Annotated in this window: 52 protein-coding genes and 1 pseudogene (2 of these 53 only partly in view); 31 read left to right on the top strand and 22 right to left on the bottom strand. The window is 67.6% G+C overall.

From position 1 onward, the window contains the following. The 4 genes from OOZ48_RS14210 to OOZ48_RS14195 form a co-directional block, all read left to right on the top strand. Nucleotides 1-173, top strand: partial view of a TrmH family RNA methyltransferase gene (locus tag OOZ48_RS14210; RefSeq protein WP_269499430.1) — the 3' portion only. Its footprint begins 634 nt before the window's first position; only the last 173 of its 807 coding nucleotides appear in the window; its start codon lies off the left edge, out of view; its stop codon occupies nt 171-173. Nucleotides 174-322: 149 nt separating this feature from the next. Then, nucleotides 323-1,309, top strand: a complete 987-nt coding sequence (gene dctP / locus OOZ48_RS14205; protein WP_269499428.1) for a TRAP transporter substrate-binding protein DctP — start codon at nt 323-325, stop codon at nt 1,307-1,309. Between the two features lie 91 nt (nt 1,310-1,400). Continuing rightward, nucleotides 1,401-1,919, top strand: a complete 519-nt coding sequence (locus OOZ48_RS14200; RefSeq protein ID WP_269499425.1) for a TRAP transporter small permease — start codon at nt 1,401-1,403, stop codon at nt 1,917-1,919. Then, nucleotides 1,916-3,217 (top strand): TRAP transporter large permease, encoded by a 1,302-nt coding sequence (locus tag OOZ48_RS14195; protein WP_269499423.1) that lies wholly within the window; start codon nt 1,916-1,918, stop codon nt 3,215-3,217. Before OOZ48_RS14200 ends, OOZ48_RS14195 begins: the two co-directional genes overlap by 4 nt. A 54-nt stretch (nt 3,218-3,271) precedes the next feature. On the opposite strand, the gene ppsR is transcribed toward OOZ48_RS14195, so the two are convergent. After that, on the bottom strand, nt 3,272-4,105 hold the full coding sequence (gene ppsR / locus OOZ48_RS14190; RefSeq protein WP_269499421.1) for a posphoenolpyruvate synthetase regulatory kinase/phosphorylase PpsR: 834 nt from the start codon (nt 4,103-4,105) through the stop codon (nt 3,272-3,274). 179 nt (nt 4,106-4,284) lie between these two features. Between ppsR and ppsA the strand changes: the two genes are divergently transcribed. Together ppsA and OOZ48_RS14180 are read left to right on the top strand one after the other, a co-directional pair. Then, nucleotides 4,285-6,663 (top strand): phosphoenolpyruvate synthase, encoded by a 2,379-nt coding sequence (gene ppsA, locus OOZ48_RS14185; RefSeq protein WP_269499419.1) that lies wholly within the window; start codon nt 4,285-4,287, stop codon nt 6,661-6,663. Between the two features lie 7 nt (nt 6,664-6,670). Further along, nucleotides 6,671-7,363 carry a methylated-DNA--[protein]-cysteine S-methyltransferase gene (locus OOZ48_RS14180; RefSeq protein WP_269499417.1) on the top strand — a complete coding sequence of 231 codons (693 nt, stop codon included), beginning with the start codon at nt 6,671-6,673 and terminating at the stop codon, nt 7,361-7,363. On the opposite strand, the gene OOZ48_RS14175 is transcribed toward OOZ48_RS14180, so the two are convergent. Further along, complete coding sequence (locus OOZ48_RS14175; protein ID WP_269499416.1) at nt 7,284-8,690, bottom strand: sugar porter family MFS transporter; 1,407 nt, start codon at nt 8,688-8,690, stop codon at nt 7,284-7,286. The genes OOZ48_RS14180 and OOZ48_RS14175 overlap by 80 nt on opposite strands. Before the next feature lie 243 nt (nt 8,691-8,933). Between OOZ48_RS14175 and OOZ48_RS14170 the strand changes: the two genes are divergently transcribed. From OOZ48_RS14170 to OOZ48_RS14155, 4 genes and pseudogenes are all read left to right on the top strand, one after another. Beyond that, the gene (locus OOZ48_RS14170) at nt 8,934-10,268 is read left to right on the top strand and encodes a DegT/DnrJ/EryC1/StrS family aminotransferase (protein ID WP_269499413.1); all 1,335 of its coding nucleotides are present in this window, start codon (nt 8,934-8,936) and stop codon (nt 10,266-10,268) included. Continuing rightward, nucleotides 10,265-12,724: a sugar porter family MFS transporter gene (locus OOZ48_RS14165; protein ID WP_269499410.1), complete on the top strand. Its 2,460-nt coding sequence runs from the start codon at nt 10,265-10,267 to the stop codon at nt 12,722-12,724. Before OOZ48_RS14170 ends, OOZ48_RS14165 begins: the two co-directional genes overlap by 4 nt. Beyond that, nucleotides 12,622-12,846 (top strand): annotated as a pseudogene (locus OOZ48_RS14160) (GMC family oxidoreductase N-terminal domain-containing protein); the annotation flags it as partial. The gene OOZ48_RS14165 and the pseudogene OOZ48_RS14160, both read left to right, overlap by 103 nt. A 237-nt stretch (nt 12,847-13,083) precedes the next feature. Continuing rightward, a complete protein-coding gene (locus tag OOZ48_RS14155) occupies nt 13,084-13,572 on the top strand; it encodes a GMC family oxidoreductase (protein ID WP_332108277.1) in 489 nt (162 codons plus the stop codon). 30 nt (nt 13,573-13,602) lie between these two features. Here OOZ48_RS14155 and smpB read toward each other — a convergent pair whose 3' ends face one another. Beyond that, the gene (gene smpB, locus OOZ48_RS14150) at nt 13,603-14,067 is read right to left on the bottom strand and encodes an SsrA-binding protein SmpB (RefSeq protein WP_269499408.1); all 465 of its coding nucleotides are present in this window, start codon (nt 14,065-14,067) and stop codon (nt 13,603-13,605) included. A 62-nt stretch (nt 14,068-14,129) separates the two neighbouring features. On the opposite strand from smpB, the gene OOZ48_RS14145 reads away from it, so the two are divergent. The 5 genes from OOZ48_RS14145 to mmsB all read left to right on the top strand — a co-directional run bounded on the left by OOZ48_RS14145 (nt 14,130) and on the right by mmsB (nt 18,273). After that, a complete protein-coding gene (locus OOZ48_RS14145) occupies nt 14,130-14,561 on the top strand; it encodes a type II toxin-antitoxin system RatA family toxin (protein WP_269499406.1) in 432 nt (143 codons plus the stop codon). Between the two features lie 5 nt (nt 14,562-14,566). Continuing rightward, complete coding sequence (locus OOZ48_RS14140; RefSeq protein WP_269499404.1) at nt 14,567-14,851, top strand: RnfH family protein; 285 nt, start codon at nt 14,567-14,569, stop codon at nt 14,849-14,851. 162 nt (nt 14,852-15,013) lie between these two features. Then, a complete protein-coding gene (locus OOZ48_RS14135; RefSeq protein ID WP_269499402.1) occupies nt 15,014-16,168 on the top strand; it encodes an acyl-CoA dehydrogenase family protein in 1,155 nt (384 codons plus the stop codon). Next, nucleotides 16,165-17,331: an enoyl-CoA hydratase/isomerase family protein gene (locus tag OOZ48_RS14130; RefSeq protein ID WP_269499400.1), complete on the top strand. Its 1,167-nt coding sequence runs from the start codon at nt 16,165-16,167 to the stop codon at nt 17,329-17,331. Before OOZ48_RS14135 ends, OOZ48_RS14130 begins: the two co-directional genes overlap by 4 nt. Before the next feature lie 54 nt (nt 17,332-17,385). After that, nucleotides 17,386-18,273 carry a 3-hydroxyisobutyrate dehydrogenase gene (gene mmsB / locus OOZ48_RS14125; RefSeq protein ID WP_269499398.1) on the top strand — a complete coding sequence of 296 codons (888 nt, stop codon included), beginning with the start codon at nt 17,386-17,388 and terminating at the stop codon, nt 18,271-18,273. Here mmsB and ygfZ read toward each other — a convergent pair whose 3' ends face one another. After that, nucleotides 18,274-19,182 carry a CAF17-like 4Fe-4S cluster assembly/insertion protein YgfZ gene (gene ygfZ, locus OOZ48_RS14120; protein ID WP_269499396.1) on the bottom strand — a complete coding sequence of 303 codons (909 nt, stop codon included), beginning with the start codon at nt 19,180-19,182 and terminating at the stop codon, nt 18,274-18,276. It lies immediately after the preceding gene. Nucleotides 19,183-19,332: 150 nt separating this feature from the next. Between ygfZ and mltG the strand changes: the two genes are divergently transcribed. The 5 genes from mltG to OOZ48_RS14095 all read left to right on the top strand — a co-directional run bounded on the left by mltG (nt 19,333) and on the right by OOZ48_RS14095 (nt 23,841). Continuing rightward, nucleotides 19,333-20,343, top strand: coding sequence for an endolytic transglycosylase MltG (gene mltG / locus OOZ48_RS14115; RefSeq protein ID WP_269499393.1), 1,011 nt, complete (start codon nt 19,333-19,335; stop codon nt 20,341-20,343). Beyond that, nucleotides 20,340-20,996 (top strand): dTMP kinase, encoded by a 657-nt coding sequence (gene tmk, locus OOZ48_RS14110; RefSeq protein ID WP_269499391.1) that lies wholly within the window; start codon nt 20,340-20,342, stop codon nt 20,994-20,996. The genes mltG and tmk overlap by 4 nt, the downstream gene beginning before the upstream one ends. A 145-nt stretch (nt 20,997-21,141) precedes the next feature. Further along, the gene (gene holB / locus OOZ48_RS14105) at nt 21,142-22,194 is read left to right on the top strand and encodes a DNA polymerase III subunit delta' (protein ID WP_442867596.1); all 1,053 of its coding nucleotides are present in this window, start codon (nt 21,142-21,144) and stop codon (nt 22,192-22,194) included. Nucleotides 22,195-22,210: 16 nt separating this feature from the next. Continuing rightward, complete coding sequence (locus OOZ48_RS14100; protein WP_269499389.1) at nt 22,211-22,993, top strand: TatD family hydrolase; 783 nt, start codon at nt 22,211-22,213, stop codon at nt 22,991-22,993. A gap of 17 nt (nt 22,994-23,010) precedes the next feature. Then, on the top strand, nt 23,011-23,841 hold the full coding sequence (locus tag OOZ48_RS14095) for an ankyrin repeat domain-containing protein (protein WP_269499388.1): 831 nt from the start codon (nt 23,011-23,013) through the stop codon (nt 23,839-23,841). Between the two features lie 183 nt (nt 23,842-24,024). Here OOZ48_RS14095 and OOZ48_RS14090 read toward each other — a convergent pair whose 3' ends face one another. The 6 genes from OOZ48_RS14090 to OOZ48_RS14065 form a co-directional block, all read right to left on the bottom strand. Next, entirely contained in the window at nt 24,025-25,095 is a 1,071-nt protein-coding gene (locus OOZ48_RS14090) for a sulfate/molybdate ABC transporter ATP-binding protein (protein WP_269499386.1), read from the bottom strand. Further along, complete coding sequence (cysW, locus tag OOZ48_RS14085; RefSeq protein WP_269499383.1) at nt 25,092-25,994, bottom strand: sulfate ABC transporter permease subunit CysW; 903 nt, start codon at nt 25,992-25,994, stop codon at nt 25,092-25,094. The genes OOZ48_RS14090 and cysW overlap by 4 nt, the downstream gene beginning before the upstream one ends. A 2-nt stretch (nt 25,995-25,996) precedes the next feature. Next, complete coding sequence (cysT, locus tag OOZ48_RS14080; RefSeq protein WP_269499381.1) at nt 25,997-26,851, bottom strand: sulfate ABC transporter permease subunit CysT; 855 nt, start codon at nt 26,849-26,851, stop codon at nt 25,997-25,999. Nucleotides 26,852-26,875: 24 nt separating this feature from the next. Next, the gene (locus OOZ48_RS14075; protein ID WP_269499379.1) at nt 26,876-27,886 is read right to left on the bottom strand and encodes a sulfate ABC transporter substrate-binding protein; all 1,011 of its coding nucleotides are present in this window, start codon (nt 27,884-27,886) and stop codon (nt 26,876-26,878) included. Between the two features lie 148 nt (nt 27,887-28,034). Next, the gene (locus OOZ48_RS14070; RefSeq protein ID WP_269499378.1) at nt 28,035-28,844 is read right to left on the bottom strand and encodes an RsiV family protein; all 810 of its coding nucleotides are present in this window, start codon (nt 28,842-28,844) and stop codon (nt 28,035-28,037) included. Next, on the bottom strand, nt 28,841-29,542 hold the full coding sequence (locus tag OOZ48_RS14065) for a glutathione binding-like protein (RefSeq protein WP_269499376.1): 702 nt from the start codon (nt 29,540-29,542) through the stop codon (nt 28,841-28,843). Before OOZ48_RS14065 ends, OOZ48_RS14070 begins: the two co-directional genes overlap by 4 nt. A gap of 81 nt (nt 29,543-29,623) precedes the next feature. On the opposite strand from OOZ48_RS14065, the gene arsC reads away from it, so the two are divergent. Next, nucleotides 29,624-29,968, top strand: coding sequence for an arsenate reductase (glutaredoxin) (gene arsC, locus OOZ48_RS14060; protein ID WP_269499375.1), 345 nt, complete (start codon nt 29,624-29,626; stop codon nt 29,966-29,968). Nucleotides 29,969-30,016: 48 nt separating this feature from the next. Further along, nucleotides 30,017-30,802: a bestrophin-like domain gene (locus OOZ48_RS14055; RefSeq protein ID WP_269499373.1), complete on the top strand. Its 786-nt coding sequence runs from the start codon at nt 30,017-30,019 to the stop codon at nt 30,800-30,802. Between the two features lie 32 nt (nt 30,803-30,834). Here OOZ48_RS14055 and OOZ48_RS14050 read toward each other — a convergent pair whose 3' ends face one another. Then, a complete protein-coding gene (locus OOZ48_RS14050) occupies nt 30,835-31,590 on the bottom strand; it encodes an SDR family NAD(P)-dependent oxidoreductase (protein ID WP_269499371.1) in 756 nt (251 codons plus the stop codon). 76 nt (nt 31,591-31,666) lie between these two features. Next, nucleotides 31,667-32,935 carry an NAD(P)/FAD-dependent oxidoreductase gene (locus OOZ48_RS14045; protein WP_269499369.1) on the bottom strand — a complete coding sequence of 423 codons (1,269 nt, stop codon included), beginning with the start codon at nt 32,933-32,935 and terminating at the stop codon, nt 31,667-31,669. Nucleotides 32,936-33,148: 213 nt separating this feature from the next. Here OOZ48_RS14045 and OOZ48_RS14040 point away from each other — a divergent pair, with 213 nt between their 5' ends. Continuing rightward, nucleotides 33,149-33,445, top strand: a complete 297-nt coding sequence (locus tag OOZ48_RS14040) for an acylphosphatase (protein WP_269499367.1) — start codon at nt 33,149-33,151, stop codon at nt 33,443-33,445. A 6-nt stretch (nt 33,446-33,451) separates the two neighbouring features. Here OOZ48_RS14040 and OOZ48_RS14035 read toward each other — a convergent pair whose 3' ends face one another. From OOZ48_RS14035 to OOZ48_RS18565, 3 genes are all read right to left on the bottom strand, one after another. Further along, on the bottom strand, nt 33,452-34,369 hold the full coding sequence (locus OOZ48_RS14035; protein WP_269499365.1) for a DNA-3-methyladenine glycosylase family protein: 918 nt from the start codon (nt 34,367-34,369) through the stop codon (nt 33,452-33,454). Beyond that, complete coding sequence (gene ada, locus OOZ48_RS14030) at nt 34,366-35,487, bottom strand: bifunctional DNA-binding transcriptional regulator/O6-methylguanine-DNA methyltransferase Ada (RefSeq protein ID WP_269499363.1); 1,122 nt, start codon at nt 35,485-35,487, stop codon at nt 34,366-34,368. Before ada ends, OOZ48_RS14035 begins: the two co-directional genes overlap by 4 nt. A gap of 105 nt (nt 35,488-35,592) precedes the next feature. Further along, nucleotides 35,593-36,612: a hypothetical protein gene (locus OOZ48_RS18565; RefSeq protein ID WP_442867592.1), complete on the bottom strand. Its 1,020-nt coding sequence runs from the start codon at nt 36,610-36,612 to the stop codon at nt 35,593-35,595. A gap of 262 nt (nt 36,613-36,874) precedes the next feature. Here OOZ48_RS18565 and OOZ48_RS14015 point away from each other — a divergent pair, with 262 nt between their 5' ends. The 7 genes from OOZ48_RS14015 to OOZ48_RS13985 are packed head-to-tail and all read left to right on the top strand — an operon-like array spanning nt 36,875 to nt 44,133. Beyond that, nucleotides 36,875-38,200 (top strand): glycosyltransferase family 4 protein, encoded by a 1,326-nt coding sequence (locus OOZ48_RS14015; RefSeq protein WP_269499361.1) that lies wholly within the window; start codon nt 36,875-36,877, stop codon nt 38,198-38,200. Next, a complete protein-coding gene (locus tag OOZ48_RS14010) occupies nt 38,197-38,814 on the top strand; it encodes a D-glycero-alpha-D-manno-heptose-1,7-bisphosphate 7-phosphatase (RefSeq protein ID WP_269499359.1) in 618 nt (205 codons plus the stop codon). Before OOZ48_RS14015 ends, OOZ48_RS14010 begins: the two co-directional genes overlap by 4 nt. Next, nucleotides 38,811-39,917, top strand: coding sequence for a glycosyltransferase family 9 protein (locus tag OOZ48_RS14005; RefSeq protein WP_269499357.1), 1,107 nt, complete (start codon nt 38,811-38,813; stop codon nt 39,915-39,917). Before OOZ48_RS14010 ends, OOZ48_RS14005 begins: the two co-directional genes overlap by 4 nt. An 18-nt stretch (nt 39,918-39,935) precedes the next feature. Further along, nucleotides 39,936-41,060, top strand: coding sequence for a glycosyltransferase family 2 protein (locus OOZ48_RS14000; RefSeq protein ID WP_269499355.1), 1,125 nt, complete (start codon nt 39,936-39,938; stop codon nt 41,058-41,060). Nucleotides 41,061-41,065: 5 nt separating this feature from the next. Then, on the top strand, nt 41,066-42,127 hold the full coding sequence (locus tag OOZ48_RS13995; RefSeq protein WP_269499560.1) for a glycosyltransferase family 9 protein: 1,062 nt from the start codon (nt 41,066-41,068) through the stop codon (nt 42,125-42,127). After that, a complete protein-coding gene (locus OOZ48_RS13990) occupies nt 42,120-43,145 on the top strand; it encodes a glycosyltransferase (RefSeq protein ID WP_269499353.1) in 1,026 nt (341 codons plus the stop codon). Before OOZ48_RS13995 ends, OOZ48_RS13990 begins: the two co-directional genes overlap by 8 nt. Next, nucleotides 43,138-44,133: a UDP-glucuronic acid decarboxylase family protein gene (locus OOZ48_RS13985; protein WP_269499351.1), complete on the top strand. Its 996-nt coding sequence runs from the start codon at nt 43,138-43,140 to the stop codon at nt 44,131-44,133. Before OOZ48_RS13990 ends, OOZ48_RS13985 begins: the two co-directional genes overlap by 8 nt. A 122-nt stretch (nt 44,134-44,255) precedes the next feature. On the opposite strand, the gene OOZ48_RS13980 is transcribed toward OOZ48_RS13985, so the two are convergent. The 6 genes from OOZ48_RS13980 to OOZ48_RS13955 form a co-directional block, all read right to left on the bottom strand. Further along, nucleotides 44,256-45,539 (bottom strand): arsenic transporter, encoded by a 1,284-nt coding sequence (locus tag OOZ48_RS13980; RefSeq protein WP_269499349.1) that lies wholly within the window; start codon nt 45,537-45,539, stop codon nt 44,256-44,258. A gap of 24 nt (nt 45,540-45,563) precedes the next feature. Beyond that, the gene (locus OOZ48_RS13975; protein ID WP_269499347.1) at nt 45,564-46,079 is read right to left on the bottom strand and encodes an arsenate reductase ArsC; all 516 of its coding nucleotides are present in this window, start codon (nt 46,077-46,079) and stop codon (nt 45,564-45,566) included. Next, nucleotides 46,072-46,455 (bottom strand): ArsR/SmtB family transcription factor, encoded by a 384-nt coding sequence (locus OOZ48_RS13970; protein ID WP_269499559.1) that lies wholly within the window; start codon nt 46,453-46,455, stop codon nt 46,072-46,074. Before OOZ48_RS13970 ends, OOZ48_RS13975 begins: the two co-directional genes overlap by 8 nt. Nucleotides 46,456-46,727: 272 nt before the next feature. Further along, on the bottom strand, nt 46,728-47,906 hold the full coding sequence (locus OOZ48_RS13965) for an ABC transporter substrate-binding protein (RefSeq protein WP_269499346.1): 1,179 nt from the start codon (nt 47,904-47,906) through the stop codon (nt 46,728-46,730). Between the two features lie 163 nt (nt 47,907-48,069). After that, complete coding sequence (locus OOZ48_RS13960) at nt 48,070-49,194, bottom strand: formylglycine-generating enzyme family protein (protein WP_269499345.1); 1,125 nt, start codon at nt 49,192-49,194, stop codon at nt 48,070-48,072. Then, nucleotides 49,181-51,424: a sulfatase-like hydrolase/transferase gene (locus tag OOZ48_RS13955; protein WP_269499344.1), complete on the bottom strand. Its 2,244-nt coding sequence runs from the start codon at nt 51,422-51,424 to the stop codon at nt 49,181-49,183. Before OOZ48_RS13955 ends, OOZ48_RS13960 begins: the two co-directional genes overlap by 14 nt. Before the next feature lie 261 nt (nt 51,425-51,685). On the opposite strand from OOZ48_RS13955, the gene OOZ48_RS13950 reads away from it, so the two are divergent. Then, a complete protein-coding gene (locus tag OOZ48_RS13950; RefSeq protein WP_269499343.1) occupies nt 51,686-54,658 on the top strand; it encodes a bifunctional diguanylate cyclase/phosphodiesterase in 2,973 nt (990 codons plus the stop codon). On the opposite strand, the gene OOZ48_RS13945 is transcribed toward OOZ48_RS13950, so the two are convergent. Beyond that, nucleotides 54,655-55,541, bottom strand: the 3' portion of a protein-coding gene (locus OOZ48_RS13945; protein WP_269499342.1) for an AEC family transporter. It continues 52 nt past the right edge of the window; 887 of the gene's 939 nt are visible here — the last part of the coding sequence; the start codon falls outside the window, past its right edge; the stop codon is at nt 54,655-54,657. The two genes, OOZ48_RS13950 and OOZ48_RS13945, sit on opposite strands and share 4 nt — an antisense overlap.

Raw genomic sequence — 55,541 nt, 5'->3', positions numbered from 1 at the left:
AGGGCGAGGGCGTCGATCCCGTATTGGTGGATGCGGCGGCGCTGCGGGTCCGGATCGCGCAAACCGATGCGGTCGAATCCTTGAATGTGGCCGCGGCGGCGGCGGTCTGCCTGTTCGAGCAACGGCGCCAGCAACTGGTCGCCGGCAAGCAGCCGCCCGGTGGGCCTTATTAGGGGTAACCAGAATTTTTGTTTTTTGCGCTTTTGCTTGAGATACACTGTGCGAACGTGATGTACCGTTTGGTTAATTCGCCGGCGTGCAGCCTGAAGGCGGATGCCAGACACCGTGGACGTCCAGATCCATTTCGCCACAGGAGGAAGACATGACACCAAGCACCAAGCGCCGCCAAGTTCTGATCGGTACCGGACTGTTCGCAGCCACGGCCGCCTTGCCCGCGATCGCCCAAGACAAACCGAAATTGCGCTTCTCGGCCGTATTCTCGGACCAGGATATCCGCGCGCAAATGATGAAGAAGTTCGCCGATGCGATCAAGGACGATTTCGTCTTTGAGGGCTATTACGGCGGCACGCTGTTCAAGCAGGGCACCGAGCTCGTCGCCGTGCAGCGCGGCAACCTCGAAATGAGCAACATCGCGCCGCAGGACATGTCCAAGCAGCTTCCCGCCTGGTCCATCGTGACGGCCGGCTATCTGTTTCGCGACGCAGCGCACGTCAATAAATTCTTTCGCAGCCCGGAGGCGGCCGAGCTCAAGCAAATGTCCGAGGACAAGCTCGGGATCAAGGTCCTGGGGCCCACCTATTACGGGGTGCGCCAGCTGGGCCTGAAGCCGGACCGGAAAATCTCGACGCCGGCCGACCTCAAGGGCATCAAGCTGCGCATGCCCGGCGGCGACGCCTGGCAGTTCCTGGGCAGGGCGTTGGGCGCGGATCCGACGCCGATGGCCTATGCCGAGGTGTATACGGGCCTGCAGACCGGAGCCATCGACGGGCAGGACAATCCCTTGCCCAACGTCGAGAACATGAAGTTCTACGAGGTCATGAGCCAGATCGCCCTGACGTCCCACCTGGTGGCTTTCGACCTGCTCGCGATGTCGACGAAGGTCTGGAACGGAATGGATCCGGCCACGCAGGCGAAAGTCCAGGCGGCGGCCGACTCGGCCATCGACTTCTCGACCCAGCAGCACCTGGCGCGGGAAAAGGAACTCGCTGAATTCTTCTCGAGCAAGGGCCTGAAGATCTACACGCCCGATCTGGACGCTTTCCGGACACACGTCCAGAAGGAATACCTGGCATCCGATCTTTCCAAGGACTGGATCCCCGGCATGATCGACAAGATCAACGCGCTCTGATCCGCATCCGCGCGGTACCGGGCTTCCCGCCGGTCGGCATATCCGCCGGCCGGCGGCCCGGCCGCCCACCACTGCTCAAGGAAAGCCCCAGATGTCCCCCAGTCTGCGCGCCATGGGCGCTTGGCTCTACCGCCGCGCCGAGAACGTCCTTGCACTCATGCTCGCGACGATGTTCTTCGCCTTTCTCGTCCAGGTATTCTTCCGCTATGTCCTCAGCTGGCCCAGCGGCTGGTCCAGCGAACTCAGCTCCGTCCTGTGGATCTGGATCGTGCTCTGGGGGGCGGCCTTCGTCGTGCGCGAAGAAGAAGAAATGCGCTTCGACCTGCTTCTGTCGGCCGCGGGGCCGCGGGTCCGCGGCGCGATGTTCCTGATCACCGCCGTATCGATCGTCCTGTTGTACGGCATATCCTTTCCCGCCGTGGTGGACTACGTGACCTTCATGAAGGTCGAAAAGAGCTCGTACCTGAATATCCGCATGGACTGGCTCTATTCGATCTACATTGTGTTCGTGGTCGCCATCATCGTCCGCTATGTCTGGCTGTCGTGGCGCGTGCTGCGCGGCCATGACCGCGACCGCTACGATCCCACCAAGGCGGGGTCGGGCGTATGAATGTCGCCAGTCCTTTTTCCATCGCGCTGGTCGCCATCACCGCGCTGGCCTTCCTGGGCCTGCCGGTCGGGCATGCGATGATCGCGGGCTCGATCCTGTACCTCGGGCTGGCGGGCCTGGACATGGGCACGGCCGCCGAACAGTTCCTCAACGGGATGATGTCCAACTACATCATCCTGGCGGTGCCCTTGTTCATCCTGGCGGCGGAATTGATGAACATCGGTTCGATGACCGACCGCCTGCTCAGGTTCTGCAACGCCCTGGTCGGCCGTTTCCGGGGCGGCCTGGCCCAGGTCAATGTGCTGCAAAGCCTGATTTTCGCCGGCATGTCGGGATCGGCGATCGCCGATGCCGCGGGTTCGGGCAAGGTCATGCAAAAGCTCATGACCGACGGTGACCGCTATCCCGCCAGCTACGCGGCGGCCCTGACCGCGGTGACCGCGGTGATCGGTCCCATCATCCCGCCGTCGATCCCGATGATCATCTACGCCTTTGTCTCGGACACGTCGATCGGCTACCTGTTTCTGGCGGGCGTCGTGCCGGGTCTGCTGATGACGCTGCTCCTCATGGTACAGGTGGCTTATCAGGCCAGGCGCCGGCAATTCCCGGTCGAGCCGCCGACGCCGCTGCGCGAGCTGCCGCGCATCACCGTCGAGGCGTTTCCGGCGCTGATGATGCCGGTGGTGCTCCTGGGCGGCATCTATTCCGGCATCACCACGCCCACCGAGGCCGCCGCGGTCGCCGCCGGCTATGCGCTGCTCATCGCCGCGGGCCTCTACCGCAGCGTCACCTTTGCCGAGTTCTATCACTCCGTGCTGGCCAGCGCGCGCACCAGCGCCTCCATCGGCATGCTGATCGCGGGCGCCCTGGTCTTCAATTACGTGGTGACGGTCGAGAACATCCCGGAAACGCTGCGGGTCTTCCTGACCGGCTGGGACCTCTCGCCCATCGGTTTCCTGATTCTCGTCAACGTGATCCTGCTGCTGCTGGGCTGCATCCTCGAGGGCACCACCATCATCCTCGTCATCCTGCCGGTGCTCATCCCGACGGCCAATGCCCTGGGCATCGATCTGGTGTACTTTGGCGTCGTCTGCGTGGTCAACATCATGCTGGGCCTCGTCACGCCGCCTTATGGCCTGCTGCTGTTCATCATGACGCGGATCGCCGAGGCGCCGCTGCGCGACATCGTGCGCGACGTGCTGCCGTTCCTGTTTTGGCTGGTGGTCTGCCTGGGCTTGCTGATCGCGTTCCCCGACCTGTCGCTGTGGCTGCCCCGCATGTTCGGCTACGGTGGATGATCCGGCGCGGCCGGGCCGGATAGGCGCGCGGGCCGCGGCACCCGCGCGGCGTCCTTAGTACGTCAGGCGATCCAGGCCGACCTCGTCGAGGATCTTGGTCGAGATTTCCTCGATCGAGCGCGTCGTGGTCGACAGCCAGGGGATGTTTTCCATGCGCATGAGGCGCTCGGCGTCGGCGACTTCCTGGCGGCACTGACGCAAGGAGGCGTAGGTGCTGTTGGGCCGGCGCTCGTGGCGCACCTCGGCGAGGCGTTCGGGGTGGATCGACAGGCCGAACAGTTTACGGCGGTAGGGGTGCAGGGTGTGGGGCAGGGCGCCACGGTCGAAATCCTCGGGGATCAGCGGAAAGTTGGCCGCCTTGACCGCGTATTGCATCGCCAGGTACAGGCTGGTGGGGGTCTTGCCGCAGCGCGAGACGCCCACCAGGATCACGTCGGCCTGCTCGAGCCCATTGACGAACTGGCCGTCGTCATGGGCCAGGCTGAAATTGATCGCCTCGATGCGCTTGTTGTATTGCTTGGACAAGCCGTTGGTGTGCGAGCGGCCCACCGAACGGTTGGATTTCATGCCGAGGGCTTCCTCGAGGTGCTGGACGAAGGCGCCGAACAGGTCGAGGAATATGCAGGGCACCTCGCGGATCCTGTCGGCGATCTCGGAATCGACGAGGGTGCTGAACACCAGCGGCGGCAGGGCGTCGTGGCTGGCCTTGTGGGCGATTCGCTGCGCCGCAGCATCGGCCTTTTCGACCGAGTCGATGAAGGGCAGGCGCACCGCCTCGAACTGAATCTGTTCGAATTGCGAAAGCACTGCATGGCTGAAGGTTTCGGCCGTGATCCCGGTGCTGTCGGAGACGATGAAGACGGTGCGTTCGATCGGGGAATCAGCCATGAATTTGAACCGGCAGGCGCCAGAAACGGTACAATCCGCAAAGATTAACAGTCACCCGACCAGCAAGCAAGGCTGGTTTGCCGGGCGCACATATTGCAGGGCACAAAACCATGCTGCCTGCAATCCTGGGATCGTGTGCGCCGGGCAAACACGCTTTCTCTATCTTTAAAGGTGACTCTATGTCGTACGTCGTATCTTTCGAGCAGCTCCGCATGACGGACGTGGACTCGGTAGGAGGCAAGAACGCATCGCTTGGTGAAATGATCAGCCAGCTCGCCGGCGCCGGTGTCCGGGTGCCGGGCGGGTTCGCGACCACGGCCGACGCCTTCCGCGATTTCCTCAAATCGACCGGGCTGGACGCCCGCATCAACCAGCGCCTGGACGTGCTCGATGCCGACGACGTGCGCGAACTCGCCGAGGCGGGCGCACAGATCCGCCAATGGATCATCGACACGCCGTTTCCGGCGGACTTCGAGCAGGCCATCCGCAGCGCGTTCGCGGTGCTGGATGCCGACGGCAAGGGCTCCTTTGCCGTGCGCTCCTCGGCCACCGCCGAGGACCTGCCCGACGCGTCGTTCGCCGGCCAGCAGGAAACCTACCTGAACGTGGTCGGCATCGAGGACGTGCTCGACAAGGTCCGCCACGTGTTCGCCTCGCTGTACAACGACCGCGCGATCTCGTACCGCGTGCACAAGGGCTATGCCCACGCCGAGGTGGCCCTGTCGGCGGGCATCCAGCGCATGGTGCGCTCCGACAAGGGCAGCGCCGGCGTCATGTTCACGCTGGACACCGAGTCCGGCTTCAAGGACGTGGTGTTCATCACCTCATCCTACGGCCTGGGTGAAACCGTCGTCCAGGGCGCGGTGAATCCCGACGAATTCTACGTCTTCAAGCCCATGCTCGCCTCGGGCCACTATCCCATCATCAGCCGCCGCATCGGCTCCAAGCTCATCAAGATGGAATTCGACGAGCAGCGCGCCTCGGGGCACGCGGTGCGCACCGTCGAGGTGCCCGCCTCCGAGCGCAACCGCTATTCGCTGACGGATGACGAGATCATCGAGCTCGCCCGCTACGCCGCCATCATCGAGGACCACTATCAGCGTCCGATGGACATCGAATGGGGCCGCGACGGCATCGACGGCAAACTTTACATCCTCCAGGCACGCCCCGAGACCGTTAAATCCCAGCAGGGCCACCACGACGTCCAGGAACGCTACCGCCTCAAGGCCACCGGCGAGGTCCTGATCACCGGCCGCGCGATCGGCCAGAAGATCGGCTCGGGCACCGTGCGGGTGGTCGCCGACGTCACGGAAATGGACCAGGTCCGTCCCGGCGACATCCTCGTCACCGACATGACGGATCCCAATTGGGAACCCGTCATGAAGATGGCCGCCGCGATCGTCACCAACCGCGGCGGACGCACCTGCCACGCCGCCATCATCGCGCGCGAGCTCGGCATCCCCGCCGTCGTCGGCTGCGCCACCGCCACCGACGTGCTGGCCAATGGGCGCGAGGTCACCGTGTCGTGCGCCGAGGGCGATGAGGGCCGCATCTACGACGGGCTGATCGAGACCGAGATCGAGGAGGTCCGCTGGGGCGAGATGCCCGACATCGGCGTCAAGATCATGATGAACGTCGGCAATCCGCAGCTCGCCTTCGATTTCTCGCAGATCCCGAACGCCGGCGTGGGCCTGGCGCGCCTGGAATTCATCATCAACAACAACATCAACGTGCATCCCAAGGCGGTTCTCGACTACCCGAACGTGGACGCCGACCTGAAAAAGGCCGTCGAGTCGGCCGCGCGCGGCTATGCCAGCCCGCGCGCCTTCTTCGTCGAGAAGCTCGCCGAGGGCGTGGCCACCATCGGCGCGGCCTTCTATCCGAAGCCGGTCATCGTGCGCCTGTCGGATTTCAAGTCCAACGAGTACCGCAAGCTGGTCGGCGGTTCGCGCTACGAGCCCGAGGAAGAAAACCCGATGCTGGGCTTTCGCGGGGCCTCGCGCTACGTCTCCGAGGATTTCGACGAGTGCTTCCGCATGGAATGCGAGGCCCTCAAGAAAGTCCGCGACGACATGGGCCTGACCAACGTCGAGATCATGGTGCCTTTCGTGCGCACCGTCGACCAGGCCCGCCGCGTGGCGGACCTGCTGGCCTCGCACGGTCTGAAGCGCGGCGAGAACGGCCTGCGCCTGGTGATGATGTGCGAGGTGCCGTCCAACGCCATCCTGGCCGACCAGTTCCTGCAGTACTTCGACGGCTTCTCGATCGGCTCGAACGACATGACCCAGCTGACCCTGGGCTTGGACCGCGATTCCGGGCTCGAACTGCTGGCGGTGGATTTCGACGAGCGCGACGAAGCGGTGCGGTTCATGTTGCGCCGCGCCATCCAGGCCTGCCTGAAAGCCGGCAAGTACGTCGGCATCTGCGGGCAGGGGCCCAGCGATCATCCCGACCTGGCACTGTGGCTGCGCGACGAGGGCATCCTCTCGATCTCCCTGAATCCGGACACGGTGGTCGATACCTGGCAGCGCCTGGCCGACACCCCGGCGGCCGCCTGAGGCAAGCGTGCCGTTCCGCGCCCTGGTTCCGTCGCCGCTGGGGCCCGTCCTCCTGGAATCCGATGAGGCGGGCCTGACGGGCCTGTATTTCACGGACCAGCGGGACTTGCCCCGCGTGCCGGGCATGGCGGCGGGGGACGGGCTGGTGGTGTCCGACCCCACGGCGGGCATGCAGGGCGGCCGGGCGCTGCGCACGTTCAAGGTCGTGCGGAAACCAGCGGCCGCAAGCGGCGATCTGTTTGCGAACGGCGGCGCGCCCCCGGCGGCGGCCGGCCGGCAGGGCGGTGCCGAGGCCGGGGCGCCCATGCGCCTGCTGCAGGCCGACACCCCCGCGCACGCCCTGGGCGTCCTGCAACAGACGCAGCGGGAACTGGACGAATACTGGCGCGGCGCGCGCCGGGTGTTCGACGTGCCGCTGGCCCCGCGGGGCACGGCCTTCCAGCACAAAGTCTGGCGGGCGCTGCTGGACGTCGCCTGGGGCGATACCCTGTCCTATGGCGAACTGGCCCTTGCCACCGGCATGGGCGCCGGCCACGGCCGGGCGGTGGGCACGGCCGTGGGCAGCAACCCCGTCAGCATCATCATTCCCTGCCATCGCATCCTGGCCCGCAACGGCACGCTCAACGGCTATGGCGGCGGCCTGGAGCGCAAGGTCCGGCTGCTGCAGATCGAGGGCTTCGTGCCGGTCCAGGGCCGGTAGGCCTGCCGACGCCCAGTTCGCGCAGCGGCAGGCCCGCCAGCACGCGCGATTCGATGTCCTCCAGCGACACCTGGCGGGTCTCGGGCAACAACCAGATTCCCAGCGCCAGGGACAGCAGGCAGACCGCCAGGAACAGCGTCATGGCGCCGTCCAGGCCCACGGCCTCGACGATGGACAGGAAGGTGAGGGCGATCAGGGCGTTGAACAGCCAGCTGACGGCCGAGGCGGCCGCGATGCCCTTTTCCCGCAGCGCCGCGGGAAAAAGCTCCGACATGAGGACGTAGGGCAGGGGCCCCAGGCTGACGGCGAAGGCCAGGATGTAGAGGCACAGGCCGAACAGCCCGAGCCAGGGCGCGCTGTCGCGGGCGGCGAGTATCACCGCGGCCAGTCCCACGGCCATGGCGGCCGAGCCGCCGATCCACAGCCGGCGCCGTCCGAGGCGGTCGACCAGGGCGACGCTGGCGATGGTCGCCAGGAAATTGGCCACGCCCAGGCCGAACGTGGCGCCCAGCGCCGCGGTGCCCGCCGAGAAACCCAGGCCCTTGAAGATCTGCGGCGCGTAGTACAGGATCCCGTCGATGCCGCTGAGATTCTGCAGCACGAACAGCGCGCTGCACAGCAGCAGCACGCCCAGCACCCGCCCCTGGCGCAGGCCTGGCCGCGCGGCAGCCCCGGCCGGCGGTTCGGCGATCGCCCGCCATTCGTCCAGCAGCCCGAGACGCAGGATGGCCTCGTCCGCCTCGCCGTGGCGGCCGCGCATGGCGAGCCAGCGCGGGCTCTCGGGCAGTGCGGCCAGCGCCAGGGTGGCCAGCACGGTCGGAGCCAGGCCCGCGCCCAGCACGAACTGCCACTGATCGGGGGCGTCGAACCACAAGGCCAGGCCGTAGGACAGCAGGATGCCACCGGTGATGGCCAACTGGAACAAGGCCACGACGGCCCCGCGCCGGGCCGTCCGGGCGGTTTCGGCCGCAAACATCGGCACCACCATGGAGTACAGGCCGATGGACAGGCCGGCCAGCACACGCGCAGCGATCAGGCCCCCCAGCGTGGGTGCGGTCAGCAGGAAGGCGTAGGCGCAGGCCGAGGCCAGCGTGGCCGCGGCCATGGTCGGCCGGCGGCCCCAGCGCAGCGATAGCGGGCCGGCAGCCGCCGCGCCGGCAAAGCAGGCGGCCACCAGGATGAACACCAGGAATTGAGTCTGGTGCAGGTCCAGGGTGAACAGGGGACCCAAGGTATCGAGCACGCCGGCGATGGAGGTGATGCCGTAGCCAAACAGGACGCCCGCGCAGGAGACCAGGAAGGCAATCCGCAGTGTGGGATTCGGCATGAAAAAGCGCCCGGCGCAAATGGAAATTCGGGCTTGCGCGACAGCGGCGCAAGGGCAGGGATCGGCAGGATCCGCAGTCATTCAAATTTCTTTACAACTGGACCAAATTATACTTAAATCATTTACCCTCGCTATAGATTCTTGCTGAATTATCCACTGAAGTCGGTGTCTTACGACGAGTCTTCATAGGCTATACATGCTAGGCGCGCCGCTCCGGACCTGACACACCCACAGGAGCTTTCCATGAGCAGCGCAGACGTGGCACAGAAAGGCACTCAATTGGACGCCGGCCGCCTGGCCATCGACGGCGGCACCCCGGTTCGCTCCCGGCCCTTGCCCTGGGAGCTTCCGGGCGCCCATTGGATCGGCGAGGAGGAACGCGAACTCGTCGAGCGCGTGGTGCTGGCCCGCAGTCCGTTCCGCTTCTACGGCCCCGACCTCCAGGGGATGGTGGACACGCTCGAGGCGGAATGGAAGGCGGCCTTCGGGCATCGGCACGCGCTGGGCGTTTCGTCGGGCACCGCCGCTCTCGGCATCGCCATGTCCGCCCTGGACATCGGCCCGGGTGACGAGGTCATGGTGCCAGGCTATCTGTGGGTCAGCTGCGTGTCGGCGATCGTGCGCGCCGGCGCGATTCCCCGGCTGGTCGACATCGACGATACCTTCTGCCTGGACCCCGAGGACCTTGAACGCAAGATCGGGCCGCATACGCGCGCCGTGCTGTGCGTGCACATGAGCGGCGCACCGGGGCGGATCGACCGCATCGCGGCCTTGTGCCGAGCCCGCGGGCTGGCCCTGATCGAGGATTGCGCCCAGACCGCCGGCGCCAGCTTCCAGGGCACGCCGGTGGGCCGGTTCGGCGACATCGGCATCTTCAGCTTCCAGTTGAACAAGAACATGACGGCGGGCGACGGCGGCATGGTCGTTTGCGATGACGATACATTGTTTCGCCGTGTCGTGGCCCTGCACGACCTGGGCTATCCGCGCACGCCGGCGGGCCGGCTCGACACCAGCGACCCGGGCATCCAGTTGTGGGGCATGGGCGCGCGCATGAACGAACTCACCGGCGCCATGCTTCTGGCGCAATTGCGCAAGCTGCCGCGCATCACCGGCGCCATGCGCTCGGCCAAATGGCGCATTCGCGAGGCGCTCGAAGGCACCCGGGGCCTGACGTTCCGCAATGTCCTCGATCCGCAGGGGGACGCCGGGCCGTTCCTCTTGATGGCCCTGCCCGACGAGGCGCTGGCCGCGCGCTTCGTCGCCGCGCTGCGCGCCGAGGGCATCGCCGGGCCGGCCGGCAGCCTCGCCTGCCTCACCATGCGCGAGTGGGGCCTACACTGGTATTCCAACATCCCCAGCCTGGTGAACCGGCGCTCCAACAGCCGCGACGGCCATCCCTGGACCCACCCGGCCAACGCCTTCGCCCAGGACTACGACTACCGGGCCGGCGCGCTGCCGCGCTGCGACGCCCTGCATGCGAACGGGGCGTTGCTGACCATCGCGTCCTGCCTCACGGACGAGGATGTCGACGACATCGTCCGCGCGATGCGCAAGGTCGCGGCCGGGGTCCTGTCATGATCTACTTCGTCGCGGTCATCGCGGGGCTGGCCGGCATCCTGTTCGGATTCGACGAAGGGGTCATCGCCGGCGCGCTCGGCTTCCTGCGCGACACATTCGCCATCGCGCCCGGCGCCGAGGGGCTGATGACGGCCGCCGTGCCGCTGGGCGCGCTGTTCGGCGCGGTCGCCGCGGGCTATGCCGCCGAGCGCCTCGGCCGGCGCGCCTCGCTGCTGGCCGCGGCCGTGCTGTTCATTCTCGGGGCGGTGGCGTCCAGCCTGATCTCGGCCGTCTGGATGCTCAGCGCCGCGCGCCTGTTGCTCGGTTTCGCCGTCGGGATCGCCGCGCTCGTGGCGCCCCTGTACATTGCCGAGAGCGCCCCCGCGCGCCAGCGCGGCATGCTGGTCTCGATCTACCAGTTGGCCGTGACGCTGGGCATCCTGGGCGCGTACATCGTCAACTACGTCCTCGGCGACGACTGGCGCACGATGTTCCTCCTGGGGGCGGTGCCCGGCCTGGCCCTGTTCGTGGGCATGCTGTTCCTCACCGATACGCCGCGCTGGCTGGCGGCCCATCGCGGCGGCGAGGCGGCGCACGAGGCGCTGGCGCGCTTGCGTGGCGTATCGCCCGCGGATCCCGGCATCGAGCGCGAACTCGGCCAGATCCTGGCCGCCGATGCCGAGGCGCAAGACGGACCCGCGGCAAAATGGCGCGACCTGCTGGCCGAGAGCGTGCGTCCGGCCCTGGTGGTGGGCGTCGGCCTGTTCGCGCTGCAGCAGTTCAGCGGCATCAATGCCGTCATCTACTATGCGCCGACCGTCTTCAAGGAGGCCGGGTTCGATTCGCACGACATCCAGATCCTGGCCACCATGGGCATCGGCGTCGTCAACGTTCTCATGACGCTCGTCGGCATGGCCTTGATCGACCGCATCGGCCGCAAGCCGCTGCTGTACATCGGCTTTGCCGGCGCCGCGGTGAGCCTGGCCATGATCTCGCTGGGAGCCTGGACCCAGGCGCAATGGCTCGACGTCATCGCGATCCTCGGCATGGTGCTGTACATCGCGGCCTTCGCGGCCAGCCTGGGTCCCTTGCCCTACGTCATGATGTCCGAGGTGTACCCGCGCCACGTCCGCGCCCTGGGCATGAGCATGGCGACCCTCGCCAATTGGGGCCTGAATTTCGTGGTGGTCTTCTCATTTCCGATCCTGGTCGCCGCGTTCGGGCTGGGCGGGGTCTTTGCCTTCTATTCCCTGATTTGCGTGGCGGGCCTGTTTTTCACGCGCCGCTACGTGCCCGAGACCAACGGCGTGCCGCTGGAGGCCATCGAGGCCCACCTGGCCGCCGGGCGGCCCCTGCGCCTGCTGCGTCCCGGGCTGACGGCGCCCGCGCCGGATGCGCGGGCCATCGAGGCCAGCCTCGGGCTGCCGCGCGAACAGGCCGAGGCGCTGGTGCGCGCCTTGATCGGCATGAGTCCCTACCGCCAGGATTTGCTGCCCATGGCGGCGCAGGTGGCTGCGCTGGCCTACGACAATCACCAGGTCCGCGTGGCCCTGCACGCCGTCTGGCTGCGCGTTGGCCAGGGTGCGCCGAACCCGGCGCGCCCTGGGTGCGGAAGCCCGCGTGCTGACGATGTTCCTCGAGCACGTGCGCTACGCCTCGCCCGCCTTCCTGGCGTCGGTCGGCGAGGGCACGCGGACGGCGGGGGTGATCCATGGCTGAGTACGATTGCGAGGTCTGCGTCGTCGGCACCGGCGCCGGCGGCGGCATTCTTGCCCATACGCTGGCGATGGCGGGCATCGACGTGGTGTCCCTCGAGCAAGGCCCCGCGCTGCCCGATGACCAGTTCACCCGCCTCACGCCACCCGACGGCGGCGATACGCTGGGCATCGGCCCGGACACCGTCTGGCCCAGCGATCCCCACGACAGCCTGTTCATCCATCCCTTGTTCGCGGATGGCCGGGCGGGGTCCACGGCGCGGCGTCCGGGCGCTTTCCAGCATTTCCAGATTCTTGCGCTCAATGGGCTGCAAAACCTCTGGAACGGCGTCAGCGTGCGCTTTTCGCCCGAGGACATGCGCGGCTGGCCCATCGACTACGCCACGCTCGAGCCGCATTACGGCGCCGTCGAGGAACTCATCACCGTCTGCGGCACCCGCGAGAACCTGCCGGAACTCCCCGACGGGCACTACGTGCCGCCCAAGCCCCTGCGGCCGGCCGACCGGATCATCGTCGACGCGGTGCGCTCGCTGCGCGAGCCGCATTCCCACGCGATCCCCAACCGCAAGGCGATCAACACGCGCGCGGGCACGCCGCACAGCTGCGTCTCGACCGGCATTTGCACCTCGGGCTGCCCGGTGGGCGCCGTCTACAAGTTCTCCGTGCGCCTGCTGCCGACCATCGCCGGACGGCCCAACTATCGCCTGCGCACGGGCACCAAAGTCGTGCGCCTGCTGGCCGAGGACGACGGCGCACGCGTGACGGCGGTCGAGTACCTGGACGTCGCCCGCGGCGAACGCCATCGGCTGAGGGCACGGTACGTCGTCCTGGCGGCCGGCGCCGTCGAGACGCCGCGCATCCTGTTCAACTCGGCCGACGACCGCCATCCCGGCGGGTTGGCGAACCACGGGGACCAGTTGGGCCGCCGCCTGCAGGACAATCCCAAAGTCGTGCTGTCGACCTCGCTCTACAAGCTCTGGGGCAAGCACCGTGACTACGACATCGGCTACGGCGACCTGCTGATCCTGCTGTCGCGCGGCCGGCTGCCGGACGGTTCGGAGTTCCCGTTCATCGGCCATGCGATCCATGGCATCCCCACGACGCCGCACTACCTCGGCTCGATGCGCCTGTTCAGCACCGGCCTGAAGGACCGGCTCTCGCGGGCCATGTTCCACAGCTACCTGACGCTCGGGCTGTTCTGTGCGGGCGACCCCGTGCCCGGCAACCGCGTCAGGCCGGGCGACACTTTGGATGCCTGGGGCGTGCCCCAGGTCGACATCGACTTTGCCATCCCCGGCCGCGCCCACCAGCAGATGGACGCCATGATGGACTGGGGCCGCAAGGTGCTGCGCCGCGCTTCGGCAACGCTGTATCACACCACCCGCGACAACAGCGGCACCGGCATCCACTATGCCGGCACGACCGCCATGTCGAGCGGCGCGCACGCCGGCGTGGTCGACGCCGACCTGAAGGCCCATGGTCTGGACAATCTGTATGTGTGCGACGGCGGGGTGGTTCCCGTGCTGCCCGACAAGCACCTGACCCTGACCATCATGGCGCTGGCGCACCGGCTGGGCGGGCACCTGGCGCAGCGTCTGCGAGCGGCGTGATGCGGCGGACGGGGCCGGCCGCGCCCGGATTCAGTCCGGACGGCCGCGCCGCGTATCGTGCTTCATCAGCCGTTCTTTTTCGCGGGCCCAGTCCTTGTCACGTGCGGAGTCGCGCTTGTCGTGCAGTTTCTTGCCGCGCCCCAGGCCGAAATCCAGCTTGATGCGGCCGTTCTTATAGTGCAGGTTCAAGGGCACCAGGGTGTATCCGCGCTGTTCGACCTTGCCGATCAGCTTGCTGATTTCATCGGCCTTCAGCAGCAGCTTGCGGGTACGGGTGGCGTTGGGGTGAATGTGGGTCGAGGCCGTGGGCAGGGGGCTGACGTGCATGCCGATGATCCACAGTTCGCCGTTGCGTACGATGACGTAGCTTTCCTTGAGCTGCACATGCCCTGCGCGGATCGCCTTGACTTCCCAGCCCTCGAGCACCAGCCCCGCCTCGAAGCGATCTTCGATGAAATAGTCGTGGGTGGCCTTGCGATTATCTACAATGCTCATAAGTCCAACGGGCCTGGGCCGGTAAAATCCTTTCATTCTATCCCATCCCCCAACAGCCATCGATGCATACAGTACAGCGCTCCGTCCTCGTTCCCTATCGTCCCGAACAGATGTTCGAACTGGTGGCGGATGTCGCCCGATATCCCGAATTCATGCCCTGGTGCGCGGGCGCCGAGGTGCAATGGCGCAACGACGACGGGATGCAGGCGACACTGCGCATCAGCTTTGCCGGGATACGCCAGAGCTTCACCACCCGCAACGAGCACCATTTTCCGGACCGCATCGTTTTTCACCTGGTCGACGGTCCGTTTTCCAACCTGACCGGCCACTGGACTTTCCAGGCCCTGGGCGACGAGGGCTGCAAGGTCCTCTACACCATGGAATACGCCTTTTCCAGCCGCGCGCTCGAGGCCGTGATCGGCCCCGTGTTCAACCGGATCGCGTCCAGCTTCATCGACTCGTTCACGCAGCGCGCGCGGACGGTCTACGGTTGAGCATCATGCGCATCGAACTCGTGTTCGCGGCGCCCGACGGCCTCTGGCGCGAGCACCTGGACCTGAAGGCGGGCGCCACCGTGGCCGAGGCCGTGGCGCAAAGCGCCTTCGCACGGCGCTATCCGGAATACGCCCGGCCCCTGCCGCCGCTCGGCATCCATGGCGAACGCTGCGCGCCGCAGCGCGCGCTGGGCGACGGCGATCGGATCGAAATCTATCGGCCGCTGGTATTCGATCCCCTGGAGTCCCGCCGCCGCCGGGCGCTGCACAAGGCCGCACGGACGACTTGAGCCGCAAGGGATGCGACGGGGCTTGGGATCAGGCCACTGGCGGTGCTACAGTTGAGCCCGACGGTCGACGCGCGTCCCGACGACCCGCGTTCCCGCCGCGTCGTGCGAGCCACAAGCCCGCACGCCACGCGCCTTCCATCCAGCGATCCGGAGACAAGCGACATGGACTTTCGCCTCAGCGAGGAACAACAAGCCTTTGCGCGAGCCGCGCGCGAATTCGCGCAAGGCGAACTGGCCCCCAAGGCCGCGCATTGGGATGCGCACGGCATCTTCCCCCGCGAGGCCTTCGCCAAGGCGGGCGAGCTCGGGTTCTGCGCCCTGTATGCGCCGGAATCCATCGGTGGCCTGGGCCTGCCCAGGCTGGACGCCACCCTGGTGTTCGAGGAAATGGCGGCCGTCGATCCGTCCACCACGGCGTTCCTGACCATTCACAACATGGCCACCTGGATGATCGGCCAATGGGCCGCGCCCGCAGTGCGCGACCACTGGGGACCGCTGCTGGCCTCGGGTGAAAAGCTCGCCTCGTACTGCCTGACCGAACCCGATTCGGGTTCGGACGCCGCCTCGCTGGCGACGCGCGCGCAACGCGAAGGCGGGGACTACGTGATCCATGGCGCCAAGGCCTTCATTTCCGGGGCGGGCGACACCGACCTCCTGGTGGTGATGGCCCGCAGCGGCGGCCCCGGAGCGGGCGGGATCTCGGCCTTTGCCGTGCCCGGCGACGCGCCGGGCATCCGCTATGGCCGCAAGGAAGACAAAATGGGCTGGAACAGCCAGTCGACCCGGCAGATCGCCTTCGACAATGTTCGCATCCCCGCCCAGAACCGCCTGGGCGAGGAGGGCGAGGGCTTCAAGCTCGCGATGAAAGGCCTGGACGGCGGGCGCATCAACATCGCCACCTGTTCGGTGGGCGCCGCACAAGGCGCCTATGAGGCCGCGCGCCGCTACATGGGCGAACGGCGCCAGTTCGGCCGCGCCCTGGCGGAATTCCAGGCGCTGCAGTTCAAGCTGGCCGACTTGCTGGCCAATATCGTCGCCTCGCGCCAGATGGTGCGCCTGGCGGCCTGCATGCTGGACGAGGGCGACCCGCGGGCCACCGCCTATTGCGCGATGGCCAAGCGCCTGGCCACCGACCTGTGCTTTCAGTCCTGCCTGGACGCGCAGCAGATCCACGGCGGCTACGGCTACCTCAAGGACTATCCGCTGGAACGGCTGGTGCGCGACACCCGCGTGCACCAGATCCTGGAAGGCACCAATGAAATCATGCGCCTGATCGTCGCCCGCCAGGTGCTCGACCACGGAGCCGATCTGCGATGAGCGCATCCACCGCACCCGAACCCGCCAGCCAGCCGCTGGTGCTGTTCCATGAGACGCCCGGCCGCGACGGCCGGCGCATCGGCGTGGCCACCCTGAACAGCCCGCGCACGCTCAACGGCTTGTCGCTGGCCATGTGCGAGCCGCTGGATGCGCGCCTGCGGGCCTGGCAGGATGATCCCGCCATTGCGGCCGTCCTGCTCGACGGCGCGGGCGGCAAGGCATTCTGCGCGGGCGGCGACCTGCATGGCCTGTATCGTTCCATGCTCGACAATACCGGCGCTGCGGCCTGGGACAACGTCTATGCCCGCCGGTTCTTCGAGGTGGAATATCGGCTCGATTACCTGATCCACTGCTACCGCAAGCCGCTCGTCTGCTGGGGCAGCGGCATCGTGATGGGCGGCGGCGTCGGCCTGATGATGGGCGCCAGCCACCGCATCGTGACCGAGACCACGCGCTTCGCCATGCCCGAGGTTTCCATCGGCCTGTTTCCGGACGTGGGCGGCACCTGGATGCTGGGCCGGCTGCCGCGCGGCATCGGCACCTTCCTGGCCTTGACGGGCGCGCAGCTCGGTGCGGCCGATTGCCTGCGCCTGGGCCTGGCCGACCGTGCCTGCAGGTCCTCGGATCTCCCTGAACTGCACGCCGCCCTGGCCGCCACCGACTGGGATCCCGATCCGCAGGCGCACGGGGCTCAAGTCGACCGCCTGATCGATCGCCTGTCCGCCGACGGGGCGGCCGGCGCGCCGGGCCCGTTGCAGACCCACTTCGAGGCCATCCGCAGGGCCTGCGATCGTGCCGATTTCGACGAGATCTGCGCGGGGATCCGGGGCTGGGATGGTCATGATGACCCCTGGCTCGCGCGGGCGGCCGCCACTTTCGCCGCCGGCTCGCCGGGTTCCGCGCGCCTGGGCTACACCCTGGTGCAGCGCGCGCGACTGCAATCGCTGGCCGAGGTGTTCCGCCAGGAATACGTGGCGTCGCTGCACTGCGCGGCCGAGGGTGATCTGCGGGAAGGCATACGCGCACTGCTGATCGACAAGGACAAGTCGCCGCGCTGGCGGCCCGCCACCCACGCGCAGGCCGATGCGCAATGGGTGCGGCGATTCTTCCGCCGCCCCTGGCCCGAGGGCCAGGCCCATCCGCTGGCCGACCTGGGGGCATGAACCGGGGCACCACCACACGCCGCTCACCATGAACGACACCCGAGGAGACCACGCATGAGCAGTCATATTGCATTCATCGGCCTGGGGCACATGGGCGCACCCATGGCCGTGAACCTGATCAAGGCCGGCCACCGCGTCAAGGCGTTCGATCTGGTGCCCGCGGCGGTGCAGGCCGCGGCCCAGGCGGGTGCCGAGGCGACCGCATCGGCGGCGCAGGCCGTGCATGGCGCGGAACTGGTCATCACGATGCTGCCCGCCAGCCGCCATGTCGAGGGCCTTTACCTCGGCGAGCCAGGCCTGCTGGCCGAGATCGCGGCGGGCACCCTGGTGCTGGAATGCAGCACCATCGCGCCGGAATCCGCGCGCAAGGTCGCGGCGGCGGCCGCCGCCGCGGGCATCCGGATGCTGGATGCACCGGTCTCCGGGGGCACGGGCGGCGCCGCGGCGGGCACGCTGACCTTCATCGTGGGAGGCGCGGCCGCCGACCTGGAGGCCGCGCGGCCCTACCTGCAAGCCATGGGCAGGAACATCTTTCATGCGGGCGAGCCGGGGGCCGGACAGGTGGCGAAGATCTGCAACAACATGCTGCTGGGCATCCTGATGGCGGGCACCGCCGAGGCGCTGGCCCTGGGCGTGGCCAACGGCCTGGATCCCAAGGTGCTGTCCGACATCATCGCCAAGAGTTCCGGACGCAACTGGGCGACCGAACTCTACAATCCCTGGCCCGGTGTCATGGAAAACGTGCCCTCGTCCAAGGGCTACGCCGGCGGTTTCGGGGTGGACCTGATGCTCAAGGATCTGGGCCTGGCGGCCGAGGCGTCCATGCACAGCCGCAGCGCCACCCCCCTGGGCGAGCTGGCCCGCAACCTGTATGCGATGCTCAGCGCCCGCGGACATGGCGGGCTGGACTTTTCCAGCGTGCTCAAGCTCTACGAGCGCTGATCAGGCGGTGGCCGCCAGGGCCCGCGGCGGCGACAGGCTCAGCACCGGGCCGTCGGCGGCCGCCAGGGCGTAGCGCATGGCCGGCCAATCCGTCAACGTGATCTCGACGGCGGCATGGACGGTGTCCCCCACGCGCACCAGGTCGATGACGCGCCCGGCGGGCCGCGCACCGCCGGCCTCGTAGAGGTCCGCACCCGGCAAGGGCAGGGGCAGTGCGTCCGGCCAGGCCGCGGTGCCGTAGGCCATGCGCCGCTTGACCGTGCCCCGGTAGTGCGTGCGGGCGATGACTTCCTGGCCGGGATAACAGCCCTTGCCGAAGTCGATGCCGCCGTTCAAGTCCATGTCGAGGGCGGTCGGCAGGAACAGGTCCTGGGTGGCCGCGCGGATCCAGGGCCGGCCCGCCGCCAGGTCCGCCGCGCGCCAGGCCGCATCGTCCGCCGGCACCCCGTCGAGATCCCGGTCGACCACCCGCCAGGCCCGGATCCGGGAGCCGTGGGCGGGCGCGGCAATCCAGTCGCCTTCGGCATCCCGGCCGCGCGTCCATGGGACCGCGGCCGCCGCCGGACAATCCTCGGAGCCCGAACAACCGAGGACGGACAGGCCGTCCTCGACCTGGATGCGGACCTTGGCGCGCAGCACGAACATGCCCAGGCGCCGCGCGACGGCCGGGGCGAGATCGCGCGCCAGCATCACGCGCAGATCCTCCGGCCCGCTGCGCCAGACCACCAGGTTGGCCAGCATCCGGCCCTGCGCGGAGCAATAGGCGGCCGGCCGCGCCTGCTCGTCCGGCATGTCCTGGACGGCATTGGTGATCTGGCCGTGCAGGAATGCCTCGGCATCGGGGCCCGCGATGGTGAGAACCGCCAGATCGTCCAGGCGGGTGCGGGCGGGGCAGGAAAATTCAGGCATCGAGTGTTGATTCATTGAATGCATGGGTGTAGCGACATCATCCACATGATAGCCGCCCCGGCGCGCGCCCGCATGCGTGCCCGGACGGGCATCCGGGTCATGCCGCGACCGCCCGCCTAAGGACGGGACGCCTCGGTTAAACTGGCGGCCATGAAAATCTTCAAACGCCTGCTCATCTGGGGGCTCGTCCTGCTGCTCGCGGCGATCGCCGCCGGCCTGCTGGGCTCGGCCTACTGGGGGTGGCGGCGGGCGGTGCCCATGGCGGGCGAGGTGGCCGACTACGTCGTCGACCCGGGCAGCACGCCGCGCCAGATCGCGCACCTCATGCAGGACGCGGGGATCCGCATCCACCCGGACGCCTTCGTCGCACTGGCCCGCTTGAGCGGGCTGGACAAGCAGCTCAAGGCGGGGGCCTACGAGGCGCGCCGCGGGGACACGCCCTGGCGCCTGCTCGAACGCATGGCCAACGGCGACATGACGCAGGTCCGGCTGACCTTCCCCGAGGGTTGGACCTATGCGCAGATGCGCGCGGCCTTGCGCACGGACCCGAACGTGCGCCAGACGCTGGACGGCGTCACGGACGCCGACCTGCTGCTGCGGCTCGGCCTGGACGAGACCTCGCCCGAGGGCTTGTTCTATCCGGACACCTACGTCTTTTCGCCGGGCACCAGCGATTTCGACATCCTGCGCCGTGCCGCGCTGGCCGGCAGCCAGGCGCTCGAGCGCGCCTGGGAGGATCGCGATCCGGGCCTGCCGCTGAACACGCCCTACGAGGCCTTGATCCTGGCATCCATCGTCGAGAAGGAGACCGGGCACGACGCGGACCGCGATCGGATCGCCGGCGTGTTCATCAATCGCCTGCGCCGGGGCATGCCGCTGCAAACCGACCCGACGGTAATCTATGGCATGGGCGACGCCTACCAGGGCAATCTGCGCCGCAAAGACCTCGAGCGCGATACGCCCTGGAATACCTATACCCGGCCCGGCCTGCCGCCCACGCCCATCGCCAGCCCCGGCAAGGCCGCCCTGATGGCCACCTTGCATCCCGAGACCCACGACTATTTTTATTTTGTGTCGCGCGGCGACGGCACCAGCGAATTCTCCAAGAACCTGTCCGCCCATAACCGCGCGGTGGGCAAATATATCCTCAAGCGCAAATGAGCACCGATCGCCGCAATGCCTGCTTCATCACGCTCGAAGGCCTGGACGGGGCGGGCAAGAGCACGCACGTCGACTGGATGGCCGATGCGCTGCGCCAAGCCGGGATCGACCTGGTGTGTACCCGCGAGCCGGGCGGCACCGCGCTGGGCGAGGCCTTGCGCGAACTGGTGCTGCGCGAGCCCATGGACCTGCGCACCGAGACACTGCTGATGTTCGCGGCGCGCAACGAGCATCTGCGCGCCGTCATCCTGCCCGCCTTGGCGCGCGGCCAGTGGGTGCTGTGCGACCGTTTCACGGACGCGACCTTCGCCTACCAGGGCGGCGGACGCGAACTGGGCGCCGGCCCCGTCGAGGCGCTCGAGGCCTGGGTCCAGGACGGCTTCTCGCCCGATCGCACCTTTCTGTTCGATGTTCCGCTGGCGGTTGCGCGCCAACGTCTCGAGGGCGGGCGCGCGGCGCCGGACCGGTTCGAGCGTGAAGGCGCCGCGTTCTTCGAGCGCACCCGGGCGGCCTACCACGCGCGGGCCGCGGCGGATCCGGCACGCGTCGTGATCATCGACGCCACCCAGAGCATCGAACACGTCCGTGCCGCCCTGGCCGCGCAGCTGCGCGCCCTGCTGGCCGCGCACGGCCGCGAACCGGGGGATTTATGAGCGCGCCGGGCCGCCCCAAGCGCGAATCCCCGCTTGGGGGGATGAGGCCGGACACAGGGCAGCCCCTGCGGGCTGGCCTGTGCCTGTCGAATCCGAGCGGCATGCAAGCCGCGAGGTGGACGGCGCGCAGCGCCTGGGGGGCACCATGAACGCGCCCGTGCACGATGGTGGATTCCTGCCCTGGCAGGTCGAACCGGCCCGCGCCTGGCTGGCCGGCCGTGAGCGCTTCGCCCACGCCTGGCTGATTCATGGGTTGCGCGGCATCGGCCAGGTCGAGTTCGCCCTTGCGGGAGCAGCCGCCCTATTGTGCGAGTCGCCCAACGATGGCCTGGCCTGCGGCGCGTGCCAGGCCTGCAATTGGGTCGCGGCGGGCAATCATCCGGATCTGCGGCGGATACGGCCCGAGGCGACCGCGCTGGCCGAAGGCGAAAGCGCCGAGGCCGACACCGCCGAGGGCAAGAAAAAGCAGGCCTCGCGCGAGATCCGCGTCGAGCAGGTCCGCGGCCTGCTGCCCTGGTTCAACACGGCCACCCATCGAGGCGGCTGGCGCGTGGCCGTGCTCTATCCGGCCGAGGCCCTCAACGTCATCTCGGCCAACACCTTGCTCAAGATTCTCGAGGAACCGCCGGAAAACACGGTATTCCTGCTGGCCGGCCAGGCCCCCGACCGCTTGCTGCCCACCCTGGTGTCACGCTGCCGCCGGCTGCCTTTGCCGGTGCCGGCCGCCGATCAAGCGCAGGCCTGGCTGGCCTCGCAAGGCATCGAGCAGGCGGATGCCTGGCTCGCGGCCTGCGGCGGCGCGCCCTTGCTCGCTCGCGAGCGGGCGCGCAGCGGCGGCCGCGCGTGTCCGGCATGGCTCGAAGCCTTCCTGGACCTGTGCGACGGCCGCGGGACCGCGGGCGAGCTTGCCGACGCCCTGGCCGACGAGGACATCGCCGACTGGGTCGATGGCTTCCAGCGGCTGCTGGTCGACCTGTCCCTGCGCACGGGCGCAGCGCCCTCGCGCTACTTTCCGGCGCAGGCCGCCCGCATCGAAGCCCTGGCCGCCCGCCTGGACGCGCGCCGCCTGGCCGAGGCGGCGCACTGGCTCGCCCGGCAGCGCCGGCTGGCGGGCCACGCGCTCAATCCACGCTTTCTCGCCGATCACGCGGTGGCCCTGCTGCTCAAGGCCTGCAGTCCCGCCACGGCCGGCGCCTGACACACGGACCATCGCCATGTACGTCGATTCGCACTGCCATTTGAATTTTCCCGATCTGGCCGCGCGCCTGCCCGCCATCCTCGAGGACATGCGCGCCGCCGACGTCGGCCACGCCCTGGTGGTCAGCGTCAACCTGCGCGACTGGCCCGGCCTGATGGCAATGGTCGAAGGGCGGCCGAATCTCCACGCCTCGGTGGGCGTGCATCCGGACAATGATGCCGAGGACGACGACCAGGCCGAGCCCAGCCTGCAGGACTTGCTGGAGCGCGCGGCGCATCCGAAGGTCGTCGCCATCGGCGAGACCGGCCTCGATTACTATCGGCTGGCCGAACCCCTCGATTGGCAGCGGGACCGTTTCCGCACCCACATCCGCGCCAGCCTGGACAGCGGCTTGCCCCTGATCATCCATACCCGGTCGGCGGCCGAGGACACCTTGCGCCTCATGCGCGAGGAAGGCGCCCGCAGCGGGGTCATGCACTGCTTCACCGAATCCTGGGAGGTCGCCGAAGCGGCCATGGCGCTGGGGTTCTATATTTCATTCTCGGGCATCGTCACCTTCAAGAACGCCGTCGCCCTGCAGGATGTCGCCCGCAGGGTGCCGCTGGACCGCATGCTGATCGAGACGGATTCCCCCTATCTGGCGCCCGTGCCTTACCGCGGCAAGCAGAACGATCCATCCAAGGTCGTGCATGTCGCCGAAAAGATCGCGCAGTTGCGCGGCGTACCGGTCGAGACGATCGCCCGGGCGAGCACCGACAACTTCTTTACCCTGTTCAACAAGATCGGCCGCACGGCCTGATTGCCCTCGGAGGCCCCATGATCGGACAGCATAGGCTTCACATTCCATCCACGCTGCGCATGCCGTCGCTGGCGGCCTGGTGCCTCATGCTGTGGCTGCTGGCCGCGCTGGGGACGGCGCATGCCGCCCAGCCATCGCCGGACTGGTGGTCGGCCATCCGCCGCGACGATGTGTCGGCGGTGCAGACCATGCTGCTGCGCGGCACGGACCCGGCGGCGCTCAACGAAATCGGCAATCCGGCCCTGACGCAGGCGGCGCGCGAACAATCGTGGAAAGTGTTCGACCTCCTGCGCATCGCCCGCGGGGTCGAGATCGACCAGCCCAACGCCTACGACGAAACGCCCTTGATGTACGTGTGCATCCTGGGCCAGACCGAACGCGCGCGCGAACTGATCGATGCGGGCGCGCAGGTCAATCGCCTGGGCTGGACCCCCTTGCACTACGCCGCCTCCAAGGCCCGGATCGAGACCGCGCAGCTCCTGATCCAGCGCGGCGCCATCGTCAATGCGCCCGGACCGGACGGCACCACGCCGCTGATGATGGCCGCCCTGTCGGGCAAGGAACCCATGGTCCGGCTGCTGCTCGAGCATGGCGCGGACGCGACCATGTTCAATGCCAAGCATGAGACCGCCGCGGACTGGGCGGCGCGAGGCAAGCACACGGCGCTGGCGGACAAGCTCCAGGCCCTGAGCCGCGAGGTCGCGCTGCGCCGTCAATGGGGCGGCGACAAGGCCGCCGTCCCCGCGCCGCAGCCACCCGCAGGGGCTGCGTCCAAGGCAGAGGACCAGAGCTCTTTTTCCCGCTATTTCGATCTGGAGCGCTTCGAGGATACGCCGGCGGGCCAGTGACGCCCCGCTAGTGTCCTGTTTGCTTAATCCATGCATTTAAATTCGGATGGATGCGCTGTCCGGACAAGGCGCAAACCGCAGCGATAGCCTTTGCTATCGCGAGGATTTGCAACGCAGGCCGGGCAGTGCAGACGCCGAATTTAAGCATGAGTATTAAGCAAACAGGACACTAGAATGCCAGGCCTAGGCCGCCTGGTTGACGAAGACGCGCGCCTGGCGCGGGCGTGCGATGAAGCGCCGGTGGCCGCCGTCGCGGATGCGGGCGTACTGTTCGCTGGGCATGACGACCTCGATGATCTCGCTGTTGTCCGCACGGCGCAGCTCCAGCTGCGCCAGCGGGCCGAACGCATGGGCGCGCTGCAGACTGACGTCCAGGCCGCCGCCGGCGGCATCCCGGGCGTACGGCTCGATCTCGATGTCGTGCGGCCGCACGTAGGCGGTGCCCGGCGCATCCACGTCTCCGTGGCCGGGGGCATCCAAGACGGCGCCGCCGGTCTGGAGGCGGCCATGGAGGATCCGCCCGTGGAACAGGTTCACGTGCCCCAGGAACCCGTACACGAACGGCGTGGCGGGCTGGTCGTAGACGGCTTGCGGCGCGCCGGCCTGCTCGATGCGCCCGCGATTCATGATGACGATCTCGTCGGCCACCTCGAGAGCCTCTTCCTGGTCGTGGGTGACGAAGATGCTGGTGACCGGCAGTTCGTCATGCAGGCGGCGCAGCCAGCGCCGCAATTCCTTGCGGACTTTCGCGTCCAAGGCGCCGAAGGGCTCGTCCAGCAGCAGGACGCGCGGCTCGACGGCCAGCGCCCGCGCCAGGGCGATGCGCTGGCGCTGGCCGCCCGACAGCGCGGCCGGGCGGCGGTCGGCCAACCAGTCGAGTTGGACCAGTTCCAGCAGGCCCATGACTTTTTCCCGGATCCGCCGCTCGCTCGGGCGCTGGGCCCTGGGTTTGACGCGCAGCCCGAAGGCGACGTTCTCGAATACGCTCATGTGCTTGAACAGCGCGTAGTGCTGGAATACGAAGCCCACCTGGCGCTGGCGCACATGGGTGCGGGAGGCGTCCGCCCCCTCGAGGAAGACCTGTCCGCTGTCGGGAAACTCCAGGCCTGCGATGATGCGCAGCAAGGTCGTCTTGCCGCAGCCCGACGGACCCAGCAGGGCGGTCAGTCGGCCTTCGGGAAAGGCCAGCGACACGTCCTCCAGCGCGGTGAACGCGCCAAAGCGCTTGTGGATGGCGCGTACCTCGATGCTCATGATGTCGACTCCGATAGAGGTTGGGCGGCCCGCGCGCGCAAGCGCCATTCGGCCAAGGCTTTCAGCGCCAGGGTCAGCAGGGCCAGCAGGGCCAGCAGCGATGCCACGGAAAACGCCGCGGCGAAGTTGTACTCGTTGTAGAGGATCTCCACGTGCAGCGGCATGGTGTTGGTCAAGCCGCGGATATGTCCCGAGACGACCGACACGGCGCCGAACTCGCCCATCGCGCGAGCGTTGCAGAGAATCACGCCATAGAACAGCCCCCAGCGGATATTGGGCAGCGTCACGTGCCAGAAGGCCTGCCAGCCCGACGCGCCGAGGACGATGGCGGCTTCTTCCTCGTCGCTGCCCTGGGCTTGCATCAAGGGAATCAGTTCGCGTGCGACGAAGGGCACGGTCACGAAGACCGTCGCCAGGACGATGCCGGGGACGGCAAACAGGATCTGGATGCCGTGCGCCTGCAGCCAGGGTCCGAACCAGCCCTGCGCGCCGAACAGCAGCACGTAGATCAGGCCGGCGATCACCGGCGACACCGAGAACGGCAGGTCGATCAGCGTGATCAGCAGGCTCTTGCCGCGAAACTGGAAGCGGGCGACGGCCCAGGCCGCGCACACTCCGAAGACCAGGTTCAGCGGCACGGCGATGCCGGCTGCCAGCAGCGTCAGGCGGATGGCGGCCAGGGCGTCGGGATCCGTGATCGCCGCCACGCACGTCTCCCAGCCCTTGGCCAGGGCCTCGTGGAAGACCGCCGCCAGGGGTACGAACAGGAACAGGAACAGGAAGGCGAAGGCGGTCAGCATGAGCGCCCCGCGCACGATCCGGCCGTCGGCGGCGGGCCGGGCCGGGGCACGAGCGGCTGCGGAACGGGAGGGATCGAGAGGGATGGTGGTCGTATGCATGGTCAGGTGTCCTCGCCCCGCGAGCGGCGCCGCGTCCAGGCCTGCAGGAGATTGATCGCCAGCAGCAGGACGAAGGAGATGCCCAGCATCACCACGGCGATCGCCGTCGCCCCGGCATAGTCGTACTGCTCGAGCTTGGTGACGATCAGCAGCGGCGCGATCTCGGACACCATCGGCATGTTGCCGGCGATGAAGATCACCGAGCCGTACTCGCCGGCGGCCCGCGCGAAGGCCAGGGCGTATCCCGTCAGCAGGGCGGGGAGGATGGTGGGAAAGATGACCCGCAGGAAGGTCTGCAGGCGGGAGGCGCCCAGACTGCCGGCCGCCTCCTCGAAGTCGGCGGCCATGTCCTCCAGCACCGGCTGCACGGTGCGCACGACGAAGGGCAGGCCGATGAAAATCAGCGCGACGACGACGCCCAGCGGCTGGAAGGCCACCTGCAGGCCCAGCGGCGCCAGCCAGTGTCCGATCCAGCCGTTGGGCGCGTACAGTGCGGTCAAGGCGATCCCCGCCACGGCCGTGGGCAGCGCGAAGGGCAGGTCCACCAGGGCGTCGACCAGGCGCTTGCCCGGAAAGCGGTAGCGCACCAGCACCCAGGCCACGATGCCGCCGAACACCATGTTGACGGCCGCGGCCAGCAAAGCGCCACCGAAGCTCAGGCGCAGCGAGGCCACGACCCGCGGCGAGGAGACGGTCTGCCAGAAGGCATCCCAACTGAGGGTCGCCGTTTTCAGGAAGGCCGCCGACAAGGGCAGCAACACGATGAGGCCCAGGTACGCCAGCGTGAAACCGAGGGTGAGATTGCGTCCCGGCAGGACCCGGCGCGCCGCGCCGGGCGCGGGGATTGAGAACGTCATGGACATCGCCGTCTTGCCGCCCGCTTACCGGGATCCAGGCTGGTAGATCTGGTCGAAAATGCCGCCATCGGCGAAATGCGTTTTCTGCGCATCGGTCCAGTTCGAGGCGATCTCCTCGATCGTGAACAGGTTCACCGAGGGAAACTGCCCGGCATGGCGCTCGGCCACGGCTTTCAAGGTCGGCCGGTAGAAGTTCCGTGCGGCGATCTCCTGGCCTTCCTCGGAATACAGGTAGTCGAGGTACGCTTTCGCGACCTCGCGCGTGCCGCGCGCATCGACCACCTTGTCGACGATCGCAACGGGAGGTTCGGCCAGGATGCTCACCGAGGGCACCACGATGTCGACTTTGCCCGGGCCGAGCTCCTGGATCGCCAGAAAGGCCTCGTTCTCCCAAGCCAGCAGCACGTCGCCGATGCCGCGCTCGACGAAGGTGGTGGTCGAGCCCCGCGCGCCCGAATCCAGCACGGGCACCTGCTTGTAGAGCCGGGCGACGAAGTCCCGCGCCTTGCTCGCGTCGCCGCCCGGCTGCCGCAGCGCATAGCCCCAGGCGGCCAGGTAGTTCCAGCGCGCGCCGCCGGAGGTCTTGGGATTGGGCGTGATCACCTCGACGCCGGGCTTGATCAGGTCGCCCCAGTCATGGATGCCCTTGGGATTGCCCTTGCGCACCAGGAAGACGATGGTCGAGGTATAGGGTGCGCTGTTCAGGGGCAGCTGCTGCTGCCAGTCCTCGCGCAAGGCGCCGCGCGCGGCGATCGCGGCGATGTCCGGCGCCAGCGCCAGCGTCACCACGTCCGCCTGCAGGCCGTCGATCACCGAGCGCGCCTGCTTGGCCGAGCCGCCGTGCGACTGGCGGATGGTCACGCGATCGCCGGTGGCCGCCTGCCAATGTTTCGAGAAGGCCTGGTTGAAGGCCTGGTAGAGCTCGCGGGTCGGATCGTACGAGACGTTGAGCAGCGTCACGTCGGCGGCGTGCGCCGCGCCGGCCAGGCCCAGGCTGGCCGAGGCGAGAAAAAGCAGGAAGCTTGAAGCGCGCATGTCGAGGGTCCTTCATTCCGGTTTTGACGAGCCACCAGATTAAAGACATCCCCTCGCGGACAGAACGAATTGTTTTCTTGATGGATATAAGGGGCGCGCATTATGCGGCCCCGCTATATCGGTATGGCGGCGCGGCGCCGCAAGCCGGTCAGCTGGGCGGCAGGTAGCGCGAACGCAGGACGTCCCGCAGCTCGGTGTACGGGACCAGCAGCTCCGGATGGCCCGAGGAATAGGGCGCGATCTGGTAGGACTGATACTTGGCCACCACCCCCAGGTCGGTCAGGGCGAAATTGTCGGTGGCGCGAAAAGGCCAGAGCCGGTCGTAGTTCAGGGGATCCTCGCGTGCCGCGGGGTTGTCCTGCAGCCAGCGGGCGTGCGCGCGCCTCAGGGCCTCGTCGAAGGCGGCGCGGCCGCCCGACACCAGCACGTCGTCCAGGGCCAGCACCTTGCGGGCCTCGTTGTCCCAATTCAGGAATTGCGTACCCGAGATCCCGTGGGCCATGCCGGTGCGATACTGGCTGGCGTCCAATTCGACCACGGTGATGTGCCGGTTGCGATAGCGCGTGCGCGCCTGCAGCCAGGTCTCGTCCCGCGGGCCCGCGGTCCGCCAGAAATAGGGCTCGTACTCGGCGATGGTGAAGTAGGGCACGGGCTCGTCCTGGTCCAGCCAGGTCATCGTCGCCAGCGCATGGTCCACGAGTTCAGTCAGCATGCGATGCCCTGGAAAGGCCAGCGAGTCGACGACCAGTTTCGGACACTCGCCTTCACAGCCCGGGCGCACATGGCTCCACGCGACCTTCTGGGTGAACAGGCCATCCTGGCTGGTCTGCTGGTCGAGCTCGGACGGAATCAGCGAAATCCGGTCACTGGGCGCCGCGCAGGCCGCGAGCAGCAGCGCGCAGGCCCATGCGGCCAGGCCGGATCGCCCATGCGCGGCCATCCACCGCAGGGCGCTCATCGTACGCTCCCGGCGTCCTGGCCGAACAGGACGCGGTACGCCGCCTCGGTGCTGGGCGCCCCATCGCCAGGGTTGACGGATTTGATCAGCGCATAGGCGCGCTGCGTCGCCGGCCTCTGGCCGATGCGCTCGTACCACGCCTTCAGATGCGGAAAGTCGTCGAGGTTCTGCTTTTGGAGTCCGTGGGACACGATCCAGGGATAGCAGGCCATGTCGGCGATGGAATAATCCTCGCCGATGAAGCGGCGGCCCGCCAGGCGTTTGTCCAGCACGGCGTACAGGCGCGCGGTTTCGCGGACGTACCGGTCGATCGCGTAGGGCAGTTTGTCGGGCGCGTAGACATTGAAGTGGTGATTCTGGCCCGCCATGGGTCCAAGCCCGGACACCTGCCAGAACAGCCATTGCAGGACCTCATGGCGTCCGCGCAGGTCGCTGGGCAGGAAGCGCCCAGTCTTTTCGGCCAGGTACAACAGGATCGCGCCCGATTCGAACATCGCGATGGGCTCGCCGCCGCCCTCGGGCTCATGGTCGACGATCGCCGGAATCCGGTTGTTGGGCGAAATCCGCAGGAAATCGGCTTGGAACTGGTCGCCGCGCCCGATGTCCACGGGCAGGATCCGGTAGGGCAGGCCGGTCTCCTCGAGGAACAGGGTGATCTTGTGCCCATTGGGCGTCGTCCAGTAATGAAGGTCGATCATGGGTGGGATACTCCTTGTTCAACAAGTCGGAATGATCGGGGATAATGGCGCATTCACTCACGCCAGGCACCGACGTTCCAGATGACCAAAATCTACCATAACCCACGCTGCAGTACTTCGCGCAACGCGCTCCAGGCCATCGAGGCCAGTGGACGGCCCGTCGAGATCATCGAATACCTCAAGGCGCTGCCGGCCCGCGACGAGTTGCGGGCGCTGATCCAGGCGGCCGGCCTTACGGTGCGCGAGGCCATGCGCGCCAAGGAACCCGCCTACCGGGACCTCGGCCTGGACGACCCGGCGCTGTCGGACGATCAACTGCTCGATGCGATCCAGCAGCATCCCGTGCTCCTGAATCGCCCCTTCGTCGTCACCGAAAAGGGCGTGCGCCTGTGCCGCCCCCTGGAAAGGATCCAGGACATTCTCTGACCGCACGCCCCCGGGCGCCGCGTCCGGGGACACCACAGGACCCCGGCCATGCCCCTGTTCGATTTCATGTACGACCTGCCCGATTGGGCGGTATTCCTGGTGTCGGTCGCCGAGGTCGGTGCCCTGTGCACCTGCGCCTTGCTTCTGATGCGCACGCTGCGCCGCCTCTGGCCCGAACGCCATGGGGCGAACCTCGTGACCACCATGCTCTCGGGGATCCTGCTGCCCACCGGCATGGTGATCGCCTTCGTGGCGGCCGATGTCTGGCAGACCGACGCCAAAGGCCGCAATGCCGTCGAGCAGGAAGCCATCGCGGTGTCGGACACCCTGCGCGTGACGCGTTTCTTCGATCCCGAGATCCGCGAGCCGGTCCTCGCCGACATCAATAATTACATCCGCGAGGTGATCGACGAGGAATGGCCGTTGATGGCCCACGGCCAGGCCAGCGAAAGGGCCGAGAACCTGCTCGAGGAGCTGGTCGTGGCGTCGGTGCGCATCGAGACCACCACCCCCGATTTCGGCCAGCGCCGCGCCGCGCAAGATCTGCGGCGCTACGTCTTCGAGATCGAGCGGGCGCGCAACCAGCGCCTGATCGTCTCGCACCAGCACGTCAGCATCACCAAGTGGTTCACGGTCCTCATGCTGCTGTTCGTCTCGGCCTGCGTGATGGTCGAGCTGCATATCGCGCACAAACGTCCGCTGTACGTCTCGATGGGCCTGTTTTCACTGGGCTTCGGGGCGACCTTGTTCCTGATATCGGCCTACGATGGGCCATTCAAGGTGCAGGGCAATATCGAGCCCAGCTCCCTCACCATGATGCTGCTCAAGGATTGAGGCCGCCCGCCCGGTCGCGCGCGGGCGCTCAGTCACTGTTGCCGGTGTATCCTCATGCCGGCAAAGCTCTGGGCCACGGGCATGAGCTCGATGGTGTTGATGTTGACATGCGCGGGACGCTGGGCGATCCAGGCCACGGTGTCGGCAATGTCCTCGGCGCTGATGGATTCCACGCCCTCGTAGACCGCCGCGGCGCGTTCGGCGTCGCCCTCGAGGCGGACCACCGAAAATTCCGTGCCGCCGCACAAGCCCGGCTCGATGTTGGTGACGCGCACCCGCGTGTCCCAGAGGTCGGCGCGCAGGTTCAGGCTGAGCTGCCGCACGAAGGCCTTGGTGGCCCCGTAGACGTTGCCGCCGGGATAGGCGTAATTGCCGGCCACCGAACCGATATTGATGATGTGGCCGCTGTCGCGCTCGACCATGCCGGGCAAGGCCTTGCGCGTGACCCGGGCGAGGCCCAGGACGTTGGTGGCGATCATGCGCTCCCAGTCCTCCATGCGGGTCTCGTGGGCCGGAGCGACGCCCAGCGCCAGGCCGGCATTGTTCACCAGCAGATCCAGGTGGGGGAAGCCGGCCTGGATCCACTCGAAGGCATGGTCGACGGAATCGGCGTCGCCGACGTCCAGCGCCAGGGGATGGAACGAGGCGCCGAGTTCGTCGCGCAGCGCCTGCAGCCGGTCGGTACGCCGGGCCGCGCCGATCACCGTGTAGCCCAGGCCCACGAGCCTGCGGGAGATGGCTGCGCCGAAGCCGGCCGATGCGCCGGTCACCAATGCGATGCTACCCATAGTGCGAAGTCCTTTCTTGAGTCAACGAGGAAATCATCGCCATACGATACCACCGGCGGGTGCCAACGAGCGCCCGCTACGGCTGGATGGAGGAGGGCACGCCGACGGGAAAATCACGGCCGCGGTGCGTGGCCGGCAAAGACCTGCCCTTGAGCAGGACGTTCCAGTAGAACCATGGCATGAACGAGCGCTTCAGCCACCAGTAGAAGCGGCGGGGAACCCGGGGATCGGCCGGGAAGCTGGGCGTGACGGCGCCGCCGTAGGTGAACTCGGCCAGCAGGACCTTGCCCACGGAGGTCGTCAGCGGGCAGGCGGCATAGCCGTCGTAGCTCTCGGTGTTGCTGGCGCCGCGCAGCGCCCGCAGCAGATTGCCGACCAGGACGGGGACCTGGCCCTTGATGGCGGCGGCGGTCTTGCTGTTGGGCGTGGACGTGCAGTCGCCCAGGCCGAACACGTCCGGATAGCGCGCATGGCGCAGCGTATGCTTGTCGACTTCCAGCCATCCGTTGGCATCGGCCAGGGGGCTATGGCGGATGAAATCGGGTGCGCTTTGCGGCGGCACCACGTGCAGCAGGTCGTAGGCGACCTCCTCGCGCACGGGCCGGCCGTCGACCACGGATTCGAAGACCGCGATCTTGTCGGCGCCGCGGACCTGTACCAGGGTCTGGCCGAAACGCGGCTGGGCCCCGTACGAGGCCATGACTTTGTCCAGCGCCTGGGCATAGAAGGGGACGCCAAAGACCGTCGCGGCGGCCGTGCGGAACTGCAGGCTGTCGACCCGCACGCCGCGGCGCCGGAAATGGTCGGCGGCGAGGTAGAGGGCCTTTTGCGGCGCCCCCGGGCATTTGACCGCGCCGGCCGGCTGGGTGAATACGGCCGTGCCGCCACGAAACGTGCGCACGAGCTCCCAGGTATAGGGCGCCAGGTCGTAGCGATAGTTGCTGGTGACGCCGTCCCGGCCCAGGGCATCGGCCAGGCCCTCGATGGCATGCCAGTTCAACTGGATGCCGGCGGCCACCACCAGGTATTCATAGGCCAGCAGCGCACCGTCGGCCAGTTCGATCCGCCGCTCGTCGGGCCGCAGCGCCGTCACGGCCCGGCTGATATGGTGTACCCCCCGGGGCAGGCAGTCGCGCAGCGCCCGGCGGGTGTCCGGTGCGCGATAGGCGCCGCCGCCCACCAGTGTCCAGGCCGGCTGGTAATCGTGGTTGGGCGCGGGGTCGACCACGGCGATATCGATGTCGGGCCGTGCGCGGCGCAGGCGCGCGGCGACAGCGGCCCCGCCGGTTCCTGCGCCGACGATGACCACGGTGTGCTTGCGAGAGGGGGGTGTGTGGGTGCTCATGATGGCCTCGGCGCCGCGGCGCCCGGAAAAATGGGGGGATCGGAACGGTGCATCGCTACGCGTCATTTTAGGCAGCCGGGCGTTCGGGGAAAACGATTGTTGGGCAATGTCCTTATGACCGGATTCATCAAAAACCCTTGTCCCATGCGGGTTTTGGGACGATGCGGGCGGCAAGGATGCGCCGGCCGAGGCAAAGCGGATAGAATGTCGCCCATGAAATCCCTGCATTCCCACACCGGCGTCGAGACGCTCTCCGTCCTGGTCCTCGGCAAGGTCCAGGGCGTGGGCTTTCGGGCGGCGACCGTGCGCCAGGCCCATCAGTTGAAACTGGGGGGATGGGTGCGCAATCTGGATGACGGCCGGGTCGAGGCCCTGCTGCAAGGCGAACACGAGGCCCTGGACCGCATGCTGTCCTGGCTGCTGCAGGGTCCGCCCGCGGCGCGCGTGGACGAGGTCGTGCACGATCAGGTCCAGACACAGCGCCGCTACGACCGCTTCGAACAGATTTAGCCGGTCTCAATAGCCCGCATCGGACTGCGCGGCCCACAGATGGGCCGCAAGCAAGGCTCGCCAAGGGGCGAAAGGCCGCAGCCATTCCCGCGCCTGGGCCTCGCCGACCCGTTCCGTCAAGCCCAGCAGTGCCTGGATGCCGCGCCGTACGGCGACGTCGCCGTGCAGGGAGCCGTCCAGCCAGCCAAAGCCGCGCAGCAGGGCATAATCCACCGTCCAGGGACCGATCCCCTTGATGGCTAGCAGGCCGTCGCGGATGGCCTGGATCCGCATCTCGCGCAGCCAATCCTCGAGCGGCAGCGCGCCCTGGGCAATGGCTCCGGACAAGGCCATCAGCGTCCTGGCCTTGGCGGCCGAGAAGCTCGCCGCCCGCAGGGCGTCCTCGCCCAGCGCGGCCGCCGAGACGGGATCCGGATGGCACCACAGGCCCGACGAATGGCGGATGTTCGCGGTCCGTACGAGCTTGCGGCGCAGGGAAATGGCCACCGCCACGCTGATCTGCTGGCCGGTAATGGCCCAGGTCAGCGCCTCGAACGGGGTGGCGGCTATGGGTACGCGCAATCCCCGACGCGGAGCGAGCAGGGGACCGATCAGCGGATGGTCGAGGTACAGGGCTTCGAAGGTTTCAATGTCCTGGTCCAGGCCCAGCAGGCGGCGCACCATGGCGTCGAACTGCGCGGATTCGCCCTGACTGCGGGGCGCCGAGGCGTCGCCATCCACAGCCAGTTCGGCGGCCGCCTGCCCGCCCCTCAGACGCAGCGACAAGCAGGCCGGCCGGCCATGCCAGACCAGGCCCTTGCGGATGCAATCGCCCTCGACCCGCTCGGCCAGGCCTTCGCGGTCCCGGCGATGGAAGGCCAGCACCTCCTGAGCGCGAAAACCGGACGGCAGGCGCCAGGTGCGCGACAATCGCCGGCCACTCACGCCGCATCCTCCTCGCGTTCACGCGCCAGCAGGCTGCGCTTGCGGTCCACGCCCCACCGATAGCCCGCCAATCCCCCATCCTGGCGCACCACCCGGTGGCAGGGGATTGCCACGGCCAGGCGGTTGCCGGCGCAGGCCCGGGCGACGGCACGCGTGGCGGCGGGCATGCCGATCCTGCGGGCCAGTTCCGCATAACTGAGCGTCGATCCAGGCGGTATGTCCCTCAAGGCGGCCCACACCCGTTGCTGGAAGGCCGTCCCGCGGATGTCCAGCGGCAAATCCAGGCCCAGCTGGGGCGCCTCGATGAACCCCACCACCCGGGCCACCAGCCGCTCGAAGGCAGCGTCCCCGCCCAGCAGTTCCGCCTGGGGAAACATATGCTGCAGCTCGCGCAGCAGGGGTTCGGGCTCGTCGCCCATCAGGATGGCGCACAGGCCGCGCTCGGTGGCCGCCACCAGAATGGCCCCCAGGCTGCACTCGCCGATGGCGAAGCGGATCGTCATGCCCGCGCCGCCGGCCCGGTAGGCGCGTGGCGCCATGCCCAGCACCCGGTCCGATTCCTCATAGAACCGGCTGCCGGATTGGTAGCCGGCCCCGTAGATCGCTTCGGTCACCGAGTTGGCGCCGCCGTCTTGCGCGAGGGCGGTGCGCAGCCGGCGTGCGCGGCAGCTCGCGGCATAGGCCTTGGGGGTCAGGCCCGTGACGGTCTTGAAGATCCTGTGCAAGTGATGCGGACTCAATCCGCAAGCCTGGGCCAGCGCCTGCAGCGTGGGCGGGGTTTCAGAGGCTTCGATCCGGCGGCACGATTCGGCCACCAGTGCCGCATGGCGCTCGGCCAGGGGCGGCAGGTCGGGACGGCAGCGCCGGCACGGTCTAAAGCCGGCAGCCAGCGCGGCGGCCGCGCTTTCGTGAAAGCGGACGTGTTCGGGACGCGGGGTGCGGGCGCCGCAGGACGGCCGGCAGAACACGCCCGTCGTATCGACGGAGTAAAAGAACCGGCCGTCCGCCTCGGCGCTGCGTGCGAGGATCTGCGCCCAGCGGGGATCCTCGCGTGTGGCGCACGCACCGCGCCGGTGGCCCGGCCGCGTCCGCCGTGTTGTGGGCTGTGTGGTGTCCATGATCCAGATCCGGTCGTTACGGTACTGGCACGATAGCGCCCGGGGACACCGGGCGCACTCCGAAGCTTGCTTTTGAATTCTAGCGCCGTCCGGTCCGGCCCGGCCTCAACCGTGCGTCCTGCGCAACTCCACGGCCGGGATCTTCAGTTGGCCGCGGTACTTGGTGACCGTCCGCCGCGCCATGACGATGCCGTGACGCGTCAGTTGCTGTCGCAGATCCACGTCCGACAGCGGTTGGGCGGGGTTCTCGGCGTCGATCAGTTCGCGTATGAGGGCGCGCACTGCGTTGGCCGAGCAGGAGCCGCCGGCCTCGGTGCCCAGCTCGCGTGAGAAGAAGTGGCGGAATTCAAACAATCCGCGTGGCGTGATCATGTATTTGTTGGCGGTGGCGCGCGAGACCGTCGATTCGTGAATGTCCAGGTCCTCGGCCACCTCGCGCAGCATCAGCGGGCGCAAGGCCACGTCGCCGTAATCGAAGAAACGTCGCTGGCGCAGCACAATGGCCTCGGCCACGCGCTGGATGGTGGCGTAGCGCTGCTCAACGTTGCGCACCAGCCAGCGGGCCTCCTGCAGCACGCGGCATGCGTCTTCGTCCTCGCAGCCGATCACGATGCGTTCGGGGTGCTGGAAATCCGCCACCGCGCGGGCCTCGGCGAGGAATTCCGGATTTGATGCCACGACGAACCTGGGGCGCGGCGTATGCGGCGACTGCGCATCCAGGACATCCTGAATGCGCTGGCACGTCCCCACGGGCGCGGTGGACTTGACCACGACCAGGGCATCCCGGGTGAGGATCCGCGCCAGGCGGCCCGCGCAATCCAGCAGATCATCGAGATCGGCGCGGCCGTCCGGACCCGTGGGCGTGCCGATCGCCAGGAATATCACGTCGGCGCGCTCCAGTCCCTCGCCCGCCCGCAGGGACGAGCGAAACGCCAGGTGGCCGCTGGCCTGGCCCTCGACGACGAGCGCCTCCAGGCCCGGTTCGTGAAACGGCACGGTGCCGCCGCGCAGCATCGTTATTTTCCGCAGGTCCTTGTCGAAGCAGAGCACGTGTTGTCCCGTCTGGGCGAAGCACGCAGCCGTCACCAATCCCACATATCCCGTTCCGATTATCGCAATGTTCATCAGGTTCTCCTGCTGGATCAAGACGCGGCGGCTGCTGTCGGTCCACGTGGGCGCCGGCCACCGCGGCATCGTTGCCGCGCCGCCGCACCAGCGGGAAGCAATCGGCATGCCCGCCGCCGGGCGCGCGCCGCAAGCGCCCCCCAGAGCCCGGCACAGGAGTTGCTGTAGGCCTGGAGTCACCCCCCGACATCACCGTGGCTCAGACTTGCCTGCAGGGATTCCAGCAGCGGTTCCGGCCCAGAAAAGAGAACGGAGAACAGGCATGCAAAGAATCGCAATCGTGAGCGAACACGCGTCGCCCCTGGCGCTTGCCGGCAGCGTGGACAGCGGCGGACAGAACATCTATGTGGCCCACGTCGCCCGCCAATTGGGCGCCCGCGGCTACCACGTCGATGTCTTTACCCGGCTGGACAGTCCCTCGCTGCCCCCCACCATCGACTGGGACGACGGGGTGCGCATCGTGCACGTGCCTGCCGGGCCGGCACGCTATCTCCCGAAAGAGGAGCTGCTGCCGCTGATGGCCGATTTCAGCCGCTACATGCAAGCCCATTTCGACGCCGAGGAGCCTTACGACATCATCCACGCCAATTTCTTCATGTCCGCCATGGCCGCCATGCCGGTCGCGCGCCGCTTCGGCATCCCGCTGGCGGTCACCTTCCATGCGCTGGGACGGGTGCGGCGCCGGCATCAGGCGCAGGCGGACCGGTTTCCAGACAGCCGTTTCGCGATCGAAGGCCGCATCGTGGGCGAAGCCGACCGCATCATTGCGGAGTGCCCGCAGGACAAGACGGATCTCATCGAGCTGTACGGCGCCGACCCCGCGCGTATCAGCATGGTGCCCTGCGGCTTCGACAGCGAAGAAATGGCGCCCATGGACAGGCGGGAGGCGCGTCGCCGCCTCGGCTGGCGGCCCGACGCGTTCTACCTGCTGCAGCTGGGCCGCATCGTCCCGCGCAAAGGCATAGACAATGTGATCGAGGCGCTGGCGCGCCTGCGCGCCAGACACGGCATCGACGCCCGCCTCTGCGTGGTGGGCGGCAACAGCAGTACGCCCAGCGAGCAGGACACCCCTGAACTCGGGCGGCTGCGGGACGTCGCCCGGCGGGAAGGCGTGCTGGAGCATGTGGAATTCACCGGCCGGCGGGGGCGCAACCAGCTCAGGCGCTACTACTGCGCCGCGGACGCGTTCGTGACCACGCCCTGGTACGAACCCTTCGGCATCACCCCCGTGGAGGCCATGGCTTGCGCCACGCCGGTCGTCGGCTCGGATACCGGCGGAATCCGCTATAGCGTCGCGGACGGCGACACCGGATTTCTAGTGCCAGCGCGAGACCCGGACCGTCTGGCCGGGAAACTGGCCATCCTGGCGCAGGACCCGGCGCTTGCGCGCCGCATGGGGCTGGCCGGCGCGCGACGCGCCAACCAGCTCTTCACGTGGCGCAGGGTAGGGGAGGAACTCGCCGAGGTCTTCGAGGCCTTGGCGCACCGGACCGCCCCCTCGCAGGTTCATCCGCGCGCTTACGCATACCGCCATCCCGTGCAGCGACCGCCGCAGGTGGACGGCAAGGCACACAAAGGCCAGGGATGAAGACCTTGATGGACACCCGGCCACAGCCGGCCGTTTTCCTGGACAAGGACGGCACGGTACTGGAGGATGAGCCGTACAACGTGGATCCGGACCGCATGCGTTTCGCGCCCGGCGCGCGCGCGGGCCTGTGCCGGCTGGGTCGGCTGGGTCGGCTGGGTTTGCCCTTGATCATCATCAGCAACCAGCCCGGCATCGGCCTGGGCAAGGCCAGCCCACGGGACCTGCTGCTGGTGCGCCGGCGGCTCGAGTCCATGTTCCTGAGCGTGCATGCCGTTTTGGCCGGCTTTTATTACTGCCCCCATCATCCCCAAGCCGTTCTCGCGCGATATGCATGCGCCTGCGATTGCCGCAAGCCCGCGCCCGGACTCTTGCGCGCCGCCGCGAAGCGGCACTGCATCGACCTCGCCAGATCCTGGTTCGTCGGCGACATTCTGGACGACGTGGAGGCCGGCAGACGAGCGGGCTGCAGGACCATCCTGCTGGACAACGGCCATGAAACGGAATGGCTGCGCGGTGCCTGGCGCACGCCCGAACGGATCGAGCCGGACCTTGACGGCGCCAGCCGCTGGATCGGCGCGCAGTGCCCGCCAGCCGACATCGGAGGCGCCGCATGAGCATGGCGACAGACTGGGCCCGGGCCCGCCGCATCCTCTGCGTGCGCCTCGATAATATGGGCGACGTCCTCATGACCACGCCCGCCATCCGGGCGCTGCGTGGCGCCGTGCCGGACAGGCGCATCACATTGCTGGCATCGGGATCGGGAGCGGCGCTGGCGCCGTTCCTGCCCGAGGTGGACCACACGCTCGAATACGACGCGCCCTGGGTCAAGAATGCCGCGGACGATCCCGCGGCGGACCGCCGGATGATCGAGATCCTGCGCGCACAGGCGTTCGATGCGGCCGTCATATTTACCGTCTATAGCCAAAGCGCGCTGCCCGCGGCCCTCATGTGCCGCCTGGCCGGCATCCGGCTGGCTCTGGCCCATGCGCGCGAGAACCCCTATCGGCTTTTGAGTCACTGGGTGCGGGACCCGGAACCCGCGAGTCCCGCGCGCCACGAGGTGCGGCGCCAGCTGGACCTCGTGGCCACAGTGGGCGCGGCCGGCCCCGCCGACACCCGCCTGTCCTTTGCGACACGCGCCGAGGATCGCCGCAGCCTGCATGCGGTCCTGCGGGCGCACGGACTGACCCGCACGGATGGCTGGATCGTCGCGCACTGTGGCGCCAGCGCCATGTCGCGGCGGTACAGCCCCGCCCGCTACGCCCAAGCCATTTCGCTGCTGAAGTCCCGCGGACTGCCGATCCTGCTCACGGGCAGCGCGGACGAGGCGCCGCTGACGCGCGGCATCCTTGCACAATGCACCGCCCGCAATCATGTCATCGATCTGGCGGGCAAGCTGCACCTGGGCGAACTGGCCTGCCTCATCGAGGACGCCGGCCTGTTGATTTCCAATAACACCGGGCCCGTCCACATCGCAGCCGCGGTGCAGACCCCGATCGTCGACCTCTACGCCCTCACCAATCCGCAGCACACTCCGTGGCAGGTGCCGCACCGGCTGCTCTATCGGGATGTGTCCTGCCGGAACTGCTATAGCAGCGTCTGCAAGGAGGGCACCCACGCCTGCCTCGATGGCGTGGCGCCACAAGCCGTCGTGGCGGCGGCGCTGGAATTGCTCGACGGCCGTGTCGCCGATGTCCGCAGGCCGCTGGTGGCCTGAGTCCGAAAGGAAAACATCATGCTCGCTACCGACACTACGCTATTCTTTCGCCATCGCTCCGAGGAGGGGACCGCCCCGTCCGCGGGAACGCCGCTCATCGACCTGCCATTGGCCGGCAGGCCGGACAGGACGCCGCCCGCCGCGGGCGCCAGGCCCGGGCTCGGTCCGCCCAGCGTATCGGTGGTGGTGCCGACCTACCGGCGCCCCGAGATGTTGAGGCGTTGCCTGGCGGCCCTGGCCGCCCAGTCGCTGCCCCCCGAGCGCTATGAAGTCATCGTGTGCGACGATGAGCCCGGCGCGCCGACCCGCACGGTCGTCGACGGTTTCCGCGCGGGGGTGGAGCAGGGCGGATTGCCCGGCCTGCGCTACCTGCCCGTCACGGCCACACAGGGGCCGGCCGGCGCGCGCAACGCCGGCTGGCGCGCCGCGCTCGCCCCCGTCATCGCCTTCACCGACGATGACACCATCCCCGATCCCGGCTGGCTCGAGTCCGGCCTGGAATCCATGACCTCCGGCGTCGCGGCCGCTACGGGACGCATCGTCATGCCCATCCCCGACAAGCCCAGCGACCAGCAAAGAGACGCCGGCGGCCTGCGGCTGGCGGAATTCGCAACCGCCAATTGCTTCGTGCGCACCGACGCGCTCGAGGCGGTGGGCGGCTTCGACGAGCGCTTCAGATTGGCCTGGCGCGAGGATTCCGATCTGCATTTTTCCCTCATCGAGCAAGGCTGCCGGATCGCTTGGGCGCCTCGCGCCGTCGTCCATCATCCCTTGAGGCCCGCGCCGTTTGCCGCCGGCCTGGCCATGCAGCGCAAAGTCATGTTCGATGTGCTGCTGTATCGCAAGCACCGCGGCCTGTACCGGCGCCGCATCCGCAAGCACCCGCCCTGGTTCTACCTGCTGGTCACCGCCTGCCTGGCGGCCGCGGTGCTGGCCCTGTTGTCGGGGGAGGCGATGATCGCCGGTGTGTGCGCCGCGCTGTGGCTGGCCCTGAGCCTGGGATTCTTCGCACACCGGCTCAAGGGCACGTCCCTGGACTCCAGGAACGTGGCGGATCTGCTGCTGACGTCCTTGCTCATCCCGCCGCTGTCCATTTTCTGGCGCATGGCGGGCATCCTGCGTTTTGGCTGGGGGATGCCGTGAGCCCGATGGCCGTATGGTCGCCCGCGCCGCGGCGGATCGCGGTTTTCCGCGCGTTGAACCTGGGCGATTTCCTGTGCGCCGTGCCGGCCTTGAGGGCGTTGCGGCGCGCGGCTCCGCGTGCGCGGATCACCTTGATCGGACTCGAGAGCATACGCCCCTGCATCGGGCGATTCGGCCGCTACGTCGATGAACTGGTGGATTTTCCTGGGGATCCCGGCTTTCCCGAACAGGCGGCGCGCCTGTCGGCGCTGCCCGATTTCTACCGGGAGATGCGCGCCCGCCACTTCGACCTGGCCCTGCAGATGCACGGCAGCGGCACTCGATCCAACGCCATCGTCCAGGCCCTGGGGGCCTTGCAATGGGCGGGCTTCGTGCCCGACCGCCTGCGCCGCACACCGCTGCTGATGGCCTGGCCCGACCGGCAGCCCGAAGTCATGCGTTATCTGGCGCTACTGGAGTACCTGGGCTTGCCGGCAGGGGAGGACGCACGCCTGGAGTTTCCCGTCGATGCCGAGGATCACGCGCAGGCCGACGACCTGGCGGTGCGCACCGGCTTCGATCCCGCCCGCACGGTCTTCATGCATCCGGGCGCGCGCCTGGCCTCGCGCCGCTGGCCGCCGGCGCGTTTCGCGGCGGTCGGCCGGCGCCTGGCCGGCCAGGGCTGGCGGATCGCCGTCACCGGCAGCCGCGCGGAACGCCCGCTGACCGCGGAGGTGGTCGCGGGGATCGGCCGTCAGGCGCTGGATCTCGGCGGCATGACCGAGCTCGGCACCCTGGCCAGCCTGCTGGGGCGCGCACCCCTGCTGATCTGCAACGACACCGGCATCTCGCACGTCGCCGCCGCGGTGCGCGCCCGCAGCGTGGTCATTGCCTCGGGCAGCGACGTGGGCCGCTGGGCACCGCTGGACACCGCCCGGCATACCGTCCTCCATGCCGACATGCCGTGCCGACCTTGCGCCCATGACCGTTGCCCGGTCCTCGGGCATCCCTGCGCCACGCGCGTCGATGCCGAGCAAGTCCTGCGCGCGGCGCAGATCCAACTGGCGAAAGAGGGCGGCCATGCATGATCCGGCATGCACCCCGGCGGATCCCGCGCCGCGCGCAGCCGGCGCGAGCGGCCGCCTGCGGATCCTCACCTGGCACGTGCACGGCAATTATCTCTATTCCCTGACCCGCCTGCCGCATGACTTCGTGGTGCCGCGGCTGCCGGACGATCCGTCCGGCTACGGCGCGTTGGGCACGAAAATACCCTGGGGCCTCAATGTGCGCCAGGTACCGGCGTGCGAGCTGCGGCACGAGGCGCTGGATTGCGTGATCTACCAATCGCGCGCCGCTTTCGAACGGGACCGGCTGCTCTTGCTGACACCGGAGCAGCAGGCGCTGCCCTGCGCCTATATCGAACACAATCCGCCGGAGCCGCACCCCACCGACACCATGCACTTTTTCCGGCACGAGCACGGCGTCCTGGTGCACGTCACCCATCACAACGCGCTGATGTGGCAGGCACCCGGCGTGTGCACGCGCGTCATCGAGCACGGCATCGTCGCGCCGCCGGGCGTCCTCTACACCGGCGAACTGGCGCGGGGCATCACCGCCATCAACCACCTGCAGCGGCGGGGCAGAAGGGTGGGCGCCGACCTCTACGAGTGGGCCGCGCGGCGAGTGCCGCTGGACCTGATCGGCATGCAGTCGGAAGCCATGGGCGGCCTGGGGGAAATATCCAACATGCAGGTGCCGGCGTATATGGCCCAGTACCGGTTTTTCTTTTCGCCCATCCGCTACGCCAGCCTCGGCTTGTCCCTGGTCGAGGCCATGATGGCGGGCATGCCCATCGTCGGGATCGCCGCCACCGAGTTGCCGAACGTGATCGACAACGGCGTGGAGGGCTATGTCGACAGTCGCCGCGATCGGCTGGTGGATTGCATGCGCCAGCTCATCGACGATCCGGCATTGGCCCGGCAGTGGGGCCTCGCCGCCAGGAATACGGCGCTGCGGCGCTTTTCCATCGAGCGTTTCGTCGACGATTGGAACGGCGTCCTGGCGCTGCTGACCGGGGTACGACAGGAAGGAGCATGGCATGAATAGACATTCGACTCAGTCCGGACCGGTGCTGGTGGCCGGCGGCGCGGGCTTTCTGGGTGCGCACCTGTGCAGGCGCCTGGTGGCGGAGGGCCGCACGGTCGTCTGCCTGGACAATTTGCAAACCGGATCCCGCGAGAACCTCGAGGATCTGTCGGGTCATCCCCGGTTTTTCCTGTTGATCCACGACGTGGTCGAGCCGATCCCGATCGATCCGCCGGTGGCGGAAATCTACAACCTGGCGTGTCCGGCCTCGCCCACGCATTACCAGGCGGATCCCGTCCATACGCTGCTCAGCTGCGTCTATGGCGCCCGCAACCTCCTGGACCTGGCCCGCGAGGCCGGCGCGCGTATCCTGCAGGCGTCGACCAGCGAAGTCTACGGGGATCCCAGGACCCATCCCCAGCACGAATCCTACCGCGGCCACGTGAATATCGTGGGCTTGCGCTCGTGCTACGACGAGGGCAAGCGCTGCGCCGAAACCCTGTTTTCCGATTACGGCGCCCACCACGGCCTGGACACCAAGATCGCGCGGATCTTCAATACGTACGGGCCGGGCATGTCGGCGGGCGACGGCAGGCTGGTGTCGAACCTCATCGTCCAGGGGCTGGGGGAACGGCCGTTGACCATCCATGGCGACGGCAGCCAGACACGCTCGCTGTGCTATGTGGACGATCTGATCGAAGGCCTGATGCGCCTGATGGCCAGCGGCTCCACGTTTCATGGGCCGGTGAACCTGGGCAATCCCCGCGAGGCCACGGTGCTGGACATCGCCCGCTGCATCGGCGACCTGATCGGCACGGAGGCGCCGTTCCGCTTCCTGCCGCTGCCCGCGGATGATCCCAAGCGCCGCTGTCCCGATATCACGCTGGCGCGGCGCCACCTGGACTGGCAGCCCGTCATCGGCATGGAGGACGGCCTGCGACGGACGATCGACGATTTCGCGGCGCGGCGAGCGACAGGGGTCGGGCGGGCCTCGGCGCCGGTGACTTGATCCCGGACTTAATACGCATAATGTATATTATGTAAAGTCAAGAATGGATGTCCCTAAAGGGCCGGCGCCTCTGACGTCTGCCCGGCTCTCGCAGCGGCGTTGGTGACGGGACAATGTCGTACTTACCCTCCGAGCCTGAATACAAGCGCGGCCAGAGTCGCGAGCAGTACGGGCAACGTCAATACAGTGCCAACCTTGAAGTAATAGCCCCAGGAAATCCGCATGCCTTTGCGTTCGAGCACATGCAGCCACAGCAAAGTGGCCAGGCTGCCGATGGGTGTGATCTTGGGCCCCAGATCGCTGCCGATCACATTGGCGTAGACCATCGCTTCTTTGATGATGCCGCCCGCCTGACTAGCGTCGATCGATAGAGCGACTACAAGCACGGTGGGCATGTTGTTCATGATCGACGACAGAAAAGCGGCAATCAAACCCGTTCCCAGCGTGGCGGCCCACAGTCCCTGCTCCGCACATCGCGTCAGCATATCCGCCAGGTATTGCGTCAAGCCGGCGTTACGCAGGCCATAAACGACCAAATACATGCCCAGCGAGAAAATCACGATTTGCCAGGGCGCTTCGCGAATGACCCGGTGCGTACTGATGACGCGCCCCTGCCCTGCCACCACCAACAAGATGAGCGCCGCCACTGCGGCGACCGCGCTGACGGGCACACCCAGGGGCTCCAGCCCAAAAAAACCGATCAGTACCAGTATCAGCACGACCCATCCAGCCCGAAACGTTCTCGGATCCCGGATGGCCGATTTTGGCGCTTTCAGTCGGGTGGCCGCATACTGGGCCGGGATGTCTTTGCGAAAATACAAATACAAAACCAGCAGGGTTGCCGCCACGGACACCATATTGACCGGCACCATGACAGCCGCATAGCGGCTGAAACTGATATCGAAAAAATCGGCCGATACGATGTTGACCAGATTGGACACGATCAGAGGCAGGCTGGCCGTATCGGCAATAAAGCCAGCGGCCATCACAAAGGCGAGCGTTGCGGCCGGACCGAACCCCAACGCCAGCAGCATGGCCATCACGATCGGGGTCAGGATTAACGCGGCGCCATCATTGGCAAACACGGCCGCGACACAAGCACCTAATAGTACGATCAGTGCGAAAAGCGCACGGCCGCGACCTTTCCCCCACTGCGCCACATGTAAGGCCGCCCACTCGAAGAAACCTGCGGCATCCAGCAGCAGGCTGATGATGATCACAGCAATGAAGGTCGCCGTGGCGTTCCAGACGATGCCCCATACAATCGGGATATCGGACCAGTTCACGACACCAACGAGAAGGGCCAGCACGGCGCCCAGGCTGGCGCTCCAACCTATGCCGAGCCCTTTCGGTTGCCAGATGACGAGTGTCAGGGTGAGAATAAAAATTGCGGCGGCTGCAAACATCGTAGAGGCGTTGCGGCTATCAGATTACGATTGTTGCGGCTCGACAGCGGTGGCACCGATATCCTTCAATTCGCGATGAATTGCCGCCTTATCCAGCACGGCCAGAGGCAGGCTGATGAACACATGGATCCGGGTCGAGATTTGTCGGAACACCTTTTCAAACACGCGCCGCTTTTCTTCGTCGCTGCCTTGGGCCGCGGCGGGGTCTTCGAAGCCCCAGTGCGCCGAAATGGGCTGACCCGGCCAAATAGGACAGACTTCGCCGGCTGCGCTATCGCACACCGTAATGATGAAATCCATCTGCGGTGCGCCGGGCAGCGCAAATTCATCCCAACTCTTGCTGCGCAGATTTTCAAGTGGATAGCCGAGCAATCGGACTTTCTCGATGGCAAACGGGTTAACCGCCCCACCAGGGTGGCTGCCGGCACTATAGGCGCGGAATCGTCCGTTACCCAGGCTGTTCAATAAGGCCTCGGCCATAATGCTGCGTGCAGAATTGCCCGTGCACAGGAAAAGTACGTTGTAAATCTTGTCAGTCATGGTGTGCGACTCGCTGAGAGGAAGAGTGTTCCCGCTTGCGCTCGAGCTTGTTGGGCGCGCACTGGGCAGCTTGCAGCGCCGGCAGGCAAGGCTCGCCCTCGCAACAGTTTTCGGTCAGGTAAGCAAGCAAAGCCGCCATGGTGTCAAACTGCGCCGCATAGATGACAAAGCGTCCTTCTTGGCGAGATGTCAGCAATCCCGCATGCACGAGCTCTTTCAGATGAAAGGACAGCGACGACGGTGCCATGCCAGCCTTTTGCGCGATTTCACCCGCGGCCAATCCTGCCGGGCCGGCTTGCACCAACAATCGATAGACGACGAGACGGGATTCGTGCCCGATCGCGGCGAGCGTTTTTACGGCTTCTTTTATTTCCATTATTCGATAATAGTCGAATAATTTATTATAGTAAAGCCTCTGGAACACAAAAAATCTTCTCTCTGGACTGGCATTCCCTCTTCGCGGATGGCGATGACGGAACTCGTCGACCGTCCGCCCCATGACGATGTCCAGGTCGCCCTGGCCGAGCATGTCCATGAGCAGTCCCATGGTGCCTTCGACCAGGTCGATCCGCAGGCCGGGCATGCGCGATCAGAACCTGGCCGTGCGCCGTCGGCGTCAGGCCGCGCCTCGGGCGCGGGCCGCGAGTCTTATTGTTGCTTGCCCGGATCCTTGACGGCCTCGAAGGTGAAGAACTCGACGTTCTGCAGCTGGCCGTCGACGCGTTCGATCCGGCGGATGTACTCGTTCTGGATGATGTCGCGCGTTTCCGGATCGATCTGGATGGGTCCGCGCGGGCTTTCCCACTTCATGCCCTTGGCGGCGGCGATGAAGGCATCGCCACCGGCGTCGCCCTTGGTCGCCTCCAGCACCTTGTAGATCAGCTGCATGCCGTCGTAGCCGCCGATGGACATGAAGTTCGGGTGCCCGTCGGGATAGGCCTTGGCATACGCCGCCACGAACGCCTTGTTCTCGGGCGAATCATGCGCGGCGGAATAGTGAAAGGCGGTGATCATGCCCAGCGCCGCATCGCCCAGCGCCGGCAGGGAGTTCTCGTCGGTCATGTCGCCGGGGCCCATCACGCGGATCCCCTGCTTGTCCAGGCCCATGTTCTTGAATTCCTTGGCCAGCGCGACCATGGAGGCGCCCGGCGGCACGAAGAAGAACAGCGCATCGGGCTTGGAATCCTTGACGCGCTCGAGGAAGGGTTTGTAGTCCGGCGTGCTGACGGGCGTGCGCACCTCGCCGACGATCTTGCCGCCCAGCTCGGTGAAGGTTTTCTTGAACTGGTCCTGGGCGTCGTGCCCCGGGCCATAGTCCGCCACCAGGATGTAGGCCGACTGGATGTCGTTCTTTCGGGCCCACTGGGCGATCGCCCAGGAGCCCTGCGGCAGGGTCATGGACACGCGCGCGATGTACGGCGATTTTTCCGTGATCGAGGACGTGGCCGCGTTCATGATGATCATCGGCACCTTGGCCTCGGTGGCCAGGGGCGCCACCGACATCGCGTTGGGCGTCAGGTCGAAGCCGGCCAGGATGTCGACCTTGTCCTTGATCAGCAGTTCCTGCGCCTGGCGCTTGGCCACCGCCGGCGCCATGCCCGTGTCGTCCTTGACGATGAGCTGGATCTTGCGGCCGGCCACGGTGTCTCCGTGCTCGGCCATGAACAGGTCGATGCCGTTCTGGATCTGCTTGCCGTAGTCTGAGAACGGGCCCGACATCGACAGCACCAGGCCGATTTTCAGGTCCTTGGCCTGGGCCGGTCCCGCCGCGAGGGCCGCCGTACCGATGGCCAAGGCCGCGGCTCCGAATATTGTTCTGAATTTCATGGTCTCACTCCTTAGTGTGAATCATGCCCCGGCGACCGATGCCGCGCTGCTCGAAGATATCACCATCAGCAAGAGCCGCATAGACGTTGCCGCCCTCCTTCAAACGGTAGGGCCGGGTTTCGGGACGGACGCGCGCCCTCCCCGATCCGCGCGTCGCGCCCGCTCAGGATGCGGGCGGCGGCGCGTCCTTGGCCAGGCGAAAGCCCAGGTGCGACATGGGCGTGTACGGGTCCGAACCACGCCGGGCGCTGGGCCGGTAGGACAGGCAATAGGATTCGTTGCACAGGAACGAGCCGCCACGGATGACGCGTTTGGGCGCGTCCGCCGGCATGCCGGGCACCGAGGGATCGAAGGAGTCCCGCGGCCCGCGGGGATCCTCGATCGGCTGCCCCGACTTGGCCTGCAGGGCGAAGTAATCCGCCCGGTACCAGTCGGCCACCCACTGCCAGGCATTGCCGGTGGTGTCCAGCAGGCCGTAGCCGTTGGGGGCGAACGAGCCCACGGGCGAGGTTCCGGGCGCGCCGGCCGGCGCGTCGTCCACCACCGGGAAGCTGCGCTGGCGCACGTCCCAGTAGTTGGCCTGCATCCGGCCGTCCGGCAGGGGTTCGTCGCCCCAGGCGAAGTCGGTCTGCTCCAGGCCGCCGCGCGCGGCGTATTCCCATTCCGCCTCGGTCGGCAGGCGCTTGCCGGCCCATTGCGCGTAGGCAAGCGCGTCCGCGTACGTGACCTGGACCACGGGATGGTCGCCCTTGCCCTCGATCGAGCTGCCCGGCCCTTGCGGATGGCGCCAGTCGGCCCCCGGCACGTAGCGCCACCATTGGGTGTAGTCGCGCAGATTGACCGGCACCTGCGTGCCAACGAAGACCATGCCCCCGGGCACCAGCACCTCGTCGGGCGGGCGCGGCGTGCCGGGCGGCAATTGCACGCGGATGGTGTCCCAATCGGGCTTGCGCTCGGCCGTGGTGACATAGCCGGTCTCGCGCACGAACTCGGCGAACTGGTCATTGGTGACGTGGGTGACGTCGATCCAGAAACCCTGCAGCGCGACCCGATGCGAGGGCCGCTCGTTGCGCTGGGCGAGCTTGCTGTCGCTGCCCATGAGGAATTCGCCAGGCGGGATCCAGGCCATGCCGGCGGGTGTCGAGACACCGTCGCCGAGGACCGCCACCGGCGCGGCGGGCGCAGGTGCGGGCCGGGCGGACCAGGCCGCGGCGCCGGCCGCCAGCGCCGCCGCGAGCACCACGCCGCCCGCGGCCAGCAGGCGGCGGCGTCGGTCAATAGACGCCATGGCTACGGTCGCAGGTGACGTTCATATTGGCGTCGATGACCGCCTGGTCGGCGGTATCGGTCACCCCGTCGAGCTTGGTGGCGTCCGCGGGCGCGAACACGAAATCATAGACGCTGGACAATCCCCAGTCCTTGGCGATCCGCGCCCAGTTGACCATGTCGCGGCTGTCGACCACGCCGTCCCAGTTGCCGTCCCCCGGGCACGGCGGGTTGGAGGCCATGATCTCGTCGTACTTGGCGCTCAGCGCGTCGAACGCGGACTTGGCCTCCCCTGCCGGCAAGTCAGGGTCCCCGGTCTTCCACAAGATGACGTCGTCGTTGTCGAGCTTGGGCGTCGGCACGGCCTGGTCGACCGCATAGAATTCCTTGGTCACTACCGGGTCGATAATCCCGGTGCCCGGAACGTAGGTCTGGACCGTGTTCTCGACCAGCTTGTATTTGTCGTTGCGGATCGCGGCGGAGATCTCGGGCAGGATGGTGATCATGGGCTGGCCGTCGCCGTCCAGTGCCTCATTCACGGCCGCGCAACTGAGATAGCCGGCCCCCACCGGCGTAGTGTCAACAACTGAGCCATCGTCATATCCCGGCCCCCACCAGACCCCCATATTGTCCTCGCAGACGCTCTTGGACACCGGGATCTGGGTGCAGCTGGCGCCGCCCGCAAGCGACACCACGCAAGGGCCATTGCGCGCGCCGTCGGCCTGGGTGTTGTAGCCGCCGATGGTGAAGTTGATGGTGCGCAGGCTGCCCTGCCCAGGATCCTTGAGGTAGGGCAGGATGCCGACCGAATCGATGGTGCGCGGCACCGCCTGGTGCGCGTCGATGCCGGCCACCTCGCCAAAGAACTGGAACAGGTCGACGGTGTTGACCATGTGCTCGACGTCGCGGTCGGGCTGCGCGACCTGCGGGCCGGCGATGATCAGCGGGTCCCAGACCCCGGTCTGGTAGGCGGTGCCCTTGGCGCGGTCCTGCTGGAACGGCGACTTGACCGCCGAGCCCAGGGTGCCGTTGTCGCCGACGATCACGATGACGGTGTTGCCGGCCTTGGGGTCATAGAGCAGGCTGCCGTCGGCGGCGCGGCTCGCCAGGCCGGTTTCGACCAGCAGGCGCCCGAACTCGGTGTCCATGGCCTCGGTCATCTCGTTCTGGATGATGCGGCCGGCCCCCATGTCCGTGCAGTCCAGGCCGCCACTGATCGACAGCTTCCCGGCCAGCAGATCCCCGGGCGGCTGCTGCCAGGGGGTATGGGGGGCGCTGTAGCTGACCGTCGCCATCCAGGGCCGGGTCGCCGGGCGCGACTTGATCCAGTCGATCGCCGCGTCGGTCTCGATGCGCGTGCGGTAGCCCCGCGCCCGCGGATCGGTCAGCGGAACCGCCTCAACCGTGTCGCCGTCGATGATGACCAGGGGCGAGACGTAATAGCCGTTCTGGCGGTTGAAGGCCAGCGTGCCGGGTGCGGGATCGGCGCAAGTCGTGCCGGGCACGAAGATGCCTCCGGAGTCCAGGCACTGCAATCCGGCCGGGTCCTGCCGCAGATCGGTGCGCCGGACCATCGAGCAGGTGTTGTCGGCATAGCGGCAGGCCCCGTAATTGACGTCGCCGACGCCGATGCCGGGACCTGCGACGCCCCCGTTGCCCGGCACGAAGCCGCACTGATAGGTTTTCAGGGCGTTGGCATCATTTCCCGCCTGGGTATCGATCGAGCCCGGTAATCCGCCGATCCAGCCATAGAAATGATCCCAGCCCAGGACGCTGGGCGTGGCGTTTTCCGCCTCGTTATTCTCGGGTCCGGCCAGGTGGAACTTGCCGAACATCGCGCTTTCGTAGTCGGCCTGCTTGAGCATCTTGGGCGCGGTCATGTCGTAGGGCGACAACTGCGAATTGGCCAGGTCGGCCGGGCCGATGGCCTGGTAGATGTTGGTGCGGATCGGATAGCGGCCGACAAAGAACGCCGCGCGCCCCGGCGAGCATTCCGGCATGGACCAGGTATTGCGGAAGCGCACGCCGGCCTTGGCCACCGCGTCCATATTGGGCAGCTTGGGCGCCGTCAGGCCGCCATAGCCGAAGGACGCCATCTGGTCGATGCCGACGTCGTCCATGATGACAAAGAGAATGTTCGGCGGCTGGTTCTGGGCCTGCTGCTGTTGTCCGCCGGTTCCGCCGCCGTCGCATGCGGCCAGGATCAGCGTCGTCGATACGGCCAGCAGGACCGCGCTTCTCTTTGTCTTCAAGGCATTCTCCGGGCGCTGCAAGGCCCGGTCCGCGCAAGAAACCGTGCCCTGCGAACGGCGTACATCGCGTGCGCGCCGCGTCGTTGTTTTATCGTCGAGTCCGCATGGACGAAAAAAATCGTAACCGATTTTCCCATTTGAAGCATCAATTATCGCTGTGCCTCCGCAGCCGGCCGCCGGCCTCTATAATCAACAGGGGGCCCGCATCTACAGGAGGACCGTCGCGAGGTGGATTCCGTCGCCAGACCGCTTTCGACACCGATGCTCCTGCGAGCGCCATGGCGGGTTGCCTGTCTCGTCCTGATCGCCGGCCTGGGGATCACCTATGGCCTGCGCCACAGTGTGCAAGCCACCAACCGCGCCGAAGCCGCCGCGCATTTCCAATCGCGCATCGACGCGCTGGTCGGCGATATCGAGGCGCGCCTGCGCGGCTACGAGCAGGTGCTGCGCGGCGCCAAGGCCTTGTGGGCGGCCTCGGACACCGTCAGGCGCGACGAGTTTCATGAATACGCGAACCAGATGCGCCTGTCCGAGCGTTATCCGGGCCTCCAGTCGCTGGGCTATTCGATCGCGCTGGCCCCCGCGGCGCTGCGGGAACACGAGCACGGCGTCCGCGCCGAGGGATATACAAGGTATACCGTACATCCGGCGGGTGAACGCGATGCCTATTCCGCCACGCTCTACCTCGAACCCATGAACGACGGCAACCGCCGCCGGCTGGGATTGGACATGCTCGCCGATCCCCGGCTGCGGCCGGCCATGGAGCGCGCCCGCGACGAGGATAGGCTGGCCGAGACCCCCCGCATCACCGCCCTGGCTCCCGGGGCGAATGCCGATGCCGGATTCCTGTGGTTCCTGCCGATCTACGCCAATGGCCGCGCGCATGAGTCGACCGCCGAGCGGCGCGCCAACCTGGAGGGCTGGATCCACGCCACCTTCCGCATGCCCGCCTTCATGAGCGGCATCTTCGAGCAGCAGTTCGGCGAGACCGGCGCCGCCCTCGGCTTCAAGATATACGATGGAGATCCCGCCACAGCCGACGCCCTGCTCTACGACTCGCTGGCCGGCCTGACGACAGCACCCCTGGAGCAGGCCGCGTTCCGGGCCAATGCCCGCATCGACGCCATCGGACAGCCGTGGACCGTGGCCGCGCGCTCGCTGCCCGGGTTCGAGGCGCTGCTGGCGGGCTCGAACGCGCGCCTCATCACGGTGGCCGGCGTCGCCACCAGCCTGCTCTCGGCCATCATCGCCTGGCTGCTGGCCTCCGGCCGCGAACGCGCCCATCGTCTGGCACGCGAACTGGCCGGCCGGTATCGGACCGAGGAAGCCCAGGCCCGCCGCCTGAATCGCGCGCTGAAACTGCTCAGTGCCTGCAACGTGGCGCTGTTTCGCGCAAAGGACGAGCGTCGCCTGCTCAACGAAATCTGCCGCCTGCTCGTACGGCGGGGGGACTACAGCTTCGCCTGGGTCGGCTATGCCCAAATGGACGCGACGCGCAGCGTGCGCCTGGTGGCCCAGGAAGGGCTGACCCGTGGATATACCGGGTTCAGCCGAATATCCTGGGCCGACACGCCCGAAGGCCAGGGCCCTTGCGGGACCGCCATCCGCACCGGCGAAACCGTGCTGATCCAGGATTATCGGCAAGGCTCGGGGCCGGCGCCCTGGGAGGCCTTCGCCCGCGCGCGGGGACTCGGTTCGAGCATCGCCCTGCCCCTGATCGGTCAGGCCGGCGTCTGCGGCGCCCTGTCCATCTATTCCACCCGGCCACGGGCGTTCAACGAAGAGGAGGTGAGCCTGCTGCGCGACTTGGCGGCGGACCTCGCCTTCGGCATCGAGACGCTGCGCACGCGCGCCAAGCACGACGCCGCGGCCGAACAGCTCAGTTTCCTGGCCTACCACGATCCCCTCACACAACTGCCCAACCGCCTCTTGCTGGCCCGGCGCTTCGAGGACGCCGGCCGCGCCGCGCGGGCCCGGGGCGCCATGATCGGCCTGCTGTTCCTCGGCCTGGACAATTTCAAGCAGATCAACGACACGCTGGGTCACGACCTGGGCGACCGCTTGATGGTCCGCGCCGTCGAGCGCCTGCGCCGGCGCGTGGCCGGCGTCGCGATGATCGGGCGCTACGGCGGCGACCAGTTCGTGGCCCTGCTCGAGGAGACGCGCGAGCGCGGCCGGATCGAGGAACGGGCGCAGGCGGTCATCGATGCGTTCGAGGCGCCCTTCCGGATCGACGGGCATGTGGTGCCGATCAGTTTCAGCATCGGGATCAGCGTGTTTCCCGAGGACGGCGAGATCTTCGACCTGCTGCTGAAGAAAGCCGACGCGGCCATGTACCACGCCAAGGACAAGGGACGCAACGCGTTCCAGTTCTGCACCGGCGGGATGAGCGACCACGCCCTCGAGCAATTGCGCCTGCAAGGGCTGCTGCGGCATGCGCTGGACAATGGCGAGCTGTCGCTGCACTACCAGCCGCAGGTCGATATCCGCCATGGCGGCCTGTTCGGGTTCGAGGCCCTGCTGCGCTGGAACCACCCCGAATTGGGCATGATTCCGCCCGCGACATTCATCCCGCTGGCCGAGAGCAGCGGCCTGATCATACCCATCGGCGAATGGGTGCTGCGCGAGGCCTGCCGGCAGGCGGGCGTCTGGCTCATGCACGGCCATCCGGTGATGATCGCGGTCAATCTATCGGCCTTGCAACTGCGCCGCGGCACGCTGCTGCAAAGCGTCACATCCGCCCTGGCCGACGCCGGCCTGCCGGCCCGGCTGCTGGACCTCGAACTGACGGAGTCCATGCTGCTGCGCGACGTGAAAGCCGTCGAGGACACCTTGCAGGGCCTCAAGCGCATGGGCGTGAAGCTGTCCATCGACGATTTCGGCACCGGCTATTCCAGCCTGACCTACCTCAAGCGCCTGGCGGTCGACCGGGTGAAGATCGATCATTCCTTCGTGAGCGACCTGCTGACCAATGCCGAGAGCGCCGCCATCGTGCGCGCCATCATCCAGCTGGCCCAAGCCCTGCAGCTGGACGTGATCGCCGAGGGCGCCGAGAACGCCGAGCAGGTCCGCCGCCTGAGCCTGTACGGCTGTATGCGGCTGCAGGGCTATCATTTCAGCCGTCCCGTGCCAGCCGAGGCGGCCACGCAGCTGCTGAGCCGGAATTTCCTCGAGGCACGCGCGGACGGCGCGAGCCGCCGCCAGGCGCCGCCCGGTGCCGGACGCGCGCCCTAGCCCGGCTGGCCCACCAGCCACATCGCCGCAGCCATGGTCACGAACGAGGCCACGGTCGCCACCAGCAGCGCCGAGGCGCACCATGATTGCTCGCCATAGCGCTGCCCGATGATCGGAAAGACGCTGAACATCGGCACGGAGGCGGCGATGACGCCGGCCATGCGCAGGATCGGATCGGCGGGCGTGAACACCAGGAAGGCCAGCGCCACGGCCACCGGATGGAGCACGAGCTTGCCGATGGTGACCCAGGCGATCCGCGGCAGATCCCCGCCGGGGCGCAGCCCCACCAGCGTGCCGCCGATCACGAACAGGGCCACGGCGCCCGATGCGGCCGCGAACATGTCCACCACCCGCCCCAGGGGCGCCGGCAGCCGGACCTGCAACAGCGAACAGGCGAAACCCGCCAGTATCGCCAGGACCAGCGGATTCCTCAGCAGGCCCGACAGGACGCCGGCCAGCGCGCGCGCCCTGCCCCGGCCCTGGCCGCCGGCGGGCTCGGCGATGACCAGGGCGATGGGCAGGACCAGCAGGTTCTCGACCAGCATGCTGAGGGCGAGCGCAATGGTGGCGTCCGCCCCCAGGAATTGCGTGATCACCGGAAAGCCGATGAAGCCGCTGTTGGACAGCGCCGCCCCCATGGCCATCATCCCGGTGGTGGCCCGCGAGGCGCCCAGCAGGACATGCACCCCCGCGGCGCACACCCCCAAGGTGACCAGGGATCCCAACGCATAGGCGGCCAGGTAATCGAGATTGATGATCTCGCCGAAGGCCCGTTCGGACAAGGCCTTGAACAGCAGGGCCGGCAGTGCGAAATAGATGACGAACTTGCCGAGGACGCGGACGTCGGCCTTGTCGAGCGCCCCCAGCCTGACGGCGGCGAACC

The organism is Castellaniella sp. S9 (assembly GCF_027257175.1).
Taxonomy (GTDB): domain Bacteria; phylum Pseudomonadota; class Gammaproteobacteria; order Burkholderiales; family Burkholderiaceae_B; genus Castellaniella.
This window is presented reverse-complemented; position numbering and strand designations above follow the sequence as displayed.

What these genes read in the sequence shown, in the direction of transcription:
- OOZ48_RS14135 (WP_269499402.1), top strand. Translation starts at nt 15,014, where the DNA reads ATGGACTTTCGCCTCAGCGAGGAACAACAAGCCTTTGCGCGAGCCGCG.
- OOZ48_RS13990 (WP_269499353.1), top strand. Translation starts at nt 42,120, where the DNA reads ATGCATGATCCGGCATGCACCCCGGCGGATCCCGCGCCGCGCGCAGCC.
- OOZ48_RS14075 (WP_269499379.1), bottom strand. Translation starts at nt 27,886, where the DNA reads ATGCGCGCTTCAAGCTTCCTGCTTTTTCTCGCCTCGGCCAGCCTGGGC.
- OOZ48_RS14040 (WP_269499367.1), top strand. Translation starts at nt 33,149, where the DNA reads ATGAAATCCCTGCATTCCCACACCGGCGTCGAGACGCTCTCCGTCCTG.
- ygfZ (WP_269499396.1), bottom strand. Translation starts at nt 19,182, where the DNA reads ATGCCTGAATTTTCCTGCCCCGCCCGCACCCGCCTGGACGATCTGGCG.
- OOZ48_RS14065 (WP_269499376.1), bottom strand. Translation starts at nt 29,542, where the DNA reads ATGATCGACCTTCATTACTGGACGACGCCCAATGGGCACAAGATCACC.
- OOZ48_RS14155 (WP_332108277.1), top strand. Translation starts at nt 13,084, where the DNA reads ATGCGCCTGTTCAGCACCGGCCTGAAGGACCGGCTCTCGCGGGCCATG.
- OOZ48_RS14090 (WP_269499386.1), bottom strand. Translation starts at nt 25,095, where the DNA reads ATGAGCATCGAGGTACGCGCCATCCACAAGCGCTTTGGCGCGTTCACC.
- mmsB (WP_269499398.1), top strand. Translation starts at nt 17,386, where the DNA reads ATGAGCAGTCATATTGCATTCATCGGCCTGGGGCACATGGGCGCACCC.
- ppsR (WP_269499421.1), bottom strand. Translation starts at nt 4,105, where the DNA reads ATGGCTGATTCCCCGATCGAACGCACCGTCTTCATCGTCTCCGACAGC.
- holB (WP_442867596.1), top strand. Translation starts at nt 21,142, where the DNA reads ATGAACGCGCCCGTGCACGATGGTGGATTCCTGCCCTGGCAGGTCGAA.
- cysT (WP_269499381.1), bottom strand. Translation starts at nt 26,851, where the DNA reads ATGACGTTCTCAATCCCCGCGCCCGGCGCGGCGCGCCGGGTCCTGCCG.
- OOZ48_RS14045 (WP_269499369.1), bottom strand. Translation starts at nt 32,935, where the DNA reads ATGAGCACCCACACACCCCCCTCTCGCAAGCACACCGTGGTCATCGTC.
- OOZ48_RS13985 (WP_269499351.1), top strand. Translation starts at nt 43,138, where the DNA reads ATGAATAGACATTCGACTCAGTCCGGACCGGTGCTGGTGGCCGGCGGC.
- tmk (WP_269499391.1), top strand. Translation starts at nt 20,340, where the DNA reads ATGAGCACCGATCGCCGCAATGCCTGCTTCATCACGCTCGAAGGCCTG.
- OOZ48_RS14095 (WP_269499388.1), top strand. Translation starts at nt 23,011, where the DNA reads ATGATCGGACAGCATAGGCTTCACATTCCATCCACGCTGCGCATGCCG.
- OOZ48_RS14050 (WP_269499371.1), bottom strand. Translation starts at nt 31,590, where the DNA reads ATGGGTAGCATCGCATTGGTGACCGGCGCATCGGCCGGCTTCGGCGCA.
- OOZ48_RS14145 (WP_269499406.1), top strand. Translation starts at nt 14,130, where the DNA reads ATGCATACAGTACAGCGCTCCGTCCTCGTTCCCTATCGTCCCGAACAG.
- OOZ48_RS14165 (WP_269499410.1), top strand. Translation starts at nt 10,265, where the DNA reads ATGATCTACTTCGTCGCGGTCATCGCGGGGCTGGCCGGCATCCTGTTC.
- ppsA (WP_269499419.1), top strand. Translation starts at nt 4,285, where the DNA reads ATGTCGTACGTCGTATCTTTCGAGCAGCTCCGCATGACGGACGTGGAC.
- mltG (WP_269499393.1), top strand. Translation starts at nt 19,333, where the DNA reads ATGAAAATCTTCAAACGCCTGCTCATCTGGGGGCTCGTCCTGCTGCTC.
- OOZ48_RS13960 (WP_269499345.1), bottom strand. Translation starts at nt 49,194, where the DNA reads ATGGCGTCTATTGACCGACGCCGCCGCCTGCTGGCCGCGGGCGGCGTG.
- OOZ48_RS14175 (WP_269499416.1), bottom strand. Translation starts at nt 8,690, where the DNA reads ATGCCGAATCCCACACTGCGGATTGCCTTCCTGGTCTCCTGCGCGGGC.
- OOZ48_RS14100 (WP_269499389.1), top strand. Translation starts at nt 22,211, where the DNA reads ATGTACGTCGATTCGCACTGCCATTTGAATTTTCCCGATCTGGCCGCG.
- OOZ48_RS18565 (WP_442867592.1), bottom strand. Translation starts at nt 36,612, where the DNA reads ATGAACATTGCGATAATCGGAACGGGATATGTGGGATTGGTGACGGCT.
- OOZ48_RS14130 (WP_269499400.1), top strand. Translation starts at nt 16,165, where the DNA reads ATGAGCGCATCCACCGCACCCGAACCCGCCAGCCAGCCGCTGGTGCTG.
- OOZ48_RS14005 (WP_269499357.1), top strand. Translation starts at nt 38,811, where the DNA reads ATGAGCATGGCGACAGACTGGGCCCGGGCCCGCCGCATCCTCTGCGTG.
- OOZ48_RS14010 (WP_269499359.1), top strand. Translation starts at nt 38,197, where the DNA reads ATGAAGACCTTGATGGACACCCGGCCACAGCCGGCCGTTTTCCTGGAC.
- smpB (WP_269499408.1), bottom strand. Translation starts at nt 14,067, where the DNA reads ATGAGCATTGTAGATAATCGCAAGGCCACCCACGACTATTTCATCGAA.
- OOZ48_RS14200 (WP_269499425.1), top strand. Translation starts at nt 1,401, where the DNA reads ATGTCCCCCAGTCTGCGCGCCATGGGCGCTTGGCTCTACCGCCGCGCC.
- arsC (WP_269499375.1), top strand. Translation starts at nt 29,624, where the DNA reads ATGACCAAAATCTACCATAACCCACGCTGCAGTACTTCGCGCAACGCG.
- OOZ48_RS14015 (WP_269499361.1), top strand. Translation starts at nt 36,875, where the DNA reads ATGCAAAGAATCGCAATCGTGAGCGAACACGCGTCGCCCCTGGCGCTT.
- dctP (WP_269499428.1), top strand. Translation starts at nt 323, where the DNA reads ATGACACCAAGCACCAAGCGCCGCCAAGTTCTGATCGGTACCGGACTG.
- cysW (WP_269499383.1), bottom strand. Translation starts at nt 25,994, where the DNA reads ATGCATACGACCACCATCCCTCTCGATCCCTCCCGTTCCGCAGCCGCT.
- OOZ48_RS13970 (WP_269499559.1), bottom strand. Translation starts at nt 46,455, where the DNA reads ATGGAAATAAAAGAAGCCGTAAAAACGCTCGCCGCGATCGGGCACGAA.
- OOZ48_RS14000 (WP_269499355.1), top strand. Translation starts at nt 39,936, where the DNA reads ATGCTCGCTACCGACACTACGCTATTCTTTCGCCATCGCTCCGAGGAG.
- OOZ48_RS14170 (WP_269499413.1), top strand. Translation starts at nt 8,934, where the DNA reads ATGAGCAGCGCAGACGTGGCACAGAAAGGCACTCAATTGGACGCCGGC.
- OOZ48_RS13975 (WP_269499347.1), bottom strand. Translation starts at nt 46,079, where the DNA reads ATGACTGACAAGATTTACAACGTACTTTTCCTGTGCACGGGCAATTCT.
- OOZ48_RS13995 (WP_269499560.1), top strand. Translation starts at nt 41,066, where the DNA reads ATGGCCGTATGGTCGCCCGCGCCGCGGCGGATCGCGGTTTTCCGCGCG.
- OOZ48_RS14070 (WP_269499378.1), bottom strand. Translation starts at nt 28,844, where the DNA reads ATGAGCGCCCTGCGGTGGATGGCCGCGCATGGGCGATCCGGCCTGGCC.
- OOZ48_RS13980 (WP_269499349.1), bottom strand. Translation starts at nt 45,539, where the DNA reads ATGTTTGCAGCCGCCGCAATTTTTATTCTCACCCTGACACTCGTCATC.
- OOZ48_RS13950 (WP_269499343.1), top strand. Translation starts at nt 51,686, where the DNA reads ATGCTCCTGCGAGCGCCATGGCGGGTTGCCTGTCTCGTCCTGATCGCC.
- ada (WP_269499363.1), bottom strand. Translation starts at nt 35,487, where the DNA reads ATGGACACCACACAGCCCACAACACGGCGGACGCGGCCGGGCCACCGG.
- OOZ48_RS14140 (WP_269499404.1), top strand. Translation starts at nt 14,567, where the DNA reads ATGCGCATCGAACTCGTGTTCGCGGCGCCCGACGGCCTCTGGCGCGAG.
- OOZ48_RS13965 (WP_269499346.1), bottom strand. Translation starts at nt 47,906, where the DNA reads ATGAAATTCAGAACAATATTCGGAGCCGCGGCCTTGGCCATCGGTACG.
- OOZ48_RS14055 (WP_269499373.1), top strand. Translation starts at nt 30,017, where the DNA reads ATGCCCCTGTTCGATTTCATGTACGACCTGCCCGATTGGGCGGTATTC.
- OOZ48_RS14195 (WP_269499423.1), top strand. Translation starts at nt 1,916, where the DNA reads ATGAATGTCGCCAGTCCTTTTTCCATCGCGCTGGTCGCCATCACCGCG.